The sequence below is a fragment of the Sphingobacterium paramultivorum genome (genome assembly GCF_014109745.1).
Lineage (GTDB): Bacteria > Bacteroidota > Bacteroidia > Sphingobacteriales > Sphingobacteriaceae > Sphingobacterium > Sphingobacterium paramultivorum.
The window spans coordinates 4,035,862-4,093,532 of the sequence record NZ_CP058555.1; the positions used below are offsets into that span (position 1 = coordinate 4,035,862).

Here is a 57,671-nt window from a genome sequence, read left to right on the forward strand (position 1 = left end):
CAATATATTAGCAACAACAGATAATAGCACAACGACCATGCAGACAGCTTCTATTTTTCAAAACGTCACATTTCAGGACAAAAAACCCAAAATGGACCTCCTGCTAGAAACAAATGGCAGCAAAGAATATCGCTTGGCTTTTGCAGAAGGGCAATATCTAAAGGAGCATAAAACAGCTGCATCAATTATTGTAGAAATTGTCGAAGGCAATATTGATTTTGGCGTTAACGGAAGCAAAATCAGTCTAACAAAAGGCATGTTAGTGACATTAGAGCCGAATGTACCGCACGATCTCTTTGCCATTACCCAAAGTATCGTCCGGCTGTCTATTCATAAAAAAGACTAAAGAAGAGTCTAGGTGACTTAACGGTCTTTGAGTTCAATAACCTCCAGGTTCTCAATTTTATCTTTATTGATATCAAACCGCATTAATGTCCTTACTTTGTGCCAGCCCTGCTTACCTGCCGCCCCAGGGTTGAGATGGAGACAATGAATCTTGGGGTCGAAGATAACCTTTAGGATATGTGAATGTCCAGTAATAAATAATTTAGGTGGATTTTTAATCAATTCCCCTTTTATGCGTGCAGCATATTTCCCTGGATAACCACCAATATGTGTCATAAAGACGTCCACTTCCTCACACCTAAACCTCAAATCTTCTGGAAATTGTAAACGAATTTCTTGACCATCAATGTTTCCGTATACTCCGCGCAGTGGCTTAAAAGCTGCTAACCGATCCGCAACATCAGGATCACCAAAATCGCCCACATGCCATATCTCGTCGCAGGCTGCAAAATGAGTAAATACAGCTTCATCTAAAAAAGAATGTGTATCTGAGAGTAATCCGATCTTTGTCATCACTTAAAAAGTTAAAAAATAAGGTGCCAAGGCATTTCGATAAGCTTCTGAATAAATACCCTTGGCGGCATAAATAACAAACGCCCGTTGAGCGGGTAGTTCGACACGTAAGCGTTCAAATGTAACGATTTTCCGAATGGCCGATTCCCCTTCAAAGGAGCTTATTTGTACTTCACTGGAACAGTATAATCCCCTTTCCGCTGAAATTTTAGCCAACGTTTCCGCTAATGCCGTTGGAAGGATCAGCACTAATTTTCCCCGATCCGATAAGCGTAAAGCAGCGAAATCCAACAGTTCAGCAAAAAAATCCAGATCGGTATGACGCGCCAGCTTCTTGCGTTCATCCGGATTATGTAATGAATCTGTATAAAAGGGTGGATTTGATACGATCAGATCATAATGCCCTTGTACATCCATTTGTTGAAAGGAGGTAGCATGCAGCTCTAAACGTTCCTGGAAAATGGAGTTACGGAAGTTTCTGTCTGCCATCGCAGCAGCCAAAGGGTCAATTTCGACAGCCTCTACCCTACTGTCTACGAGCCGCTGAGCCAACATCAATGCAATGACTCCCGTACCTGTACCTACATCCAGTACCCGGTCCACAGGTTCTACTTCTAGCAAGGAAGCCAGCAGTACGCCATCTGTGTTAATTTTCATTGCACAGTCAGACTGATCAACCTCAAACTGTTTAAACCGAAATATCGACGCCATAGGCCAAAGATAAAACTTTTAGAACCTTTGGTACAAACAAACCAGTGTATCCTGCAATTTATTTGCTAATTTAGTCAGCAACAAATCTATATAAGCCATGAATATCCGTCAGCTTGCTCTTATGATATTGATCATCATTGGTGTGCTTCCTACAAAACTATTGCATGCACAAGAGAATTGTGACCGGCATACAGCTGAAATACTTCCCTTATTAACAAAAACATTGAACAACAATGACTTTGACAAAATTGATCCTTTACTCAATAGTATACAAGCTAGCTGTGGTACCAACGAGTTTGTACAGCGTTTACGTATTCTTATATACATCATTGAGAAAAAGAATACCACAACAGAGATCAAACATTATGTAGACAATCAATTCGATAAAAACTTTTTACAAAGACTGGATGCGGCAGACCAGGACGATTTTTCAACACAATACGAACAGCATAAGGAAAAATACAATTTCGTGCCATTAAGGCATCCCCTTGACGGCCTCATAAAAGTAAGAGCCAAAGCCCTGCTTGCTTCCGATAGTTATACGTTAACCGATCAGGAAAAAACTATTTTAGAGCTTTTTTCAGATACTGAAGTTGCCAATGCCGTACAAGACCAACAAGCTAACGAACAAGATAATCAACAGCGGTTTCCAGCCCCCAAAGTGTATAGAGATAGACAGAAAGCCAAACTGGGCTATGTTCCGTCAATCGGCGTAGTCACCCCACTTGGCGGAGCCAACAAAATTTTCGGAACCAACATAAACTTTGGATTTATGCTGATGAGCTCGCTGGAAAGAAAATTTATTTTCGAAGGTGGATTCAAGGTACGCATCAACTCAAACGACCACAATATTGATTACAATTACGAGGGCTCCAATGTTTCGGTCAATTCTTCAGCGACCGCATTTATGGGCGGTACTGTAGGTTACAAAGTTTTTGACAACGACAAATTTATACTGATTCCAAAAGGTATCCTTGGCATAGATATTACAGATACCGGCATTACAGAAAGCGCTTATTCTTCTGGTTATTATGATCCGGATGGTTATTATTATGATGGTGGATACACTGATCGTATGGTAACCATCAATAATGTGCACCTAGGACTTGGTCTCGCATCCCTATTTCGCATGAAAAACCAAAAGTACATTGGTTTCGAACTCGGCTATCATTACACGCCTTATGATGCAAGCAGTAAGGTATTGATCCCGATACAGGCAAATTACGGAAGCTTGGAGCTATTCTTCAGATTTTAAGCAAATAGCCCTCAAAAACCTGATGACTTCGCAGACACCAACAGTAATAAAAGCGAGCTGAAGGTTCTTTCTGACCAATAAGATCAGACACTTTCAGAAAAAAAATACGCCAGATGATGTCTGTATTAAAAAACATCATCTGGCGTATGTAAATCGAAAAAACAAATTCCGCTTGAGAGCAAGTGCCCAAGCCCAAGGGAAGATTTAATTCTTTAAAAGGCGTTGTATCTCATCCAATTTCATTAATGCTTCAACCGGAGTAAGCGAATTAACATCCAGGTTATTCAGCATATCCCTGATCTTATTCAAGACAGGATCATCAATAGAAAACATCTGCAATTGGTAGGCCTGCTTCTGGATTTTGCGCATGCTATCTTTAATCTGCTCTCCACCTGTGCGCTCCTGCTCCAGCCTTTTCAAAATTTGATTGGCCCGATTAAGCAACTTTTGCGGCATTCCAGCGAGCTTTGCCACATGGATTCCGAAACTATGCTCTGAGCCTCCTGGAACAAGTTTACGCAAGAAAATAACTTTGTTATTAACCTCCTTCACAGTTACATTATAGTTTTTTATACGATCCAGCGAAGTAGTCAGCTCGTTTAATTCATGGTAATGCGTGGCAAACAAGGTTTTTGCCTTAGCAGCAGGATGATTATGCAAAAACTCAGCAATAGCCCAGGCAATAGAAATACCGTCATAAGTGCTTGTACCACGACCGATTTCATCCAAAAGAATAAGACTGCGGTCCGATAGATTATTCATGATGCTCGCGGTTTCATTCATCTCCACCATAAACGTAGATTCCCCCGAAGAAAGATTGTCCGAAGCACCTACACGGGTGAAAATTTTGTCAACCAAGCCGATTTTAGCCTCTTTTGCTGGAACGAAGCAACCAATTTGCGCCATTAACACGATCAATCCAGTCTGACGGAGCAATGCAGATTTACCAGCCATGTTAGGGCCCGTAATAATAATAATCTGCTGTGTTTTCGGATCTAAAAAAGTATCATTGGTAATATAATCCTCACCTATTGGCAGGTTTCTTTCAATGACAGGGTGTCTTCCACCTTTAATATCCAAAATCTTGCTCTCGCTGACTTCGGGTTTTACATAATAGTTTTTCTCCGCTACAACAGCAAAGTTAAGCAGTACATCCAACTTAGCTATGAGCTGTGCGTTGAGTTGAATAGGTTTGATGTATTCAGCAATGGCAACCAATAGCCCAGCATATAATCTATTCTCAAGCGCTTGGATCTTCTCCTCAGCACCGAGAATCTGTTCTTCATATTCTTTAAGTTCCTCCGTAATGTAACGTTCAGCATTCACCAGTGTCTGTTTACGGATCCACGTCGTCGGAACCTTATCTTTGTGTGTATTTGTGACCTCCAGATAATAACCGAAAACATTATTGAACGCTATTTTTAAAGAAGGAATCCCAGTTAGCTCCGCTTCCCTTTTTTGGATCTCAAGCAGATAATCTTTACCACCAAAAGCGATCTTGCGCAATCGATCCAATTCAGGGTCCACCCCTTCCGCGATTACACTCCCCTTATTGATTGCGACAGGAGGTTCCGCCTGAACCTGTTGCTCGATTTTTTCACGTATAACAGCACATGCATCTAACTGATCTGAGATTGTCCGAAGAGCATCAGCATCTTTACGATCTGTAAGTTCCTTCAATTTCTCAATAGCATATAATGCGCGCTTCAATTGCACAATTTCCCGCGGATTCGCTTTTTGCAGTCCGATCTTGGAAATTAAACGTTCCAGATCTCCCACCTGCTTGATCTGAGCAATCAGTTCATCCCGTAAATCACGGTTAGTGAAAAAGAAATCGACCACATTCAATCGCTCCTGAATACTCTTTTTGTCTTTGAGCGGCATCACGATCCAGCGCTTGAGCAGACGCGCTCCCATTGGACTGGATGTATGATCCAATACATCGGATAACGTAACCGCATTTTCATTCAACGATCCGATTAATTCCAAATTGCGAATCGTAAAACGATCCAGCCACATAAAACGGTCCTCCTCAATACGGGAAAGCGTAGAAATGTGTTGCAGATTACGGTGCTCAGTTTCATTGAGGTAATGCAATGCTACACCAGCAGCAACAACTCCTGCTGTCATGCGGTCCACGCCAAATCCTTTCATCGAGGAGACTTCAAAATGCTTCAATAGCGTTTCAGTGGCATAATCACCCGTATAAGGCCACTCGTCAAGAAAATAGGTGTAATATTGTGATCCAAACTGCTCTGTAAACTCCTTGCTCTGTTTTTTGGACAGAATAATTTCTCTCGGTTTAAAGCCCTGAAGCAATTTATCTATATAGGCCACGCTACCTTGAGCAACCAGAAATTCGCCAGTTGAAATATCTAGGAAAGAAATACCGATCCGCTCCTTTTCGATAAAAATTGATGCTAAATAATTATTCGATTTCTGTTGAACAATATTGTCACTGTAGGAGACTCCGGGCGTCACTAGCTCGGTCACACCACGCTTAACGATTGTTTTTGTCGTCTTCGGGTCCTCCAACTGATCACAGATCGCCACCCGTTGTCCTGCACGCACCAGTTTCGGAAGATAGGTTTCCAATGAATGATGGGGAAAACCAGCCAATGCAGTTTCTGATTCCGAGCCATTGCCACGCTTCGTCAAAACGATGCCCAAAATCTGGGCAGCTTTGATCGCATCCTCACCAAATGTCTCGTAAAAATCGCCAACACGGAACAACAACAACGCTCCAGGATACTTAATCTTGATCGCATTGTACTGTTGCATCAACGGGGTCACTTTCTTTTCTTTTGCCAACTTCTAAAATCAATTTTTATGAAGCGTAAAAATAGGATAATATCGTCGCTTTGGCAAATTACAATATCGAACAAATTTTAACACTAATTAAGAATCTTCGATTAGTCAAATTAATATATTTAATTTCCATATAAACTATTTATTATGAAAGTCTTTTTCGCCACAATATTGCTTTCGCTAATGCTCCTCAACATTGCCTATGCGCAAATGAAATCAGATCCCATTTCGTTAACCGACGAATCGTATGATAAATCCGGCAAAAAACAGCTTGCTAAAGTGACAGGCCGTGTGCTAAATGCAAGTCCAGAGGAACTCTCAAATCTCAAAATTCAATATACCTTTGTTAACCTAATCGGACCTAGTCAAAGCAGCAATGAGATAAAGGCAAATGCCGATGGTACCTTTGAATTTACCCAAATACATATACTACCTTACCAACAGATATGGTTTAGCTTAGGTGACTATGCTTATACCTGTCTTTACCTTCAAGATGGATTGGAAATCACCTTCGATCTAAACAAGCTCAAGAAAAAAGAGATTTATATGATCGGTGATGGTATCTCGTTTGCAGGAAAAGATGCCGACGTAAATCGGCAAATGAATGAATATATTTTATTTGACAAGAAGCACAATCCTGATTTTTACAAGCCACTCCGGCAGCTCAAACCAAGCGACCCGAATTTTCAATATAAATTAGATTCCCTATTTAAGATTCAGCGGAATACAGATCAGGCTTTCTATCATACATACGGCACAACATGTAAAACACTGATTGACGCCGCTACTGATGCCCAGTATACGTACAGACAATTGGATTACTACCTAACAAATAAAATTAAAGTAGCTAATGATAGTATATTAGTTCCTATTTATTCGATATCTAACCATGTCAGCGACTATTTTAGATTTTTGCATTATTACGTGAAATATGTTCTTTACCCGGTCAATGAAACTCGCGGAGACTACGTGAAAGTAGCAGACTATGCTAATCAAACCTTCCCTAAAAATTACGCTGATATTATCAACCTCAGATTTGAAGACGACGATATTGCAACGCAAAATAAGATTTATAAGACAATACTGAACAAATTAAACAGCAAATGGGCGAAAGAGAATATTAGAATAGAAATAGATGGGCTAAATGTTAAACAAACAAAATTGGAACAGCTACTAGCATCGGCAAACGCAACACCAAAACAGACCTCACTAGGAAAAATTATCAAAGAATTTCTATTTGATGCCGAGCTCATCTCAAACCAAAGCAAAAACGGATCCGAACTTCTTAAAACCATCAAAGCAAAATACCCTAATAAACTTATCGTATTAGATATATGGGCAACCTGGTGTGCACCTTGTATTGGTCAGATGCCTTACAGCAAAAAACTACATCATAAGGCTAAGGGAGCAAAATCACCAATAGAATTCGTGTATCTATGTACTGATCAAGGATCAAATCAAGAGAAATGGATAAATAAGGTAGTCGAGCTCGAACAACCAGGCACACATATTTTTGTCGAAAATAATGTAATTAGCGAGCTATTGTCTTTATTTAACAGTGCCGGGTTTCCAACTTATGCCGTGATAAAACCCAATGGTGAAATTGATACCAAGGCAATATCCTGGATGAAAGACGTGACATTAGAAAAATTAGAAGAAATGACAAAATAGTATGTGGAATCTTTGCTTTATGATGCTTATGTTTGCACAAATTTTGTAATGATATGGCCATCAAAAGATCTGGTAAACAAAATACGTCCAGCAAACAACAAAATACCTTCAAAAAAACATCCTTCAACCCATTGAAGTCCATAAAATCTCCTATCCTGCGCATTGCGACACGGGTAGTCCTCTATTTTATTGGTATTTCACTCTTTTGGGTCATTAGCCTGCGGTTTATTAATCCTCCCATCACTTGGTTGATGATTCAACGTGGGTTTGAGCTAAAAGAACAGGGCAAGGGATTTAAACTGGAAAAAAACTGGCTGGATTACGATGAACTTTCGGACAACCTAAAGTTAGCAGCCATCGCAGGAGAAGATGCTCACTTTATGACACACTGGGGGTTCGACATGCAAGGAATTCAGAATGCCATTAAAAAAAATGCACAGGGAAAGAAATTACGCGGCGGAAGTACAATCAGTCAGCAGGTAGCCAAAAATGTCTTTTTATGGCCTGGCCGCTCCTGGTTAAGAAAAGGCTTCGAGACCTACTTTACCATTCTTATCGAAACATTCTGGAGCAAGAAACGCATCCTTGAAGTTTATCTCAATGTGATTGAAATGGGACAGGGAGTTTATGGTGCCGATGCGGCAGCTTCGTATTACTTTAGCAAAACAGGCAGCAATCTTTCCAAAAAACAAGCCGCATTGATCATAGCCATATTGCCAAACCCAAGAGAATGGGATGCGCGTAACCCTTCTGCTTATGTCAATAGACGTGCAAATGCGATAGCAAAATATATGCATCATTATACTATTCCCGAATAAGCGAAACTATCGCTGTTCGGCGGATCGATCAGAAGAGAAGCAATACAGATCTATAGATCAAAAAGAAAGGCCATATGTAACTATGGCCTTTCTTATATAACATGGTTTTACAACCTATCTAAAAAGTCGTTTATGCCAGCTTTGATGGAAGGGTATTACCCAAGCGTCTTCCATTTGATGCTCATGGGTAATGGTATTATCAAATACTAAGGTATTATCGTTGATGGTACCGTCTGCCAATAACTTCTCAAATCCGTCACGGTTAACTACGCCTATTCCCTGATCCGCTTTATAAGCAAATTGCATTCGATCAAATAGTTGAATACCGTACTTGGATTCAACTCCTTTTAAAAATCGAACCGAACTATCAATAGAACAACCTGATGCAGCCGCGACTTCCTCGTCCACCTTAAGGATGATAAAAAGATTATCCCGCAATTCTGCGGAAGCAGAAAGTGGCTTTCCATGTACTTTCCACTGTTCAGCAAAAGCTTCAAGCTCAGTACCAATTTCTTGTCCCTCTGCCGCCGTTAATAGACGATCTGCCTGATAAATCCAAATACGCTTCATATGTGAATGATTTTTTACAGATCCATCTAGCCGATACGAATCAACTGATTAATCCTATACTGTTTATACTCCCAGATACATGGAATATAGTCTCCATCGCATCCAATTTCATTTAAATATTAAACCAGATTCAACAAATCGAATCCGGCGTGCCATTGTACTTGATCACAATACCCTGCCCCTCAACTCTTATCACTAACCAATATAATACGGAGAGATCATCAAATAAACGATCACCCCAGTAACAGCCACATAAAGCCACATGGGATAAGTGATACGGGCAAGCTTTTTATGACGCTCATAAGAACCCGATATACCTCTAACAAATGTAAAGAGTACAAAAGGGATGATGATAATGGAAAGCAAAATATGCGTGATCAGGATAAAGAAATAGATCGGTCTCAAAATTCCCTCGCCGCCATATTTCGTTTCGATTGAAGTCATGTGATAAGCGACATACATCGCCAGAAAAGCTAAGGAACAAGCAATACACATTTTGATCAAACGCTCATGCAAGGGCTTATTGCCTTTTTTTATCGCAGCCACGGCCCAAAAAAGCAATACAGCTGTAATTCCATTGATAGCCGCGTAGATAGGAGGCAAAAATGTTAGCGGTTTTACATCATAACCCAGCTTTTGTAAATTCACCGTAAAAAGGATAGCAACCACTATCGGTATAACAATAGATAACAACCAAATCCATTTACTATACTTTTTTTCCTTGTTAAGACTCTCTTCCATGATATAATTACCTTTTTTGTTCTATTGTAGCTGGATGGTTTCGGATTTCCTCGACCAATAATAATTTAATTTCATCCTCAAGGCGGTCAACATCTGTTTTGACATTGATGTCATACATCCCTCTTATCCTTCCTTTTGTATCAAGTAAAAGATAATTAGACCCAATAATAAATGGTTTGCCGCCTTCATTGTTGACAAGTGCATCCTGCAGCAAACTTTCCTTGGCAAATTTAAAGATATCAACAGAAGGATCTGTCACAAAAAACCAAGATTTGGTCCAAGGTTTGTAAACTTTTGAGTATTTAGCTAACACTTCTGGTGTATCGTATGCCGTATCAACCGTAATTGAATACAAGCGAACCTTCTTATTCTGAATAAATCGATTAGCGATTTGATCTAAACGCTTAATCATTGTCCGCGATAATGAAGCATCTCTAGAGTACATCAGATGGACGACAGAAAGTGTTGTATCATTATCCAATAGATGCACTTTCTTGCCATCAAAATTCACAAAATCAACCGGGGGTACAGTATGGTAGATGGTATCGGGAATATCACGTCCCCATTTACGATGAGTGGTTCCCGGAACCTCTTTCTTCCCAAAAATTGGCAAAGAAGCGTAGCTATTCGAGCCACTTTTATTTAGTATAAAATATAAAAATCCTGGCAGTAAAAGAATTACAGCCAGGATCAATATAGTTTTAATACCTTTCTTTTGTCCAGTATTATTATCCATTCACTTTATCTATTTATTTGGAAATATTTGATGTTCTTGGAATGCAGAAGCTAAATGGCCTCCTTCAACTAGCATCAAAACAATAAAATAAATAATAAAAATAAAGACGATTCCTACAGTGACAATGAAGCTCGATTTCTCGAATTTCAAGTGCATAAAGAATGCAATGATATAATAAGCTTTAACTAAAGTAAGTATAATGTAAATTGAATTAACCAATACCCCTTTAGACAGAATTTGCCAGTGGTGAACGAAGCCTAATGCGATTAAGAACTCTAGGCAAGTAAGGGCCAAAAGTACTCCAAACACTCTCCATATAGCCTTTTTATCCAACCCACCTTCGTGAGCGTGCTCTCCGTGAGCGATATTATCTTGATATTGTGACATAGCTTTTGTAATTAAATTGTTTTACTAAACAAGGTAGAAAAGTGTAAACACGAATACCCACACTAAATCCACAAAGTGCCAATATAGACCTACTTTTTCAATCATTAAATATGACCCTCTTTTTTCAAAAGTATTATTTAAAGTCATGCACAAAATAATGATGTTCAAAATAATACCAACAGTTACGTGGAAACCGTGGAAACCAGTAATTGTAAAGAATAGGTTTGCAAACTGAAGTGCTGATGTATACGACACATCTCCCGTAAAGAAATGGCTCAATTTTTCAACAACATTTCCGCCTTCCATATGTGTAGCAATATCAGTAGCAGGATTACGTCCGAACCAAAAGCCTTCGTGGTGCAAATGCGTCCACTCTAATGCCTGACAACCAACGAAACAAAGACCACCTAAGATTGTCCATAACATCCATTTAACAACCTCATGCTTCGAATTACGATGTCCAGCTTCAACCGCCAACACCATAGTTACTGAAGACATAATCAAAATAAATGTCATCAAACCGACAAATACTAAGGGTTGTCCCCCGTCAGTAATTCCTGGAATAGATTGAAAAACCTTATCAGGATCCGGCCATACAGCGTGTGAAAATCGTTGTGCGCCATAATAAACCAAAAATGCAGAAAATGTGAAGGCATCCCCTACCAAGAAAAACCACATCATGATTTTTCCATACTCTAAGTTCCAAGGTGATTTTCCACCATTCCATGGACCAGTTTTTACCTTATCCAATTGCGATACTGTTGTACTCATTGTTTACTATTATTGATTCAAAAGTAAGAAAACATATATATAAATCCATAAAAGATCGAGAAAATGCCAAAAAATACTGGCAAGATCCATGCGGAAAAGATTGCCGTCTTTAGGAAGTTTGTTAATTCCTATAATCGCGCCAATCAAAACGATCAACCCCGCAATAATATGCGCCAAGTGCATCCAGATAAAAACGTAAATAAAAGATTGCGATGCATTGTTATTCACAAAATAAACACCCCTATCGATCAATACATTCCAAGCATGAACTTGCAAGGCAAAAAATACAACTCCCAAAATAAAAGTTGCTATCAAAAACAACCGCTGTTTGGAAGACTCGCCATTTTTAGCCGCTCTATGTGCTAAAAACATCGTTAGACTACTAACCACAATCACCAAGGTACTATATAAAAGTGCATTTGGCAATAGGGTCTTAATCCCTTTGTCCACGCCGCTCGCTGTATATACAATGAAACCACTGGATAACGCAGCAAACATCATGAACATACCCAACATACCCAACCACAGGTTGAACTTTTGGGCTTTTCTCTGTACTAACTTCTCGTCAGTTTGTGCTTGTATATCTAACATTATTTCAACGGAATAAAGTTAAGCAATAATACGAGTTGTGTCACAGGCAAATAGATAAATGAGGTAAACATCACTTTCTTCGCTGAAGGAATATCACAATTCTTAAACAGCAAATAACCGTAATAACCAAACATTATTCCACCGACCACGGATACAATCGTAAACCAAATCCCACCAAAGCCAAAATGATAAGGTATAAAACCTGCAGGTATCATAAACAAACCTGAAATGAATACCATAAAAGCAGATATCTTATCACGTTTTGTCGTCGGCAATAAGCGAAAACCCGCTAATTTATAGTCGTCATCCACAACCCAGGCAATTGCCCAGAAATGCGGAAACTGCCATAAAAACTGAATAGCAAACAACACAAAGGGAATAATAATAATTGCCGCTTCGTTATGTCCACTATAGTAGGCCAAATCATCTTGCGAAAAGGCTGCATAATATCCAATTAATGGCGGAAATGCACCCGGAAACGCCCCGACAAACACTGCTATTGGTGATTTTCTTTTTAATGGTGTATAGATAAATGCGTAAAGAAGGATACAGAAAACAGACAGCAGACCAGCGACAAAATTTAAACGAACAAGCACCAAGGTTCCTAAGATGCCCATAAAGACACTCAATACCAAAGCCTGTCCTGTTGTCATGCGGCCTGATGGCAACGGTCTGTCCTCCGTACGTTTCATCAGTTTATCCAAATCCTTTTCAATGATCTCATTAAAACCATTGGCAGAACCTGTCACCAGAAAACCACCTATAGTCAACAATAACCAATTGAACCAGAATATATCACCCTGTTGTTTTGATCCTATCAGAAAAGCAATTGACGCAGAAAATACGACCGTCAACGTAAGTCTCAACTTAACAAGCTTTTTGAAATCTGAAATAAATTCTTTCATAACTAAAAGAGACCTCCTACTATCAGTGTAATTAAACACGTACTTTTAAACATAAACATCCCGAATTCCAAGATTAGTGCCTTTGCTTGTTTAACAATAACAACAGGTAGAACTGTGCGCCAAATAGAAGCGTCGCTACCACCAAATGCGTTGTCTGTGCAAATGCAGGTATTGCAAATCGAGCTAAGATAATTCCTGATAGCATTTGGATACCCACTAGAATCAATGCGATTAAAGCAAATTTATATTGCTTAGAACCCGTATTAAAACTTGTGCGGACCAAAAAGAATAATACAATAACTAAAATCAAAGAACAATATGCCAACCAGCGATGTAACTCAAACTGTTGACCAATAGTTGTTATAAAATCAGTCCGGGCTATCGTTGAACCGGTTAATAAATCAACCTCCTCACGAACTCCCGTTCCGACAATTACCTGTGTTAGCATCAATAAAATTGAAGCAATAGCAAGTCCTTTTAATATACCCAAAGAACGATTGACCAGTAAGGTCTTATTTCGCAAAGTAACTGCTTTGAAATATGTATAAATACTAATACAAACAATTACAATGGCTAAGAGCATATGTACCGTAATAATCCAGGGCATCAAATTGGTCGATACAACGATCGATCCCAGCCAAGCCTGAACTACTACAACAAAAAGATTAATCACTGACCAAACAACGATCGAGCTTTTTGATTTTAAATAGGTGAAAGAATAAATAGCTGTAAATAACAAACAGAATCCGGAAACAACGCCTACCAACCGATTGATATATTCCGTCCAAGTTTTCGCAACATTAAACTCTTCATGCTGCAAAATACTCTTATCGGTACGGAGCTTGTAAGCCATTTCCTTATCCCCGAAAAATTCTACAATTTTCGCGAAACGTTCGTTCTTCTTTGCTCTTCCTTCAATATAATGCTGTTCATATCCTTGAGGTAATTGGGAGATATCTGTTGGAGGAATAATACGGTTAAAACATCTAGGCCAATCTGGACATCCCATTCCTGACCCTGTACTCCGAACAACTCCCCCAGCAATAATGACCAAAAACAATACAATTATCGTTATAAAATTGGTCTTTATAAATCGCTTCTCAGCTGCTGGAAACATAATACTACCCCTACCTCTTAAAATACAAACTTCTATAAAATAGAGTAGGAATCCCCACTCTATTTTATAAGATTTTATTAGTCTTTTCTACCATTTTGAGCATTCCATTCTGCCTGGATACGCTCAGCTTCCTCGTCTCCTTCGAAATCATGAGGCAAATTAGAGCTCATTGTTTCAGAGAAAGGAACACTTTGAGGAATAAAATCCTCACCATGACCTGGCTTACTGTAATCGTAAGGCCAACGGTGTACAGTTGGAATCTCTCCTGGCCAGTTACCATGGATATGCTCTACCGGAGTAGTCCATTCCAACGTGTTTGACTGCCAAGGGTTTTGTGGTGCTTTTTTACCGAAGAAAATCGATGTAAAGAAGTTCCACAAGAAAGCTATCTGACCTAAAGCGGCGATGATTGCAGCCCAAGTTACCAATTTGTTTACAGAAACCCATTTCGCCATGAAAGCAAACTCAGTAAATGCATAGTAACGGCGAGGCACACCATCGATACCCATAAAGTGCATTGGGAAGAATACCATGTAAGCACCAACGAAAGTCAACCAAAAGTGTAAATAACCCAATTTTGTGTTCATCATACGACCGAACATCTTAGGATACCAGTGGTAAACACCACAAAGCATACCGAAGATTGACGCCGATCCCATTACCAAGTGGAAGTGGGCAACAACAAAATAGGTATCGTGTAAGTTGATATCTAAAGCCGCATTACCTAAGAATAATCCTGTCAAACCACCAGAGATAAAGAATGATACCAAACCGATAGCAAACATCATCGCTGGAGTGAAACGGATATTACCTTTCCACAACGTTGCAAGATAGTTAAACGCTTTTACAGCAGAAGGAACCGCGATAATCAATGTTGTAATCATAAATACACCACCCAAGAACGGGTTCATACCTGTTACAAACATGTGGTGACCCCATACGATAAACGATAATACAGTGATACCGATCAACGAATAAACCATCGCATGGTAACCAAAGATTGGTTTACGTGAGTTGGTTGCAATAACCTCAGAAGTTAAACCTAAAGCAGGCATAACAACGATATATACCTCAGGGTGACCTAAGAACCAGAACAAGTGTTGGAACAAAATTGGTGAACCACCTTCGTTTGGTAAAATTTGTCCTTGAACAACAAGATCCGACAAATAGAATGACGTACCAGCAGCACGGTCAAAAATCAAAAGAACAACCGCCGAAACCAATACTGGGAATGACAACATACCCACGATAGCAGTTAAGAAGAACGCCCAGATTGTCAAAGGCATTTTCCATAAGTCCATTCCTTTTGTACGCATGTTCAAAATTGTACTTACATAGTTAATACCACCGATCAACTGTGAAGCTACAAATAGAACCATACTCACCAACCACAACGTCATACCTGTTGCAGATCCTGCGATTGCTGTAGGTACAGCCGATAATGGCGGGTAGATCGTCCAACCAGCAGAAGCAGGTCCACTTTCTACAAAGAACGATGCAACCATAATCACTGATGCTACAAAGAACAACCAGTAAGACAACATGTTCATAAAAGGAGATGCCATATCGCGTGCTCCGATTTGATATGGAATCAATAAGTTACTAAAAGTACCTGATAGACCAGCCGTTAACACGAAGAATACCATAACGGTACCGTGAATGGTTACCAGGGAAAGGAAAAACTCCGGTTTTATACGACCACCTTCAGCCCATTTACCCAAGAATACTTCTAATATAGGGAACTCTTTATCCGGCCATGCTAATTGGATACGGAATAATACTGATAAAAGCATCGCAAAAACTGCCATGATGATACCAGTGATCAAGAATTGCTTAGCAATCATCTTGTGGTCACCCGAGAAGATATACTTTCTGATGAACGACTCTTCGTGATGATGGCCGTGCGAATCGTGATGTTCAGCGCTATGCGATATTACTGTACTTGACATATTCGATTTTATATTCAAAAATTCTTAATTAGTTCAAAGATGCTGTAACTTGTACGCTATCCTTTTTCACGTTAGCTGTTTTACCGCTGAACTCTTTTTGCAAATCCTCAGTAAAATACTTGTTTTGTTTAGCTAACCATTCTTTATATTTTTCCTCAGTTACGACAACCACTTTCTTTTGCATATTGTAGTGACCAGATCCACAGATCTTGTTACACAACATCACAAAGTCATAATTATAATCACCCAAACGATCACGCATCTCTTCTGTTGTTACAGTAGGTGTGAATTGGAAATAGTTGGTCATCCCCGGTACCGCATTGATTTGAACACGGAAATCTGGAATAAAGAAAGAGTGAATAATATCTTTCGAAACGATATGGAAACGTACAGGTTTATTTACAGGCAACCAGATTTCAGATCCTTGAATATCATCCCAAGAATTTTTATCATTAAAGTCAATACCGTACGGGTTCGTTGGCGTAGTCATTTTATAATTACGTTTACCAATAATACCGTCCGAACCAGCATAACGTACATTCCATTGGAACTGCTCGCCCAATACTTCAATTTGTAATGCTGATTTTTGAAGATCCTCAGGAATATTTGTGATTGATCTCCATGTAAAGAAACCGAACAATACCAATACTGTCAAAACAACAGCAGGAACGATTGTCCACAATTTCTCGATCGCATTATTATGTGGGTAATAATAAGCTTGGCGTTTTGCACGCATGCGGTACAAGAATGTAAATGTCATCAACAAGATGTGTGTGATAACCAATACAAATGTTGTAATTGCTGTGGTAATGATAAACATTGTATCAATACGCTCACCGTGCTCAGTTACTGCCGATCTCCAATAAGCGGCTCCCCAGTGTACATATGACCAATATACACCGTAAAGGAATACAACCAAGAAAATGAATAACAATGCAGATTGAAACGTGTTATTCGCAAACGGATTGTATTTACCGTTCATCTTTCTTGTCAATTCATAGATCGAAAGTACTTTACCAATAACGGCAACAACTGTACATATAACCAAGAATAACAAGACATAATATGTGAAGTTTTTATAAACCTGAGGGTCTATTTGCTTCACTTCTTCAACAGCAGGAGCAGCAGCACTAGCTTCAGTAGAAGAACTAGCAGATGCAACAGCAGCAGTACCTGCTGCCGCTGTTGTATCTTTTGCAACCGAATCCGTTGCTGCAGGGGCAGCTACTGCTGTAGTCGCCGCTTTAGCAGAATCAGATGCTACTGTATCTTGTTGACTTGCAAGGATAGGAGTCGCAAAAAGCAATCCTAGTGCAAGCACAAAACCCGAGATGGATTTGAATCTATTATTTAATTTAAAGCTCATTTCTTTTATAACGTTTTTACGTAACCTTCCTTTAAAAGTGAAACTATATCTGGTGATGCAAACTCTCATCCAAGAAAGGATGATTTTTAGGCACCAATGCTTGTTTGCTCAATTTACTCATCACTAAAAAGATGAACAAACCTAAGAAACCAAGTGCAGTTCCGATTTCAATGATACCAAATCCTCTATGTTCAGCAACAGTACCAGGCATGATCATGATATAATAATCTAGCCAGTGACCAGCCAATAATAGAATCGCTACGAACAACATCACGTTTTGTTTACGTTTAGCATCGCGATCCACTAATAGTAACAATGGTGCCACAAAGTTAATGATAATACTCAACCAAAACCAAGGTTTGTATTCAGGTTCCCAACGTTTGTAGAAATAAACTGTTTCCTCTGGAATATTTGAATACCAAATCAACATGAATTGTGCAAACCAAACGTAAGTCCAAAAGATGGAGAAACCGAACATCAATTTACCCAAATCGTGTAAATGATTTTCGTTTACCCAGTTCATATAACCAGCTTTCTTCAATACAACAACGATGATCGTGATACATGAAATACCACTTACCCACATTGCTGCAAAGTTATACCAACCGAACATTGTCGAAAACCAGTGTGCCTCTAAAGACATTACTGTATCGAAAGACCAAATAGGTGTAGTAAAACCGAAGATAACTAAGAAGATTGCCGACAATTTGAATGACTTTTTATAAGAAGTCAATCCACCTTCTAAATCTTCTTTATAAGAAAGTTTCGCAAAAATAACAGCAAAAATGCTATATGTTCCCATAAATACCACCTGACGGATCAAGAAGAATGGAACATTTAAATAAGCAGATTTGCCTGCGATAATAGGGTCAAAATTTGTACTATGCGGATCAGTGATACCATCTGCATTCCAGTGGTGATATAAGTTATGTGTGGTTAAACCTAAACCTACAATAACCAATAAAATCAATGAAGCAATTGGTAAAACACTCGCCATAGCCTGAGGTATACGTACCAAACCTGCAGACCATGCAGATTGTGTTACATATTGCAAGGCAACAAAGAATGTTCCAGCTGCGCATACACATGTAAAGTAATAACCCATCAATAACAAGTTGGCATAAGTACGCTCTACAGTAACGTGATCGCCCGAAAGCAACCCGAAAGCTACAGCAGCTACGCCTAGTACAACAGCGACAATACTGAACATTTTAGCTTTGCCAGCAAACTCGTATCGCTCGTTGAAATTATAATCGTGATGATGACTGTGAGTTCCCATTTATATATCTGATGTTAGATTATTTCTTTTGTAATTCGTGAACATACATAACAACTTTCCATCTCTCCTCTGGAGACAATTGAGATGCATGTGATCCCATGGAGTTGTGTCCGTAATAAATTGTATGGTAAATTTTACCATCAGTCAAGTCAGCCATCAAACCACCTCTTGAAGAGCTCGCCGCATCTGTTCTATGATAAGATGGTGGCGGAGGAAAGTTCTCTAATTGACGAGTGCCTCTTGAATCAGTCACGCTACGATCTTTCGTGATAGGACCATCACCTTTACCTTCTACTCCATGGCATATAGAGCAATAAGTTGTGAACAAAGCTTTACCTTTTTCAAGATTCTCGGCATTTACGACCAAAGGACTTTTTGCTTCTCTTCCTGCGCGTTCATAATCCTCTAATGTATTGGCGTACTCAAAACGAGTGAAACCAATTGGATCTGTACCTTTAGGAGGTGCCTGTGCTGTTTTTCCATCAGCAAAATTCGCATTAGGTTGATCCGGATTGAAAGCAAGCGGATCGTACATGTTACGAGAAAACTCTAAACCTGTACTACGAGTTGTTTTGTCACCACAAGAAGAAACAAGTGCTGTCAATGCCACAGCTGCGCATAGCGTTCCAAGTAAATTCTTCTTATTCATAGCTAACATATTTTCTATCATTGTACTTAACTTCAACAGCGCCAGCTTCTTTCAATAAGCTATCGATCAAAGCGTGATCTGTATTTTCATTGGCATCTACTGCAAGGATGAAACGATCATCTGTTGCTCTCAAGTCCATTACACGAGGTGCACGTCCTGGAAATAAGTGGTTACGGAAGAAAAACGTAGCAACCATACCCAAGGCACACAATAAGATAGTAACCTCAAATGTAACCGGAACAAAGTTTGGCATACCAAATGATGGTTTACCACCGATATTCATCGGCCAATCGTATGCCATTGTATAATACAACAAACTAAAACCCAATGTCGTTCCTAATGCTCCAAAGCAAAATGCTGCGATAGGCAAGCGAGAAGGTTTCACACCTAACTTCGCTTCGATGCCGTGAATAGGCATCGGAGTAAAGCAGTCGTAAATACTTATATTATTTGCTTGCAATTTGTCGATCCCATGCATCATTTCATCGGGATCCGCAAAACTACCTATTATATATTTTGTATTGCTCATTGCTGATTATTTTCTAACTGATAATTCTTTAATCTCTTCTTCTGTCACTGAATCATATTTCTCTAATGACTCTTGGAAGTACTTAACTTGTTCCTCAGGGAATGCGCCTTCTTGAGCCAATTTAGTTTTATGTTGTAATGAAGATGATTTCAACAACAATTTCACTTCGGCGATAGCGATACCCGGTAAGAAACGTAAGAACAATAAGAATAACGTAAAGAATAATCCAATTGAACCTACAAAGATACCTACGTCTGTCCAAGTTGGGTAGAACATTGCCCAAGATGAAGGCAAGTAATCACGGTGCAATGAAGTCACGATAATTACAAAACGCTCAAACCACATACCGATGTTTACAACAATCGATAAGATCCATGAGATTGGAATACTTGTACGGATTTTTTTGAACCAGAATAACTGTGGAGAAATTACGTTACAAGTCATCATTGACCAGTAAGCCCAAGCGTACGGACCCAACATACGGTTCTCGAAAGCATACATTTCGTATTCTGAACGAGAGTACATTGCGATAAACAACTCAGTCAAATAAGCTACACCCACGATAGAACCTGTCGTCATGATAATGATATTCATCGACTCAATGTGGAACATCGTGATGTAGTTCTCAAAGTTCATTACTTTACGTAAGATCAACAATAAAGTCTGTACCATCGCGAAACCAGAGAAGATCGCACCCGCCACGAAATATGGAGGGAAGATCGTCGTATGCCATCCAGGAATAACCGAAGTTGCAAAGTCCATGGATACGATCGTGTGTACAGAAAGTACCAGCGGAGTAGAAATACCTGCCAAGATCAATGACACGATTTCAAAACGTTGCCAAGTCTTAACTGAACCATTCCATCCGAATGATAATACAGAATAGATTTTTTGTTTTAATCCAGTAGCACGGTCACGAATTGTCGCGATATCCGGCAACAAACCACAGTACCAGAATACCAAGGATACTGTAAAGTAAGTTGAGATCGCAAACGCATCCCATACCAAAGGAGAGTTGAAGTTTACCCAAAGTGATCCAAATTGATTTGGAAGTGGGAAAATCCAATAAGCCAACCAAGGACGACCCATGTGAGCTACAACGTATGTAGCCGCACAGATTACCGCAAAGATCGTCATCGCCTCTGCAGAACGGTTGATTGAATTACGCCAGTTCTGGCGGAAGATTAATAATACAGCTGAAATCAACGTACCCGCGTGACCGATACCTACCCACCATACGAAGTCGGTGATATCCCAAGCCCAGCCTACAGTTTTATTCAGACCCCAAGCGCCGATACCTGTCCAAAAGGTATAACTAACGCTAACTACCCATAATAAAGCACCTAATACAGCAACGGTAAAACCAATCCACCATGCTTTATTCGGTTTATTTTCAACCGGTAGTAAGATATCATCCGTAATTTTTGCATACGTAATGTCCTTACCGGTCATTAATGGTTCTCTTAATATTGATTCGTTATGCGATGACATAGTATTTTTATTTCAAATATTGTACAAGATTACGCCTCAAAAGTGTTTCTAACTTTTGTCATATAACCGATACCCGGTTGAACATTGATTTCCTCAAGTACGTAATAAACACGCTCGTTGCGTAATGCTTTAGATACTTCTGATTCTGGATCATTTGCATCTCCAAAGATGATCGCATTTGCAGAACATGCTTGTTGACAAGCCATTTGGATATCGCCATCTTTAACTTTGCGATTTTGAATCTTAGCTTGCAATTTACCTGCTTGAATACGTTGGATACACATTGAACATTTCTCCATTACCCCACGTGAACGAGTAACAACATCTGGATTCAATACCAATTGTGTGAACTCATTGTTCAAGTAGTTGTCAAAACGTGAATCATTCCAGTATGCAAACCAGTTGAAACGACGAACTTTGAAAGGACAGTTGTTCGCACAGTAACGTGTACCAAAACAACGGTTATATGCCATATGGTTCAAACCTTCTGAAGAGTGTACTGTTGCCAATACTGGACAAACCGTTTCACAAGGTGCGTGACCACAGTGTTGACACAACATCGGTTGGTGAACAACAGTGATATCTTCGAAATCTAAATCAGCCGAAGCTCTTGCAATTTCTTTCTCTTTTGTAAGATCTTGATCTTTTCCTTCGATCGTATAGTAACGGTCAATACGTAACCAGTGCATTTCACGACGACGGCGAACCTCATCACGACCTACAACAGGAATATTATTTTCAACGTTACAAGCAACGATACAAGCACCACAACCTGTACATGCGTTCAAGTCGATCGCCATCACCCATTTGTGACCAGGTTGCTCATATTTGTTCCACAAATCGTATGTTTTGTGATTATCTGAAAAACGTCCTGCCTCAGAGTTAGGATCTTTCAAATAATTCGCAAATGTCGTTTCACGGATAACGTTACGACCCTCGATCGTGTGGTGTGTTTGTGTCTGTGCCAATTGGTAAGTACCAGACGCTTTCGCTACAGTTGCTTTAGCAACACCTTGTACTGTACCATTGATGATAGAAGCAAAAGGGAATGCGTTTTTACCAACTTCATTACCTGCTTTACCAACTTTTGTACGGCCGTAACCTACAGCAACTGAAACTGTTCCTTGTGCTTGACCTGGTTGTTGTACAACTGGCAATTCCAATTCAACACCATTTGCTTTTACAGTTACTTTACCGTCTTCACCCAAACCTAATTTCTCAGCATCTTTCGGGTTAAGAGCAGCATAGTTATCCCAAGTTACTTTAGAAACCGGGTCAGGCAATTCCTGCAAGTAAGCATTGTTTCCATAACGACCATCGCGAAGTGCAGAAGGCTCGTAAAGTTTCAACTCAAACTCACCGGTAATTGCTTTGCTTGATGCTTCAATTGCCGAAGCTGCTGCTGCAGCATTTCCTGTAAATGCAGGAGCTGTTGCCGCTTTAGCACCTTTATATTCAAAACCAGTTTGCAATATAGCATCCCAGTTTTTCGTAGAACCCGCTAAGATTTGTGTAGACCACAAGTTCTTAACGAAGTTGTACATATCTGTATCATTTCCTGCCCAAGTCAACAAGCTTTGTTCAACTTGACGTGTTTTGAAAACAGGATTGATTGTTGGTTGAACGATAGAGAACAAACCTTCTTTTGGATTCGCATCACCCCAAGATTCCAAGAACGTACTTGCTGGAGCAATCGCTGTCAATTCAGAAGCTGTTTCATCCGCACGTTGCGAAAATGACAAGGTGAAAGGAACTTGTTTCAACGCTGCTTTTACATCATCTGCTTTGAAGTAGTCATACACCGGGTTGCTATTCAAGAAGAATGCAACACCAACTTGACCTGATTTCGCTGCTGCTAAGAAAGCTTGGAACGAAGAATCCGAACCTTGGTATTGTTTAGAATAGTTATCCAAATCGATGATTGTACCGTAAGCACCTAATGCAACGTTGATTGCATTAACTAATACCTGTACATTGACATCGTTAGATCCAGCAACAACAACTGCTGCGCCTTTGTTGTTCACCAATTCTTTCGCCGCTAGAGCGACACCTTTTTGTGCCTTTTTGTTTGCAGTAGCACCAGCCAAAGACTGACCAGTGATCGCATTATATAAAGCAACCAATGTAGCTCCTTCTTCCGAAGGTTTGATTGCAATACGTGCATCCGCATTTGTACCAGTCATGGAAAGACCAGACTCAAATTGCACGTGACGTGACATTTTTCCGTTTTTCAACGATTTATAATCACGGTTTTTAGCGTATTGTTGTGTATGCTCCTCACCTGCTAACCAAGTTCCTAAGAAATCAGCTGCAACTGAAACAATCACATTTGCTTTTTCAAAATTATATGAAGGTACAACAGCTTTACCAAATGAAGCTTTATTCGCCTCAATAATACCGCTGTAAGAAACAGCATCGTATTGTACATGGTTAACTGTTGGGAATTTCGTTGCAAAAGCAGCGATAGCCGCCAACGTCGAAGGACTGTTTACGGTGTTAGAAACGATCGTAATTTGTTTACCAGAAGATGCTGCTGCATTCAAAGCTTTAACAACTTCCCCATCCAATTTAGACCACTCAACATCTTGACCTTTCAATTGTGCCTGTTTCAATTTGGACTCATCATATAAATCCAATACAGAAGCAGCAGTTGTTGAATCCAAACCTTGGTTCAAACCAATTGCATTCGGGTTAGGCTCAACATTGATCGGACGACCTTCACGAGTTTTAACCAAGATACTTTGACCGTTGAACGTCGAAGCATAATAGTTAGGGATACCTGGAGTTACCTCTTCAGGTTTAATCAAATAAGGAACTGCCTTATGCACAGGAGTACGGTTACAAGCCGCTAAAGAAACAGCACCCAAACCAAATCCTAATGCTTTCAAGAAGTCACGGCGAGGAGTTTTAGTACTCAAGCCAGCTTCGTTTAATACATCTTCTACAGGAATAGATTCGGCAAACTCACCCTTGCTTCCTTCAACGAAAGCAGGAGTTTGATTTAACTCTTCCAAACCTTTCCAATATTTTTTATTGCTATCCATTTAAGCTGTATATAAGATTGCGTATTTCAAATAATTATTAATAGTGACACTTACCACACTCAAGACCACCGATCATGGCTGCAGTCATTTTCTCACCTTTCTTAATTCTTTCGTGTGCTTTAATCAAATCTTCATAGTATTTATTGTCCGATTTGATATCTGTCTTTTTGTGACAATCAACACACCATTTCATCGTCAATGGAGAGTATTGGTATACTTCTTCCATATTTTGGATTGGACCGTGACAAGTTTGACACTCAACACCAGCTACCACAACGTGTTGTGAGTGGTTGAAGTAAGCAAAGTCAGGTAAGTTGTGAATACGAACCCATTGAATTGGTTTCGGATTGTTACCGTAAGTACGCGTATCAGGATTCCAATCCAATGCACGATAGATTTTAGCAATTTCCGGAGAAATTTCACCATCATAATGCTCTGAAGCAGTGATTGTATTGTGACAGTTCATACATACGTTGGCCGATGGAATAGACGCATTTTTAGATTTAAATGCTCCACCGTGACAGTATTGACACTCAATTTTGTTAACACCAGCGTGGATTTGATGAGAGAACTTAATTGGTTGAACCGGCTGATAGCCTTGGTGAACACCAACGTTCCACATGGTTTTCCAACCACCTACAGCTAATAATGCAACCAACATCAAGACTGTAAAGCCAACCAACTTCTTGTTTTTAACGAATGCTTTCGCAAACTTCACAAAACGTTGGCTATCTTCTGGCTCTTGTTGCGCAGCAATAGCTTCTTGGTTTTTAGCAATAACATTTTCTAAGGTACGGATCACACGATTCAACACCACGATAACCACTACAGCCAAAACAACAACTGCGATCAAGCCCAAAATCATGAACATAGATGCGTTATCATCTTTAGCTCCAGCACCACCAGGAGTTTCAGTTTTCGGTTTCTCCTTAGAAGCATCTGTGATATACGCTAATACCGACTTGATCTGATCGTCAGATAAATCAGTAAAAGAAGTCATCACAAGCTTGTTGTTCTCTTCGAAGATTTTAACTGCATCAGCATCGCCAGACGCAATTAAAGCCTGAGAGTTCTTGACCCACTTGATTAACCAAGCTTCGTCTTTCGTCTCTGGAATCCCCTTTAAAGCAGGACCAACCACTTTTCTGTCAATGGCGTGACAGGATGTACACTTAGATTTGAAGATTTTTTCACCTTCCTTGACATCTTGCGCATGCAACGTCGTAACGGCAAATAATAGCATCAAACTCGTTGACACCACCCTCGCAAGGCTTCCCAAAACGGATGAGATAGTTCTCATATTTAGCACTTTATACTATTTATTTGTGAATGTAAAAAATTAACTCCCATGGTTAAAGGAGCCACTACCCCCCTAACAATGCCACAAAAGTATGATTTATTAACAAATCGCTGACAATTTTGTGACCTTTAATATCAATTTATAATCATTCTAAACAAATGGGTTTAAACTAGGATAAAACAACATTAAACTATTAAAGTGGTCCCATCGCTACAACTTTTCATTTGGATAGCTATTCAAATATAAGACAATTCCATGACAATTTAAAATACCTAAATTCGACTATCACTATGGACACAAAAAATTTTTTTTCGTCTTTATTTCCGTAACTTTATCAAGATGAATGGAGAACTTTATCAAGATGAATGGAGCCCCGTCCAGGATCGAGTCCCGGACCAAAAATTAAAGGGCCAAGACTAAACACACGACAATCATGGAAACAAACAAAGAATACAACCCATTAAGTAAAGAAGAGGAGTACATTATTATACATAAGGGAACTGAACGCCCTTTTACCGGTGAACTTTTGGACAATAAGCTCAAAGGAACTTATATCTGCCGTCGTTGTGACAGCCCACTATACCGTTCGGAGTCGAAATTTGAATCTGGCTGTGGCTGGCCAAGTTTTGATGATGAAATTCCCGGGGCAATTACAAGGATCACGGATGCCGATGGTCGCCGCACTGAAATCCTGTGTAGTAAATGTGGCGCGCATTTAGGCCATGTATTCCTGGGAGAAGGCTTTACGACAAAAAACACGCGTCACTGCGTTAATTCTATTTCAATGAAATTTGTAGCCGATACTACGAAGTAACTTTCACTTTAGTCGACTCACGAACTTTCAGTTCACAAGGCAACACCATTCTACGTGTTGCTTTTATTTTACCCTGAAGACGCAGCAACAAAATATTGATCAGATTCTCAGCAATATCCTTGATCGGCTGCGAAACAACCGTAATAGAAGGTTCAACCAGCTTAAAAACCGTATGGTCGTCAAAAGCAATCACCGCCGGCATCGTAAAATTAAATTTTTTGGAAGCCTTCAAACCCGAAATCGCCAGATAGTTCGTTGAGAACAAAACGGCATCCAGCCTATTTTCACAGATAAACTCCCGCAAAGATTCCATTGCTTCCTCATCCGAAGCATCCATCTGAATCTTTTGAATAAAACTTTGCTGCTTATTATTATCCATAGCCTTCATATAGCCATCTGAACGCTCCTTCATTTGAGTCTGATCCGAATAGAGCGATACAAATCCGATACGTCTATAGCCCTGTTGGCACAAATGGTTACTGGCATCAAAGGCCCCCTGAAAATTATCCGCACCAACATAGTCTGTTTCAAGATCCGGAAAATAACGGTCGAAGAGTACAACCGGAATATTATTCTGTTGCAACTGCTTTACTGTATCTTCCAAACCATCGGAAGGTGTAATAATAAAACCATCTACCTGCCGATCGTAAAACATCTGGATTAACTCCTTCGCTTTTTCCACATCATTGTTGGTACTACAATAAATAATACGATAGCCCTGCTCATAGACCTTACTTTCGATCAGACGCGCTATATTCCCAAAAAAAGGATTGGAAATATCTTCGATAATCAAACCCAAAATCTTCGTCTTCCCTGTGCGGAGACTTTTCGCCAATTCGTTGGGCTTATAGCCGACCTTTTTGACATAGTCCAAAACCCGCTTAGTCAAAGCCTCACTAATACGCTTTTCTTTTGCCTTATCATTCAAAATAAAGGACACAGTAGTTACAGAAATCCCCAACGCCTTTGCGATATCACTGATCAGAATACGTTTCTTCATGTAGTAGTAGTAGGTTTGTTAAGTTTTTTATTACGAAGATTACTAAAGTAAAAAATTTAACGACAATTTACTAAAATAATAATAAAATTGCGCTAAAAGGTTTTATTTACTAATTTTAAGCAGTTTTCAAATACCCGAACAAAACCTATGACAGGAAATAAACTACTCAAAACAGTGTTGGGCACAATAATTTTGCCATTTTGTGCGCAAGCCCAGCAAAATCTTACGCAATATGTCAACCCCTTTATTGGGTCAGCGGATCATGGTCACGTCTTTGTTGGTGCAAATGTACCTTTAGGTGCTGTACAATTGGGACCTACCCAAATTCCACAGATTTGGGACAAGTTCAACGGATGGGATTGGTGCAGTGGATACAATTACAAAAGCCAGGAAATTTTGGGTTTTACCCATACCCACCTGAGCGGAACAGGTATCGGTGACCTCAACGACCTCATGATTGTTCCAGCCAACGGAAAATTACAATTAACGCCAGCGGAATTCAATAAAATGAATACAGGCTATGGTTCTTCCTTCAAAAAGGAAAATGAGGTTGCCAAGCCCGGATTCTATAGCGCTTATTTAGATGACTATCAGGTACAGGCCAATTTGACGGCTACCGAACGTGTTGGCTATCATCAATATCGCTATGAAAAAACAGATAATGCACATATTTTAGTGGACTTAGGTTACCATATCAATTGGGATAAACCGACAGACACCTACATCAAACAGGTTAACGACTCGACCTTTGTTGGTTACCGCTTTTCAACAGGATGGGCAACTGACCAAAAATTGTATTTTGCGATCAGAACTTCCCAGCCGATACAAAAAGTAAGATTTTTCGACGGTAAAGAAGAAAAATTAGGCCAAACAACATTTAAAGGACAGGCGATCAAAGCAGCTTTATTCTTTGATGCTGTTAAAAACAAAACCATCGAACTCAAAGTTGGTATCTCTCCCGTAAGCTCGACCAATGCCCTGAATAATATCAATGCAGAGATTCCAAGCTGGAATTTTGAAAAAGTAAAGCAAGAAGCCGATCAACGTTGGAACAAAACCTTAAATAAGATTCAATTTGAAGCCGACAAAGATACGAAGACCATCTTCTATACCGCATTATACCATACCTACTTCGCTCCTACCATCTTTAACGATGCAAATGGCGATTATTTAGGAACTGACAAACAAGTATACGAAAAACAGGATTTTGTCAACCATACCGTATTTTCGCTTTGGGACACCTACCGTGGGCTTCACCCTTTGATGACCATCTTGGAGGACCGTAAAATCAACCAGGATTTTATCAAGACGATGTTGGCTATCTATCAACAACAAGGTAAATTGCCAATGTGGCACTTACAAGGCAATGAAACCAATACCATGGTGGGCCTGCCTGCGATTCCAGTGATTGCAGACGCTTTCTTAAAAGGAATTATTGACGAGAAAGATTATCCTTTGGTTTGGGAAGCTGTTAAGACCACAGCTATGGGCAATGATCACGGCTTGAAATATGCCCGTGAGCTGACTTACATTCCTATCGACAGCATGCCTAATGAGTCTGTAGCATGGGCATTAGAGTATGCGATTGCCGACTTTGGTGCTTATAAAATTGCTGAAAAGCTAGGTAAAACAGAAGACGCTGTCTATTTCAAAAAACGCTACAAACTATATGAGCAGTATTTTGACAAAGAAGTAGGTCATTTCGTCGGTAAAAAAGCCAATGGCGAGTTCCGCAGACCTTTCGACCCGCTAATGGCCAAACACCGCGAGAATGATTATTGCGAAGGAAATGCATGGCAATATACCTGGTTAGTACCTCAAGATGTCAAAGGTCTGATCAATCTTTTCGGTGGTGAGGAGAAATTTTTGAAAAAACTGGATTATTTTACGACCATGTCATCGGATCTTGGTGGTGAAGCTTCTCCAGATATTTCAGGACTAATCGGCCAATATGCGCAAGGTAACGAACCTAATCACCATATCCCTTATTTATATGCTTACGCTGGACAACCTTGGAAAGGTGCAGCCTTAGTACGTAAAGCGATGACGGAGTTTTACACAAACAGTCCAGCTGGTCTATGTGGCAATGATGACGTCGGACAAATGAGCGCATGGTATGTGTTCTCAGCAATGGGCTTCTATCCACTGAATGCAATGAGTGGTGTTTATGTCTTCGGCTCTCCAATGATGCAACATGCGAACATCAATTTACCAAATGGCAAAACTTTAGCTATCGATGTTAAAAATCAAGGTAAAGCAAATCAATACATTAAATCGATCAAATTGAATGGTAAACCTTATGCTAAATCGTTCATTACACACGCACAGCTTTTAGAAGGTGGACAGATGGAAATCGAGATGAGTGCTACGCCAAACAAAAACTTTGGTAAAAACAAAGCCGATTGGCCTTCAAGCATTGACAATAATTAACTGAAAAATTGTCAGTAAAACATTACTGGATTAATATTTGTTAATACCTTAATAACATATTTAAGGAGAAACAAAACATGGCAGATTACAAAAACATCAATATACAAGATATCCCCGATGGAGGTGATAATCCAAAAGACTTCTATGAAACTTTCAAAGAGCGCTTAGAAGACTTAGAAACATTTCCAAAGGACTATACGTATAAATTTATCTTACCAAAAGATCAGGACCACTTCAATCAAATCCAGAGCATATTTGATGAAACAGGTGCTCAGTTTGATTTTAAGGATTCCAAAACAGGTAAGTATACTTCAATTACGGTAAACTTGAACGTAAAAGACGCCGATCAGGTGATCTACTTCTACAAAGAAGTAGCGAAGATAAAAGGTGTTATCATGTTATAAAACCACAAAATCAGGCTGTCAATTCGACAGCCTGATTTGTTTTCTGATCTACATATTAGCCTTACTACTCCCCTATTTCATCATAACGACATCAAGCCAATAATCGCCGCTAAATCTCTTACTAGCATAGTGCAACTTGAATAGATTAACAGCAGTCTCCTCATTTAAAAAATCAAAAATTCGTTTGACATCCCGTCGGGCAGCAAACTGTTTCCAGCTATTTTTCCGATCATAAAAGAAAGACATTTGTCCATTCAAGCTATTCCAAGTCCCGCCCAGCGCATATAACTTCGTTTCACTAAACAGTATATTAAAATAGTCTTTATATACTGAGCAATCGAGCGTAATCTCTTTATTTTTATTAGCCATCCAGTCAAATCGATACGAACAATACATTGGATTCCCATAGTAAATACCAGGTTTATGGGGAATCTTGGCCTCCTCAAAAAATTGCTTGAGCAATTTCACTACTTCTGGCTCGCCATCGTATGCTAAGGGCACAGCACTAAGCTCACGATCCATATATAAGGTAAAAGAAGACAGATTGAGGCCCCAGCGTCCTTGATGATCCAATAAAAACTTGGACAAACGCTCCAAGAGCGGTGACATCCCACCTCTGAATGAGCCCTGCACGGAAAGTGCTTCAAATGGTCTCGCCTCGTTAAATTTATAAGGGCTTTCATACACATCCACCACAAAGCGGTTATATTCCCGATCAAAATTAATGTAAAGCTCATCTGTCATTGAATCTCTGATAGCTTTATCCTTTAAGATTAACCTATTAAGAGGCCAAAATAAATCCTGTTTATAGGACCACAAAATGGCACGATCCAGTTTATAAAACTCATAACGCCCCTTGGGCAAGATCATATTATTTTTATCTGCATAATGCTGTACAGTGGCAGACAGCTCCTGGAATTTATCCCCGTAAGACCGCTGACCATACACTGACACATGCATGAGGACAAACACCAAAATCTGACCAGGTTTAAACAGAAACAAACGAAGTATACTTTTCATAGGATAAAGATGCAGGTAAGCCTTATTTTCCATAAAAAAAGCCCGCTTAAAGCGGGCTTTTCTTATCATTTGAAAAGATAAACTTATTCTTGGCCAGCACCAGCTACAGGAGCTTCGCCAGCAGGTTTATCCTGCTTTGGTTTGTCTTCTTTCGGAGGACGAGGTAATAACGCTTTACGAGAAAGCTTCATTTTACCTTGTTTGTCGATATCCAACAATTTAACCGTTACTTTATCACCTTCTTTAAAGATACCGTCCATTGTTTCAAGACGTTTCCAGTCGATTTCAGAGATGTGCAATAAACCATCTTTACCAGGCATGATTTCAACGAAAGCACCGAATGGCATAATTGATTTCACTTTACCTTCGTAAGTTTCACCAATCTCTGGTTTAGAAGCGATTGCTTTAATACGACCTACTGCATCATCGATAGCCGCTTTATTATCTGCGAATACTTGAACAACACCTTTGTTATCAACTTCTTCGATCGAAATTGTAGCACCGGTCTCACGTTGCATCTCTTGGATAATTTTACCACCCGGTCCGATTACAGCACCAATAAATTCTTTATCGATCAACAGTTGAACGATACGAGGTGCATGTGGTTTGTAGTCTTCACGTGGAGCAGAAATTGTTTTCTTCATCTCACCTAAGATGTGTAAACGCGCTTCTTTTGCTTGATCCAAAGCTTGCGTCAACACTTCCCATTTCAAACCATTGATTTTTAAGTCCATTTGACAAGCAACGATACCATTTTCTGTACCAGTTACTTTAAAGTCCATATCACCTAAATGATCTTCATCACCTAAGATATCCGATAAGATCGCATATTTACCAGTTTTCTCATCAGAAATCAATCCCATGGCAATACCTGAAACTGGCGCTTTCAATTTTACACCGGCATCCAAAAGTGCTAATGTACCAGCACATACAGTTGCCATAGAAGAAGAACCATTTGATTCCAGGATATCAGAAACAACACGGATAGTATATGGATTCTCACTGTCTGCAGGAAGTACCTGTTTCAATGAACGCATTGCTAAGTTACCGTGACCAACTTCACGACGGCCTGGACCTCTATTAGGTCTTACCTCACCTGTAGAGAATGCAGGGAAGTTGTAGTGAAGAATAAATTTGTTATAACCGTTGATAAAAGCACCATCGATCATTTGCTCATCGTCTTTAGCACCTAAAGTAACCGAAGTCAATGCTTGTGTTTCACCACGCGTAAATACAGCCGAACCGTGTGCAGCAGGCAAGTAATCCACTTCAGACCAGATCGGACGTACAGTACGTACATCACGTCCATCTAAACGCATACCTTCATCCAAAACTAGGTTACGGACAGCATCATACTGAACATCGTGGAAATATTTTTTAAATAAGAATGCCGTGTCATCATCCAATTCCTCTGGCATTGTTGCTCTGTACTCTTCTGCGATTTTTGCGAAGTTCTCAGAACGGTCATGTTTTGCAGAAGCAGATTTTGCAATAGCGTAAACCTTATCGTAAGTAGCTGCAAAAATAGCATCTCTCAATTCAAGGTTTTCAGGCTCATGGTTATACTCACGCTTCACAGTTTTACCAACTAAGTTAGCCAATTCTACTTGAGCAGCAACTTGTTTTTTGATAGCTTCATGAGCAAAAGCAATCGCTTCTACCATCTCAGCTTCAGAAATTTCTTTCGCTTCACCTTCAACCATACCGATATCTTGTGCAGAACCAGCAACAATAAATTCTAAAGTTGCTTTTTCAAGTTCAGATAATTTTGGATTGATCACCAGTTGACCATCAATCTTTGCTACGCGAACTTCAGAAATTGGTCCATTGAAAGGAATATCAGAAACAGCAATAGCTGCAGAAGCAGCCAAACCTGCTAAAGCGTCAGGCATAATATCTTTATCTGCAGAGATCAAGCTGATTGCCACTTGTGTATCTGCGTGATAGTTTTCAGGGAACAAAGGACGTAATGCGCGGTCTACCAAACGCGAGATCAATACCTCATAATCCGATAGTCTAGCTTCACGACGTAAGAAACCTCCTGGAATACGGCCTGTTGCCGCATATTTTTCTTGATAATCTACCGAAAGAGGTAAAAAATCAACGCCAGATTTAGCTTCTTTAGCTGAAACGACTGTTGCAAGCAACATCGTATCACCTTGTTTTAATACTACAGCACCATCAGCCTGTTTTGCTAATTTCCCTGTAGACAATTCGATCTGGGTGCCATTACCCATATCGATGGTCGTTTTAATTTCGTTGTAATTCATTTAATCTTGTTTGCGACATGCTTTTCATCTTGTTGGCAGCATGCCAATATTTTAAATACATTAGATTTCAGCACAAAGGTAAATTAAAATATTAAGATTAATGCAATTAACAGCAGGCTAAATCATCAAACCATCGGAATACGGCAGCAACTGCCTTAATCTGTCAAGCAATGAATCGATTGAAGTTCCCTCAAGTTCTCTTATCTCTCGAAAAAGACTTACAAAGACCTATCAGTTGTAACGGTGGATTTAACCTATTGCGCAGTATAAGACAATAAAAACAAGTATAAGACATAGTTATCATTTTCGGAGATTCCTCGGTGCTTCTTCGGTACTTGTTCGGAGCTTCTTCGGTACTTCTTCGGTTGGTAACGAAGAAATAGCGAACAAGCTCCGAGGAAAAAGCGATTAAATAACGACTAAATAGTGAAACTGAAGTAAGGGACAACTAGCCCAATCTCGTCCGCTAACCTAAGGAAGTCCTGAACTACGACAAAAGCCATGACGAACAGAAAACGACCATGCTGATGCGAAAAGTCCTATAACAATTCGGGCACGATAAGCACAATAAAAAAAGCCATCCAAAAATTGGATGGCTTTCTTAACACCTTTGTATTAAAGCTTATTTGATAATATCACGTAAACCTAGACCTTTAATGATCGCACGGTAACGGTTGATATCTTTTTTGTAAAGATAAGCTAATAATGAACGACGTTTACCTACTAACATTTGTAGGGCACGTTGTGTACCGAAATCTTTTCTGTTTTTTTTCAAGTGCTCAGTTAAGTGAGCAATTCTCTTAGTGAATAAAGCAACTTGACCTTCAGTAGATCCTGTGTTTGTAGCTGATCCAGCAAATTCTGCGAAGATTCCAGCTTTGTACTCTTTACTTAAATACATTTCCTGAATAATATTAAAGCGTTAAAAATTTTATTAATTGGCTGCAAAGATAGTAAAAATCTTTGAGTGCCAAAATAATTTAACAAGCAAAGATCCAGCTGATGCTACACCTTTACATAAATTTTCTTTTTATCCAACCAATAGCAGATTACCCACATCAACGTCAGGAAACATAAGGAATATACAAAAGAGCCTACTTCCGGTATCCCGGGGGCTTTCGCACAAACGTATTTATAGAACCAGGCAAAAGCGTCGAGGTATTTTTGCGTGCCATCCTCTTTTACACCATCGGGAATACGGAACAATCCCAAAAAGCGTGGCAAAATCCCGCTCAATACAAAGATGAATAACGGATTTTTACCAAAAACATCAAAAAACTGTGTCAATTTATTTTTGACACCCTGTACCTCAATAAACCAGATCATACCACCTAGTGTCATAGTTGCCAAACCTGTTGTATAGAGCACATAGGAACTTGTCCATATTTTTTTGTTGATCGGAAAACCCAAAGCCCATATCCAAGCCAATACGACCAAAATAAATCCGGTCACAAACATCCCCGCCAGCAATTTAAAATGGGGCTCATGCGAGGCCGGCACTTTGGACCAAAGCCAATCCACCTGACCTTGCTTTTTTATAAATACACCAACTAAATAGCCAAAGACGACCTGAACAATTGTCGGTAATGTGCTCATCAGCCCTTCTGGATCAAATGGCACCCCTTCCCCTTTGTAAACATGCGGTAAACCTAGGATTGCTATATCATACTTTGTACCGAACCAGCCTTCTAAGCTATAGGGATCTGCTCCTCCGGCTATTGCACAGATTGCCCAATATAACAACAGTATGATTGCCGAGATCCAAATAATCGTTTTTTCTTTAAAATAATAAGCTAAAATCGAAGCAAAACAGTATGCAACTGCGATGCGTTGGAGTACACCGAAAATCCGAATTCCCCGGCTCGGATCAATGCCATCAACCCATTGTTTAAAAATAAGCTCCGCACCATCCCATTTCACAAAAGGCCACCAATTGATGAAAAGTCCAATCGCAAAAATCAAGATCGTCCGTTTAATTACTTTTTGCCAAAATACTGTAGGCCCCGCCTCCTGTAAACGAGGTATAACAAAAGACATGGCATTACCCACTGCGAAAAGAAAGAAAGGAAAAACCAGGTCTGTAGGTGAACATCCATGCCATTCTGCATGTTTTAGCGGTGCAAACATATGAGCCCATGTCCCTGGATTATTTACCATAATCATCAGTGCCACAGTAGCCCCACGAAAGACATCCAAGGAGTAATAGCGTTGTTTCATAATCAGATACTATAATTAAGAGGTAAATATAAGGTATTTAACCTTCATTTTTATGCCTAATCCACAATTTAATGGCATAAACAGGAAGGTTAAACGATAAGATTGTTACAATAACAAACGTTTGCATAGATTTAATGGCTAAGAATCAAATACTTTTTAAATATTTTTAAAAAGTATTTGAAACTTAACGGTAAATAACTAATTTTAGCCAACAACTTTTATACTAACCATATTTTGTTGTTTAAACGAAACAGTCAGAAATAACCGTCTGGCCATAAAAAATTATTAACGAAAGTACCTTAGATTAACAGTAAACATCAGGTGTAATCCCATGGATTTGCCCATCATAAAACAACTTTACTAACCTTAAATAATAGAAAATGAATTTATTACGCAAAAAAAACAAGCGAAAAAGCAAGTGAAGCCGCTTAGTACAATTTCCAAGCAAGCACAACGAACTTTATTAATTCAGCGAGAGAGGCAAGCACGCTATTCAATCTCTCGGCTTCCTGAAATGACGTAAATCCTATTTTAAGTTGCCCACAAAGTGCAAAAAAAATTATTTAAACAATCTTAAACTGTAAAGAAAAGCCTTAACAATTATCAAATCAATCTGATAGTCAATATCTTTTCGATGAACACCCGAATGAATTTGGATCAGGCTATAAAGTAAATCATATGCCGTTAGCCTAGGGCTGAATGGAGAAAATAAAAGCCTTAAAATTAGCGGTAAATTATTTTAGTAGCCATCCATATCAACCGTTAGCAGTAACGGTAACGAATGAGAGACCATATAACAAACTTAAACAACGTTAGAAGTTGTAAATAAAAACTAATCATTATTAATACTAAATATTATAAGCATGAGTCTATTTTACAAAAGATCCGCAGGATTGGCGATATGTACTCTTTTTAGTGCATCGGCTCTCTATGCGCAGCAGACTATTACCGGAACGGTAAAGGATGCCAATGGACCAATTTCTGGGGTAACAGTTGCTGTAAAAGGCACTACTAGGGCCACACAAACCACCGTAAATGGATCCTTCAATATCCAAGCGGCACAGGGCGAAACGATTCGTATAACACGAGTTGGTTACACTCCACAAGAAATCTTAGTCGGTACCAATACAAAAATTAGTATCACATTATCACAAAATGCATCCGCTTTAGATGAAGTTGTTGTAACTGGCTTAGGTGAATCCAGAGAGCGTCGACAACTGGGATACGCAATGACACAAATCAGTGGAGAAGACATTGCAAAAACAAATGCTATTAACCCAATTGCAGCTTTGCAAGGAATGGTCCCCGGCATGCAAGTTAACGTTGGTACCGGTGGCCCTCAATCGACTCCGCGTTTTCTTATTCGGGGGGCAAGCTCGCTCGATCCTTTCGGCAATACCCCTTTAATTGTCGTAGACGGTATCATTATGGATGATGACGTCGTCATACCAAATCGCGGTGGAGAACAAGATTTCGGTAACATTCTTAAAAATTTCAACTTAGATGATATCGAATCTATCTCTGTTTTAAATGGAGGGTCCGTTACCGCTCTTTATGGCAGTAGAGCAAGTAATGGGGTAATTTTAATTACGACCAAAAAAGGTTATTCTCAACGTGGACTGGGAGTTTCTTTTACCCACACACAAGGAATCGACGATCCTTATGCAACAGTAGACTTTCAAGATAAATACGGCACCGGAATATTACCGAACTACGTTTATCCCAAAGGTAATGATGGCTTAGAACAGATTCCCGCCACTTATTTTGGCTATAGTTTTGGACCAGCCTTTGACGGACGCACGCTGAAAGATCCTGCCGGGCACGAAATAAAATTTCAGCCAAACAACAGCATCCTTGATCTCTACCAGACAGGCCAATACAGAAACTCTAATTTAGCGCTTTCTGGAGGAAACGAACAAACGACATTTCGTATCTCCTATTCAAATTCGTATGCAAAAGGAGTAGTTCCACAAAATAAATTTGATAGAAATAGTATTGCATTAAGAGCTACTCATCGCATTAGAAAAGCTGTCGTAATAGATGCGGGGGCAACATATGTTGGGAGCAACAGTTTCAACCCAAATCGTTCTTCTGGAGGAAACAATTTAATGTATGGTCTCACATGGGGAATGCCTAGAGAGTATGACCTAATGTATTGGAAAGATCAATATCTAAACCCTATCAATGGCGGTGTTAGTGATCAAGATCCGACTTCATCACAAGGCGTATTTTTCACGTTGTACGAACAAAAACAACTTCAAAAAGAAGAAAACTTCCGTGGTAATATCAATGCAAAGATTAACTTCACGGATTGGCTACAAATGGAAAATATCTTCAGCGTAAATCTATTCAATGCCAATAACGAACAGAGAAACAGGGGACAAGAATCTAATTTTAACGGAGGTAGCTACCGCACAAATCAGTATCGAGTAATCCAAACAAGATATCATAGTAATATTAACTATAGAAAAACTTTCAATGACTTTGAAGTCACTGCATTAGGAGGAGCTGAAGTAAATCGCTCCGAACGTAAGGGGTTAGAAGCGTGGACCAATGGCATGCGTATCCCAGACATATTCCGTCTTTCCAATTCAACAAACGCTATAGGCTATTCTGAAAGCAAACCTTATATTAGTCAAAGTTTTTCCTTGTTATTTCAAGGTGCAGTCACCTATAAAAAATGGCTTACATTAAATCTCTACGGACGTAATGACTGGGATTCATCTCTTCTATACCCTGACCAGACTGGTACATACTCCTATTTTTACCCAGGAATGGATCTAGCGTGGACATTCCATGACGCTTTGAAATTACCTTCCACTATATTCAGCTTCTCCAAATTAAGATTTTCTTACAATATCGTAGGAAAGGGAACTGATGCATACAGAGCGATGACTGGATATTATCTTCCTACTAGTAATTATATTAGTGCAGAAAACGGCGAAATAACGCGTTATTATTTCGACTCAAATAATTTAGGAAACAGGCATCTTGTCCCAGAAAAAAGCTCTACCTGGGAAACAGGTACTGATTTAAGATTTTTAAATAATCGTTTGGGAATTGATTTTACATATTACCAAAAAAACACTAAAAATCAGATTATCAACCTACCAGTTTCACAAGAATCAGGCGTAAGCAATGCGCTTATCAACAGTGGTCATATCCGAAACCAAGGAATCGAAGCTAAGATATATGGTACTCCCATTAAAAAAGAAAATTTTTCTTGGGACGTAGCTTTTAATTATACGCGTAATAGAAGCAAAATTATTGCATTGGCACCAGGTGTAACAGTCTCATCACTAGAAGGCGATGACGGTATTAGGGCTATCGCTGAAGTAGGAGGAGAATACGGCGTTATGGTTGCCTCTTATGGTCTAGCTCGTTTCCAGGCAAGAGATGGTTCAGGAAATCCAATAGATCATCCGAGCAATGGAAAATACGTTATGTCACCTACAACAACGGGAGCATCGTACGTACGTTCGCAAAACTATGCGCAAGGATTAGAGAAAGAAGTTAAAATTGGGTCCACACAACCCAAATTCCTCGGAAGCATTATTAACACCGTGAACTACAAAGCCCTATCATTAAGTGTAATGCTCGATTCTAAATTTGGCGGATATGTATATTCTCCAACATACAATTATGGCTCTCAAACTGGACAAATAGCGAGTACATTATACGGTCGAAAAGGAGAAGCTGGAGGGATACAATTTAAGGATGCAAATGGAAATGAGGCTTGGGGACTTATTCCCGATGGCGTTTTTGCCCAAGGAACAATGTTAGGCGGTAAAGATGTTGGAGGTATGAGCTATCAGGAAGCAGTAGATCAGGGATTAAAAAATCCTATGCTCACCTATGCATACTACAATAACACATTCGGTTGGGGTGCTGGTATCCGCGAAAAATCTGCGTTCGAATCCTCATGGGTAATGGTAAGAGACGTCTCTGTAAGCTACGACTTGCCTCGTACAACAGCATCAAGATTCAAACTTAACAATTTGCGCATGACACTATCTGGCAGGAATTTAGGATATCTTTACAATAGTTTACCAGACAATATCAATCCAGAAGATTATCGTAGTACTGGATCTGCATCTGCATTTTTAGGTGGAGGAACGCCACTAATAAGAAGCTTCTCTGTCACGTTAAACACCAATTTTTAAGTTAAAAAGTTTGATCATGAAAATATTATCAAGACACTTAAATAGAATTACTATTCTATCTATATTTATCGCTACACTAAGTGCGTGTAGCAAAAAAGATTTCGCAGAATATAACACGGATCCTGATGCGGTTATTAATATCTCTTTACCACCACTATTCGCGCAAGCAATCACTTCAGCCCACAACAATGATTTCGAAGCGTTTTATGATAATTACAATTTCATTTCAAGATGGTCTCGTGCTTTTCTGTCACGAACAGGAAATGGTATAACGGTTTCAGAAAATGCGGCCAATACAAATAATCGCTATGGAAGATTTTATATTGGTGTTGGGAATGTCCTTGTTGATATCCAAAAAACTGTCGATAAAATGAGTGAAGACGAAAAGGCCAGATATGTCTATATGCGCACCATTCCAACAATACTAAAAGTATATAACGCCTGGTATGTTTCTGACGTTAACGGCAGTTTAGCTTATACCGAGGCATTTGGGGCGAGATACGGCGGTACCTTAACCCCTAAATACGAAACACAAAGCGAATTATATGCGACCTTTGATCAAGAATTAAAGGCAGCAGTAGAAGTTCTAAAAAAAGAACAACCCGTTGAACAATTTAGCTATGGTAACAGTGATCTTTATTTCAAAGGTGATGTGTCTCGATGGATTAAGGCAGCTAATTCGCTTCGTTTAAAAATTGCATTACGCTTGTCAAAACGCGACCCGCAACGCATGGCAACGATTGTTAAAGAAGTACTTGCCAATAGTAGTAATGTAATTAACAGTGCAGATGAAGAATGGGTATTTTATCCAGGAGCTCAGTTTACTGGCGGTGGCAATTGGAACATTACAGGCAACGGAAGGGCTTTTGTAGGAGACCACGATGTGATTGATTATATGTGGAATAATCAAGATCCGCGCTTACGTTTCTTCTTTGTGAAAAATATGTGGAGCGAAGATAATTTCGCTTTAGCTAAAGCACAAGGCAAAATACCGTCCTCATCCATTTTTGATACAAGGCGTTATTATGGTCAGTACTCTAGCCCTTCGTCTCCAAACGATCCAAAAAAATCAAGATTCTTTACGCCAATTCAGATAGCAAATGGCCAAAGTACGATTACATTAGATACAGTTTCCAGAATACAAGATAGATTATTCCAACCCGAAAATAACGGTGGCACGGGATTAGGTACAATGCCATTGATAACTTATGCTGATGTATGCTTTATGCGTGCTGAACTAGCCCAACGTGGAACAACTAGCGAAAGTGCTGAAGAATGGTACTATAAAGGTGTTGAAGCCTCTTTAAAGTTTTATGATAAAGCAGCAAAAAAAGCGCTTATCTATGACTACTCTCCTTTGACAGATACTGAAATAGCAACGTTTAAACAACAGCCGGACATTAAATTCAAAGCAAGCAAAGGATTAGAACAAATTGTATTGCAAGCTTATTTAAATTTCTTCAAAAATTATAATGAAGCGTGGGCAATAGTAAAAAGAACAAATATGCCAAATAATAACACGGCAATTGCTTTTGAACCTTGGTTCGTTGAAGGTCAAGCAATAAAAATGCCACGGAGATTCGTAATAAACTATCCATTAGCAGGCGATTACAATTATCAAAATCGTTTCGATGCAATCGAAGAAATGAGAAAAGATCCTGATTTCGGAGAGCCAACAAGCATATTGGGACGTGTATGGTGGGACAAAAGTGAATAATACAACACAATGCAACTTACCTGACCCTTTATTGGATCAGGTAAGTTCTTTTACTTTAATAAACTGGAAAATGTTATGCCCATAATAAATATCCAAAGATTACTTGGAAAAGGACTCATGATGAGCCTTCTATTGATGTTATTCTTTCCTTCGAAAGCATTCTTACAAACCATAAATAAAGAAATATTTAGGTTGACAGACATCAATAAAAATTCAGACACTTCATTTGTGCCTTCTGAATTGGCTACAGTCTATATCTTTTTATCGCCCGAATGCCCATTGTGTCAAAACTATACAAAAGACATAAATGCCTTGGCAAAGCAGTATGGTGATAAAATATCATTTATTGGTATTTTTCCTGGAGAATTATACGAGTCCTCCGAAATTCAGGCTTTTGCAACGAAATACAAACTTAACATACCATTATTCCGAGACAGCAATTTAAATCTAACCAATTTTCTTCATGTTAAAATCACTCCCACAGTTACGTTCGTCGAAAAAGGAAAAGTAATTTATTTTGGAGCTATTGATAATTGGGCAATTGATTTGGGCAAAAAAAGAACAGTGACAACAGCACACTATTTAGCAGATGCTTTACGACAACACCTGTCAAAACAAGCGATTACTATAAAAAAGACAGAACCTATCGGGTGTATCATTAACTGATATTGACTCGCTCATTTAATATTGCCATGAACAAAACAGCTATTTATAAAGTTATATCAAGTGTATTAAAAACAATATTTATAGTAGTGGGCTTTATAGATACAAATTCTTATGCTCAATCCTATTATCAAGATGTCGAACCTATTATTTTATCAAAATGTGCACCCTGTCATCGACCCGGTGAAGCAGCTCCTTTTCCACTTTTGACCTACAACGACATTTCTAAACGAAGTAATTTCATAAAAAAAGTAATCACTTCAGGATACATGCCTCCTTGGACTGCGGATAATAATTATGTCCATTTTTCTAACGATAGGTCACTGACTAAAAAAGAAATCGAAACAGTCGTCAACTGGATCGATAACGGAGTAAAAAAAGGCAAAAAATCAACTACTGAAATAAGTGAACTGTATAGTATCACTGGATATGGACGAACTCCAGATTTGACACTGACAGCTTTAGATACATTTACCGTCAAAGGAAATAACAAAGAACGTTTCGTAGAATTCAAGATACCTTTTGAATTGGATCAAGAACAAGCTATAGAAGGAGTAGAATTCTTTAGCAACAATAAACGCTTAATCCACCATGCTAACTATTCAGTACAGGTTATTTCAGATCCAGCAATAGATATTCATCAACAACCAAAATTTGCCAATCATACCGACGGCAATACTATTTATACAGATCCATACAGAATTTTCAAGCGTGATATGGCATACTATGGAGGATGGATCCCAGGCTCGTCACCTGAATCTTATCCCGAAGGAATAGGATGGACAATGCCTAAACGTGGTATAATATTGCTATCTATCCATTTTTCTCCTACACCTATTGATGAGCAGTCCGTTAATGGTATACATTTATTTTTTACCAAAAAACCGATAAAAAGAAAAGTTACTGTTGTAAGCTTCGGCTCTGGCGGTTTAGGAGAAAAGGATATTAGACCTTCCTTTTTTATGATCCCAGCTAATCAAGTAAAGGATTATACATTGAAATTTACAAATCCCACCGAAGATCTTTCTTTACTTTATATATGGCCACACATGCATTATATCGGGAAATCGTTCAAGGCATACTACACCAATAATCTGGGAGATACTATTCCACTCGTAAATATTCCAAAATGGGATTATAGATGGCAAGAGATGTATCGCTATAAAAAATTTATGAAGATACCCCGCGGCTCTACTATACATATGGAATGTACGTATGATAATACCGAAAAAAACCCATTCAATCCGTTCAATCCACCACAAAATATATATTCTTACTCCAATATGCAATCCGACCAAGAGATGATGACAATGCTACTTATTTATGTACCATACAAGGAAGATGACGAAAAGCTCAGCACTTCGCCTGACTAACAATATTTGTTATTAAACTCGATAATAATTAACAACTTTTAGAAGAATCAAAATGATGACACAAAAAATCTTCTCCTGCGCAGTTAGTAAATTAATTATAATACCTTTCGCTTTTTTACATTTTGGCTTACTTGCCCAAAACAAATATCGTTTTGAAAAAGGACTATACTTACAAATTACGCATTCCTATGGCAGAGAAGCAGTCTATTCAGACGAGTTTCTTTGGAACTATTACAATGGAACCTTTATTGAGCCAAAAGAAGGGAAAAGCATAAATGGAAAGCAGGTTGATCAAGCAAAGTGGACTTTTATCCAGACTGACACCTCTGGTTTTTTTAGACCGTCGCCCGGTATGGGGGGAAACCTACGAAATCCCAATAACCCTGCAGGCCCGGGAAGAATCGAAAAGATAGCTAATTCTACCAGTACACAACAAAACGCTAACCCACGACGTGGATTAGGTCCTACCTATTTGTATCTGACTTATAACGCAAAGAAAGCGCAAGCTGCTATTCTTAATATCAAAGGCAACAGTGCTGTTTTGATCAACGGCGAACTCCATTCCGGTGACCCCTATCGCATGGGCTGGTTAAACATTCCTGTACAACTAAAGAAAGGATTGAATGAATTTTATGTACGTGGTATATTGGTACAGGCTGAGCTATCTTTTCCTACTCAGCCAGCGATATTGGACATTAACGACGCTACACTTCCTGATATCGTTTTGGGTAAAAATAACAGTAAATTACTGGCGGGTGTTGTTGTGATCAATAATACATCCAAGAACATGTATGACCTTAATATAGAGAATACTATTGAAGGATCCACAAGTACAACACCTGTTCCAGTTATCCCGGCATATAGTACGAGAAAAATTAGCGTGCAGATAGATGCGTCAAAAATTGTAGCCATCGGTTCGCCCACAGTAAAGCTCGGTTTGTTCAAAAAAGGAAAACTGATCGATCAGAAAAATATCAACCTGCGTAGCGTATCTGCAAGCACTCCCTACCGCCATACTTTTACCAGTGAAATCGACGGTAGTCTACAGTATTTTGCGGTGAATCCCGCGACCGGCGGTGAAAAATCAGGCGATGCTTTATTCTTCTCCGTACACGGTGCGGGCGTGGAAGCATTAGGGCAGGCCCAGGCCTATCACGCAAAAGACTGGGGAACATTAGTAGCTCCAACAAACCGTAGGCCTCGTGGATTCAACTGGGAGGATTGGGGACGCTTAGATGCATTAGAAGTACTTGCTTTAGCAAAACAGACATTAAAACCAGACACACAGCGTGTATATTTAACCGGACATTCTATGGGCGGGCATGGAACTTGGTTCTTAGGCGCTACTTATCCAGATAAATGGGCTGCAATTGCTCCTTGCGCCGGCTACCCGACACTTAAAGGCTACGGCTCGGCAGACGGATTAATTCCCGAAAAAGGCCGCAATGAAATGGAAAATATTTTACTCCGTTCGAGTAACCAAAGTGACGTCATCGCCTACACATCAAACTACAAGCCACTGGGAATTTACGTCTTGCACGGCGATGCCGATCGCACCGTACCGATAAGCTATGCACGTCAAATGCGCAACATTCTTGGTGAATTCCATCCTGATTTCAGTTATTACGAATATCCCGGTGGATCGCACTGGTATAGTAATGAAAGTGTAGATTGGAAACCCATGTTTGATTATTTCAAATGGCATAAACGTAAAGTCGATAAGGACGTCAATAAGATTGATTTTAAAACAGCAAATCCAGGCATATCGGCTTCTTACTATTGGGCCACCATTTATCAACAGGAAGAAGCACTATCCTATTCACACATCCAGCTCACTCGTGACCTAGAAAACAATACGATCCAAGGCCGAACAGACAATTTAAAAACCCTGGCCTTAAATCTGGACGCCTTTCCTGAAGGTCAACATATTAATATCATGTTGGATTCGCTATCACAGATCAGCTACCAAAGATCAGCAAAAGATGCGATGATCTATTTAAGGAAGGCGAAACAGGGATGGCAGATCATCGAAAAGCCTTCGCCTGCCGAAAAGGGACCACACCGAAACGGAATGTTCAAAGAGGCCTTCAACCACAACATGGTATACGTTTATGGTACGAAAGGTACACCCGAGGAAAATAAATGGGCAATTGAAAAAGCGAAATACGATGCTGAGTCATGGTATTACCGCGGTAATGGCTCATTTGACATCATCGCCGACACTGAATTTGACACCACAGCATATGCCAATAGAAATATTATTCTTATCGGCAACAGCCAGACCAACTGCGCTTGGAACGTACTCTTGACAGACTGTCCTATTTCCGTAACATCTTCAGCAATAAAATTGGGAGTGCATAAATATGAAGGTAATGATCTAGGTGGTTACTTTATCTGGAAAAAGCAGGGAAGTAATATCCAAACGATCGGCATTATTACCGGCACTGGAATCAAAGGTATGAAAGCCGCTACTGCAAACCAATACTTTGCTGGTGCAAGTGGTTTCCCGGATTATATGTTTTTCAAGTTGGATATGTTGAAATATGGTCCAAGTTCACTTATTGATGCGGGCTTTTATACAAATGATTGGCTTGTCGAATAAGCAACGCGCTAAAATGAAGGAACTGTCGAATTGCAGTGGAAAAAAACATGTTTTTTTCCACTGCAATTCATACTCACTAAGAAATCTCTCCGATCAAGCGACGTCATAGGAATGATCAAGAATAACCATATTTGGAAAATAGCTTTTTTATTAAAAAAAGATTCTGACAAGCGTACATTTAAAATTCCAACAGATATATAGATTATAACTTCAACCTTGCGATCAGCAACTTTATTACAACAATGCAACCTAGTGTTTTGAACAATCACAACTTTTTAAATACTTTTAAGAAGTATTTTGAACTTACGATAAAAACACTTTATCTTTATTATAGAATTATAACCATTATTTCACAAGCCAATTACACTAATGATGAAAGCTGACATATTACGATTATTATATTATAATGAAATGCAATCCATTGCGGAAATCTCAAAATATCTTTCTAAAAGTACACCAATTGTCACAAAAACGATTAATGAGCTTGTTAAATCAGGTATACTCCTCGACACTGGACTTGAAGAATCTACAGGTGGAAGACGTGCATCCCAATATGGATTAAACAAACAGCTGCCGCATCTAATAGCAAGTATCGCTATTGATCAATACTACAGTTCTTTCACAATATCCGATTTAGCCCATAATATCATTGCTCAACAAAAAGATGTTGGCATAGATCTTAAAGATCAAAACGCTGGAGAAATGATATTACAGCATTTAGAACGTATTATAGCAACAAGTGAAATAGATAAAAAACATATAATTGGAGTCGGCATCAGTATGCCAGGTTTTGTTAATCCCGAAGAGAAGATTAACGATTCTTATCCTAAAAATTCATCTCTTCATCATCTCTATAAGCAAATCGAAGATAAGTTAAACCTCAATACAGTTATCGATAACGATTCGCGATGTATTGCTTGGGCAGAGAAAGAATTTGGACACGGAGTTGACATTGCGCACACACTTGTCATCAATCTAAATTGGGGAGTCGGCTTGGGAATCATCATTAATGGAGAAATATTCAAAGGTGCTACCGGATTTGCGGGAGAATTCAGTCACATCCCTTTGTCTGACAAAAACACCTTGTGCTCTTGTGGTAAACGAGGTTGCCTAGAAGTTGAAGCATCTCTTAATGCAGCTATACAAAACACAGAATCTGATATCGAAAATGGCGAATATTCTATCTACTCCACGTTCGTAAAAGCAAGCAGCAATAAATCCGATGCATTAATCGAAGCTGCCAAACTCGGAGACCAGATTGCAATTAATAACCTCGGAAAAATAGGTTACATGTTAGGCAAAGGGATTTCAACATTGCTACATATCCTCAATCCAAACAAAATAATTATCAGTGGACGCGGTGCTGAAGTGGGAAATATTATAGCACCACAAATACAAGTTGCCATTAATGAATTCAGTATACCGAAAATAGCGAAGATGACAACCATTGAAATATCTTCACTTCATAAAAATGCACAACTGATGGGGACTGCAGCACTTGTTGCAGACCATCTAATAGAAAACATCATAAACTAAGCAGATTTAGGTAGCAATACCGCTGCAAATTTAGATCAAAAAATCATACGAATACGCAACTAAGCTAATGAAATTATAGTTACCCTCAATTACAACCGATAAAATACACTCTTAGCGTCAAAAGGAGAAATCAACAGTACCGAATGGCAAAAAAAGCAAAGTGTGGTGAAATATTAATTAAGTCCTAAAGTTTCTTAATACACGAGCGCTCCAATACTGGAGCGCTCTTTTTTGTGATCATACCAATCTATTTAAAAGACGCTCATCAAAAAATAAAACTTTTTAAAATTTTTAAAAAGTTATTTTATCTTAACATAAAAATAATATATCTTTAGCGCACGCTAAAAGGGATACACTAACGAAACACTTATTATTACATGGAATTAAAGGAGAAAATCCTTACCTATCTATATTATTTAAAGGAGCAGTCTATTGCAGGGCTTTCAAAAAGCCTTTCAAAAAGCACACCGATTGTTACAAAAGCAATTAATGAATTGCTCGAACAAAGAATCATTGTCGACAAAGGACTAGCTGCATCTACCGGAGGCCGAAGAGCAGCGTTGTATTCTTTAAATGAAAACCTCGACAATTTAATCGTTAGTATATCAATTGACCAATTTTACACTTCTATACATCTCAGTAATTTACAACAAGAAATTTTAGGAGAGGAAATTGACATCAAATTAGATCTCACAGATCCAACTGCCGGTGTTGCTATCCTTACGCACCTTAGAATCTTCATTGAAAACAACCATATCGACACTAAAAAAGTAATTGGTGTCGGAATAAGTATGCCAGGATTTGTCAACTCAACCACAGGTATTAACAACTCATACACAGAGGATAACCCACTGTACAATCTCAAAAAAATCGTTGAGACAGAATTTAACATACCGACCGTCATTGACAATGACTCTCGCTGTGTTGCGTGGGCTGAAAAAGAATTTGGCAGCGGAATCAACAGTACACATTCTCTGGTTATTAATCTGAATTGGGGAGTAGGATTGGGAATTATCATCAATGGTGAAATATTCACGGGAGCAACAGGATTTGCGGGCGAATTTAGCCATATCCCATTATCCAACACAAATAGCTTGTGTTCATGTGGCAAAAGGGGCTGTCTTGAGGTCGAAGCCTCTTTAAAATCGGCTATTGATCAAACCGAAATATCAATCCAACAAGGTGAATATTCAATATATAGCACATTGATAAAAACGATGAGCAACAAGAGCAATGCACTGATTGAAGCTGCCAAAATTGGCGATCAGTTGGTCATTTATCAAATCGGAAAAATTGGTTTTATGATTGGGAAAGGAATATCTACGCTGCTCCATATTCTCAATCCAAACAAGATTATCATTAGCGGTAGGGGGGCTGAAATTGGAAATATACTGGCTCCTCAAATTCAAAATGCAATGAATGAATTTAGTATCCCCCGGATTGCTAGGATGACCGAAATAGAAATCTCGAATTTACATAAAACGGCGCAACAAAAAGGGACAACAGCTTTAGTTGTCGAACATTATATCAATCACATTTTAACGAATTAAAAAAGCTTACTTAATTACCTAAAAAATGAGTCTATTTTACAAAAAGACAACGGGGTTGGCGCTATGCACGTTATTCAGCGCATCAGCCCTATATGCACAACAATCGATTACTGGCAAAGTGTCCGACGACAAAGGACCTATTTCAGGAGCCACTGTAACTGTTAAAGGAACTACAAAAGCTACCCAGACTAATGCAAGCGGATCATTTCATATTGATGCAGCTCCAGGCGAAACTATTCGCGTAACCATCGTAGGCTATAAATCACAAGAAATTCTTGTTGGCTCGACTAAAACGATTAACATCACACTAACAGCAGATGCATCGGCGCTGGAAGAAGTCGTTGTGACAGCAATGGGTATAAAAAGAGAGAAGAAAACACTGGGTTATTCTTTTCAAGAAGTTAAATCTGAACAGCTTACCGATGCAAAAGAAACAAACGTTGCCAATGCTTTAGTCGGTAAAGTTTCTGGTCTTCAGGTTATCAAAGGATCAGCAGGGCCTGCCTCTTCGACAAAAATCACACTCCGAGGAAACAATTCGTTAACTGGTGACAACCAGCCGTTAATCATTGTTGATGGCGTACCAATGAATAATTTCCTTGGTGGTATGAAAGGAAATGGTGATAAAAATAACGACATGTGGAACCCAGCAACAGATATGGGAGGTGGTCTAGGTGATATCAACCCTGACGACATAGAAAGTATGTCTGTGCTGAAAGGAGGCGCAGCTTCGGCCCTATACGGTTCAAGAGCTGGAAATGGCGCTATTGTTATTACCACAAAATCAGGTAAAGCTCAAAAAGGAGCTGGTATTACGTATTCCTCTACATTAGGTATTGAAACCATCTTCATGACACCTAAACTCCAGAATAGTTTTGGTCAAGGTAAAGATGGGGTCTACAATCCAATAAGCACGACGAGTTGGGGTGATAAAGCGACGAAGGTTTACGACAACATCGGCGCTTATTTTAACACAGGGGTCAACCATACGCAAAACCTTGCTTTCCAACAACAACTTGGCGAAACAAATATTTACTCCTCCGCGACTTATTTAAATGACCAAAGTAAGATCCCGGGTTCTTCATTAGAAAGGATCAATTTGATGACGAAGGTCACTTCATCATTTGGCCCAGACAAACGTTGGACAACCGATGTCAAAGTGCAGTATATGAACATGAATGCCAAAAATAGACCAATTTCAGGGCAAAACAATTCGAATGTATACAGCACTTTATTTACCATGCCTCGCTCCATGAACATTTTGGATTTCAAAAATCCATTGAATTCTGTTGGTGATATGGCTTGGTACGGAACGAGTGAAAACAAAACAATGAACCCTTACTGGCTTGAAAAATACCGCTTAAACAATGATATCCGTGACCGTTTTATTATGAACGGCAATATCAAATATAAGTTCAATGACTGGTTAAATGCTGAAGCTAGGTTCGGTCGAGATCAGTATACAACCAACTACGAAAACAAAACTTATGGTGGAAGTCCATTAATTACAGGCGGAAGCTATGGTGTCGGTAAAAATACATTCTTTGAAAATAATTTTACGTTGGCAGTAAACGCCCGCAAAGATAATTTGGTTGGAAAATGGGGTGGATCTGCCTCTTTATTTGGACAGATCATGAAGACGAGATCTACAGGAATCGACGCTAGTACAGGAGAATTACAAGTACCAAATCTATTCTACATCAATAATAGTAAGTCTTTCCCTACCATCGAACAGAGCTTACTACAGAAACAGATAAACTCACTTTATGCAACAGCGGAGATCAACTACGACAACTACTTGTTCTTTAATGTGACCGGAAGAAACGATTGGTCGTCTGCCTTGGGATTAGATAACAGATCATTCTTCTACCCTTCCATCAGCGGATCATGGGTTATCTCAGATATGGTTAGTAAAAATGGTGGTTCATTGCCAAGCTGGTTAACATTCGCTAAATTACGAGGATCTTATGCCGAAGTTGGTAATGACCTTCCCTCTTTTCAATTGTACAATGTGTTTAATATCGGGAAAGATCCAAATGGAAACACAACCGCAGGAATGGGCAACACGAAGTTTAGTCCGGATATTCTTAGTGAACTCATTAAAACGATCGAGTTTGGTTTTGACACAAGATTATTCAACGGCAGACTCGGTTTGGATTTCGCATGGTATAAAACCAACGCAACTAATCAGTTAATTGATCTTCCAATGAATCCGTTTAGCGGTTATGAGTACGAAAAAATTAATGCGGGTAATATCCAAAACTCGGGTTTCGAGATCGTATTAGACGGAAGAATCTTAACCAACAAGGAAGGTTTAATCTGGAATTCTAGCTTGAACTTTTCAAGAAATAGAAATAAAATTATCAGTTTGGCTGATGGTGTAGATATGTATCCGTTAGGTTCATATGACAATGTATCGATTAGAGCATTAGAAGGTGGATTGTATGGTGATATCTATGGAACCAAATATTTACGTGTTGAAGATTCTAACAGTGAATTCAATGGTCAATTAATCCTAAATGGCAGTGGATTGCCTCAAGCAGCGAGCGGACTACATAAACTTGGAAACCAAGCGCCTAAAGCATTAGTAGGCTGGAGCAATAATTTTGCATACAAAAACTTTGGCTTAAGCTTTCAGGTAGATGGAAGATTTGGCGGCGAATTCTTCTCCGGAACGAATCTTAATTTACAGGCAAATGGTAATGCTGCTGTTACGGCTCCAAATGGAGAACGTAATCCATTTGTGGTTGATGGAGTAATTACATCCAACGGATCTTATACAAAAAATACTGTCCAAACAACACAACAGTTATACTGGACTCAAGTAACATCTACCTCAGGAAACTACGGTATTACAGAACAGAACGTATATGATGCTACCAATATCCGTTTAAGAAATGTGACATTAAGTTACAATTTTCCAAAGAGTATTCTTGGCAACAGTATCGTACAGCGTGCTAAAGTTAGTTTGACCGCAAATAATGTCTGGATGATTAAGAGTTATGCAAACGGTATAGATCCAGAATCTGTATTTGCGATCAACTCGAATGCAACTGGTTTTGAAAACTTTTCAACACCAACATCCAGATCATTCTTCCTTAATGTCACGTTAGGATTCTAATCAAATAAAAACGATAAATAATGAAGCCATCACGACAAATTCCGTTTCACATAGAAATAAACAAATCTGACGGCTTCATCACAATTGAAACCGCGGAAGGCGGCATGAATGCCTTAAAGAGAAAATAGGCTCATGAATAAACACATTTAAATAGATGAAAAATATCATATCAAAAATAAGTTTTGCTTTACTCCTAGGGGGAGTTATCAGCTCATGTTCCAAATTTGATGAGATGAACAATAATCCCTATAAAGCCTCAGACGATCAGGTCAAAATTGAATTCTTTTTTAACAATTCCCTTACTGGAGCACAACAAGATCCTAATATTGCGGAGCGTATCTTTGTTTTGGACTGGAAAACTACAGGTCGCCAACATATGACCAATGGTCTTACAACAGGAACTGTAAACGACGATTGGTCAAAAGAGTATTACAGATATTCAGCTGAATGGATCAAAAATGCAACAAAGGGGATCGAAATTGCCACCAACGAGATCAATGCAGGATCGGCAAAAGAATATACCAACAATCTGCTCCAGATTACCCGTATCTGGAGAGCATATCTGATCAGCGAAGCAGCAGACAACTTTGGTCCTATGCCAATTGAATTTGCGCAAGGTGTTAATCCCAAATACAGCTCTGTTAAAGATGTTTACTATTATCTTTTTGAGGAGCTGAAAGATGCTACATCCAAAATGAAGTCAGGAGTCAAAGTACCCGACGATGTGATGAAGTTTGACCGAGCTTATGCTTTCAATGATGAAAAATGGATCAAATATGCTAATTCCATGCGTATGCGTCTTGCAATGCGCCTTTCTGAAGTAGATGCTACGAAAGCGAAATCTGAGTTTGAAGCAGCAGTAGCATCCAATAAGTTTATCATCAATACAGTGGATAATTTTACGGTGGCCGAAAAAGATGGCTGGGACCCATTAACAGGAGTTATGAGCCGGAGCTGGAACTACCAAGCACTTTCTGCTACATTAAATAATCTATACCTTGGGCTAGGTGGTATTCCAACGGAACAACAAGTTGCAGAGCCATTAAAATCTTCTGTGAAAGCCGATAATTACATTGGGAAACGCTATAGTAACCATTTCACCACAATGACAAATGACCCTTCTGCGGGATACTGGTTAGATGGTCTACCAAATAAAATTGACCCACGTGCTTTAAAAGCATTTTTCATTCCGGGTGATTTCAGTAATCAGAATTTCTTTATGAATGGCGACGATTCAGAAACAACCGTTGATACCCTGGTTAACGGCAGTACTAAAATTGCTGTTAACACCAAATATACATGGAATGCATTTTCATTAGGTGACTGGGCTGCAAAAGGGACAAATAATAGATTAAGAAGTACACTTGTAGGGAAAGTTCCAGCGATTGGTGTACAATTCAGAAGAAGTGCAAATAGTCGTATTTTCTTCGCTAACTGGGAAACTTATTTTCTTCTGGCAGAAGCTTCATTAAAAGGCTGGACTACTGGAACTTCAGCACAAGCTGCATATGAAAATGGGATTAAAGCCAATTTCGATTACTGGGGTGTAGGTCAATTTGCGACGGAATATATTAATTCGATGGATTACAATCGTGTTGGTACATCTGTTAGCTTTACGCATGTAGCCGAACCAGGGGATTCCCATACTATGAATTATATTGATGGTTATACAAATGTTGCAGGAACCGCAACTATCAAGTATCCCGTAAATACACTTTATAAAAATGGAACAGTGCGCAATGACTTGTTAACAAAAATTATTACCCAAAAATTCATTGCTAATTTACCATGGTTACCATTAGAATCTTGGAATGACCAAAGAAGATTGGGACTACCATTCTTTGAGAATCCAGCTATTGAAAATGCATTGCCAAACTTGCCCGATCTTACATCTGCAAATTACATGACAAGCAGCATTAAATTCTTCCCTCAACGGTTAGCATTCCCGTCATCATTTAGGGATACCGATCCAGCAGGATACCAGGAAGCTGTAAGCTTATTGGGCGGCACTGACAAAGTATTAACACCACTTTGGTGGGCTAAGCAGAAATAGCTTTCCTTAAAAACAAAAAAGCCAGCTTAAAGCTGGCTTTTTTGTTTTTAAGGCAGTATGTCCACATATATTTGTTACAATAACATTTAATAAAGGGTCAAAAAAAGGGCAATTTTAGTCAAAATAAAGGATCTTTTGAATTCTTTTTAAAAAATTTAAAAAGAATTTGGAACTTAAAATAAACTATATATATCTTTAGATTATAAACTAAAAACAAGCATAAACAAAACTCATCTGCCTCGAATCTAAATTAAACAAATCAGATGGGTGAAAACCAACTACCTATGATATTACAAAACGATAATATCATATTTTAAAAGATATTATAAATCAAAAAATTACGCATTAACAATGTTTAACTAGAGATGGTCGTAGAGATTTTAAGAAAACTGTATTATCGGCCAATGCAACCGATTGCAGATATTGCGCATTCACTTTCACTAAGTATCCCTTCTGTCACTAAAAAGATCAACGAGCTCCTCCTTAAAAATATCGTCGTGGAGAAAGGCTACGCTGCGTCAACGGGTGGAAGAAAGGCTATGCAATATATGCTAAGTGAAGATCTAAACTATACGATCATTAGCATAACGATCGACCAGTTCTACATTGCAATTGCTTTTTCAAATCTTAAAGGAGAGATCGTCTCATCATTAGAAAATCTTCCGATTGATCTTAAAGATGCTGATGCAGCAAATGTACTATTGAAAACCGCAGATCGTTTTGTTTCTACAAATAACATTGATTTAAAACAAGTTATCGGCATAGGAATTAGTATGCCAGGCTTTGTCAATTCCGAAACAGGGCTAAATGAATCGTACAATAGTGATTCTCCTTTATATAACGTAAAGGAACTCATCGAACAAAAATTTAACGTGCCAGCGGTAATTGATAACGATTCACGCTGTGTTGCCTGGGCTGAAAAGAAGTTTGGTAATGCACAAGATTCCTCCCACTCCCTTGTCATTAACCTTAATTGGGGAGTAGGTTTGGGTATTCTTATTAATGACGACATCTTTAAAGGAACTTCTGGTTTTGCTGGTGAGTTCAGTCACATCCCTCTTTCCGACGAATTAACACTATGCTCTTGCGGTAAGAGAGGGTGCTTGGAAGTGGAAGCCTCTGTTAGCGCTGCAATCCGTAATATTGAAAAGGATATAAAGAACGGCGAATACTCTATATATGAAAAACTTGTAGAAGAATATGACAACAAAGCTGAAGCTCTTATTGAATCCGTTCACATCGGTGATCAGATAGCCATCAATAATATCGGAAAAATTGGGTATTTACTAGGTAAAGGAATATCAACGTTGATACATATTCTCAATCCGAACAAAATTATCATCAGTGGTCGTGGAGCGGAAATCGGTTATATCCTTGCGCCTCATATTCAAGTTGCAGTAAATGAATATAGCATTCCTAAAATATCGAAGAAAACAAGCATCGAGATGTCCGACCTCCACAAAAGAGCGCAACAACTCGGCACATCAGCATTAGTCATAGAAAAATACATCACAAACATTATTAACTAACGTTTTACACAAATACCTAAAACATGAGTCTATTTTACAAAAAAACTGCAGGATTAGCGTTATGTACACTTTTCAGTGCTACATCGCTCTATGCGCAGCAAAGCATTTCTGGAATAGTTTCAGATGCTAATGGACCTGTCTCTGGCGCAACAGTTTCTGTTAAGGGAACAACCAGGGGTACTCAAACAGGCGCCAATGGGTCTTTTACAATTCAAGCTTCACAAGGTGAGGTCTTACGTGTATCTATTGTCGGATACAAGTCCCAAGAAATAGTGGTTGGTACCTCAAAAACAATAAACATAAAATTAACAGAAGATGCTTCTGCTTTGGAAGAGGTTGTCGTAACAGCAATGGGTATCAAGCGTGCCCCAAAAGAGCTGGGTTACGCAATGAGTACCGTTGACTCAAAAGAATTAACAAAGACCGGATCTCCCAACTTTGCTGGAGCATTATATGGAAAAGCACCAGGAGTCCGCATTTCTGCAGCACCGGGGGGAGCAACTTCAGGTATTAACATCAACATTCGTGGTACAAACTCCATTACTGGAAACTCCCAACCTTTGGTCATTATTGACGGAGTTCCGATGCGACAAACGTCTTTCAACAATTCAGATTATTGGGGTGACCAACGTGCTAGAGGAAATGGTCTAGAAGACCTCAACCCTGAGGATATCGAAAACATTAGTATTTTAAAAGGTGCTTCCGCAGCAGCTTTATATGGCTCTGAAGCGATGAATGGGGTTGTCTTGGTAACGACCAAATCTGGAAAAGCTGGAAAGGGATTTACAATTGATTTCAATGCGACCTACACGCATGATCAAATAGCTTATTTACCTAATTTCCAAGATGTAAGAGGCCCAGGATATTCAAAGGCTTACCAAGATGACAAGCAATCCGACGATATGTTTCAATATTATGGAAATAATCTTGCTGTAAATGGTGTCAATAGAGGTGTAATGAATTCAACGGTCAACTTCGGACCTTTATTCGATGGTAAAGATATTATCTCTTGGGATGGTAAAGTTCGTCCATATTCTGCTCAAAACTCGTATAATAAATTTTTCAACAATCCCAATAATAGCATTTTCAATTTAGCAATTGGCAATACATCAGAAAACTCAAATATTAGGTTCTCTTTGACTCGTCAAGACAACCAAATGACCGCGTTAGAATCTTATAATAAGAAAAACATCGCCAATTTAAATGCAAGTTTCACCTTGTGGAAAAATTTCAAAAATGATGTTGTCGTAAATTTCATTAATCAGCATACGCATAATAGACCATTTTTGACCGACCGTCTAATTAACAACTTTGGTGGGATGATTTCCACATTTGACAATCCAGAGTGGTACTTCGGTAAATATCAGACTAGCTTAGGATATAAATATGTAATTGATGCAGCAGATGCTCAAAGCCTAACTCCAGCGGAAAATATACGTTATAATGGATACCGTGGCGATGTTTTGGAATATGTCTGGAATTCTAAAGCAAAACAATATGATGAATACTCAAATCGCTTAATTGGATCATATACTGCAACTTGGAATGTCACCAATGATCTATCATTACGAGCACGTGTTTCAGCAGACGTCACCTCCTTAAAGACCGAAGATAAGCAGCCTAACGAAAAACCGCTATTATTTGGCAACTCTGGATTCTTCTC

The 57,671-nt window shown here is 39.1% G+C and carries 42 protein-coding genes (1 of these 42 running past the window's edge); 18 read left to right on the forward strand and 24 right to left on the reverse strand.

Going from position 1 to position 57,671, the window contains the following annotated elements:
• The first annotated feature begins 37 nt into the window (after window positions 1–37).
• Window positions 38–346 carry a cupin domain-containing protein gene (locus HS960_RS16980; RefSeq protein ID WP_120333520.1) on the forward strand — a complete coding sequence of 103 codons (309 nt, stop codon included), beginning with the start codon at window positions 38–40 and terminating at the stop codon, window positions 344–346.
• Window positions 347–363: 17 nt separating this feature from the next.
• On the opposite strand, the gene HS960_RS16985 is transcribed toward HS960_RS16980, so the two are convergent.
• Together HS960_RS16985 and HS960_RS16990 are read right to left on the reverse strand one after the other, a co-directional pair.
• On the reverse strand, window positions 364–858 hold the full coding sequence (locus HS960_RS16985) for a metallophosphoesterase family protein (RefSeq protein ID WP_182330137.1): 495 nt from the start codon (window positions 856–858) through the stop codon (window positions 364–366).
• A gap of 3 nt (window positions 859–861) precedes the next feature.
• Window positions 862–1,569, reverse strand: coding sequence for a tRNA1(Val) (adenine(37)-N6)-methyltransferase (locus HS960_RS16990; protein ID WP_182330140.1), 708 nt, complete (start codon window positions 1,567–1,569; stop codon window positions 862–864).
• A gap of 97 nt (window positions 1,570–1,666) precedes the next feature.
• Here HS960_RS16990 and HS960_RS16995 point away from each other — a divergent pair, with 97 nt between their 5' ends.
• Window positions 1,667–2,824, forward strand: coding sequence for a hypothetical protein (locus HS960_RS16995; RefSeq protein WP_182330142.1), 1,158 nt, complete (start codon window positions 1,667–1,669; stop codon window positions 2,822–2,824).
• Window positions 2,825–3,028: 204 nt separating this feature from the next.
• On the opposite strand, the gene mutS is transcribed toward HS960_RS16995, so the two are convergent.
• Window positions 3,029–5,635 (reverse strand): DNA mismatch repair protein MutS, encoded by a 2,607-nt coding sequence (gene mutS / locus HS960_RS17000; RefSeq protein WP_228280051.1) that lies wholly within the window; start codon window positions 5,633–5,635, stop codon window positions 3,029–3,031.
• Window positions 5,636–5,779: 144 nt separating this feature from the next.
• On the opposite strand from mutS, the gene HS960_RS17005 reads away from it, so the two are divergent.
• Entirely contained in the window at window positions 5,780–7,303 is a 1,524-nt protein-coding gene (locus HS960_RS17005; protein ID WP_182330144.1) for a TlpA family protein disulfide reductase, read from the forward strand.
• Between the two features lie 53 nt (window positions 7,304–7,356).
• The gene (gene mtgA, locus HS960_RS17010) at window positions 7,357–8,121 is read left to right on the forward strand and encodes a monofunctional biosynthetic peptidoglycan transglycosylase (protein WP_182330146.1); all 765 of its coding nucleotides are present in this window, start codon (window positions 7,357–7,359) and stop codon (window positions 8,119–8,121) included.
• 114 nt (window positions 8,122–8,235) lie between these two features.
• On the opposite strand, the gene HS960_RS17015 is transcribed toward mtgA, so the two are convergent.
• The 16 genes from HS960_RS17015 to HS960_RS17090 all read right to left on the reverse strand — a co-directional run bounded on the left by HS960_RS17015 (window position 8,236) and on the right by HS960_RS17090 (window position 25,546).
• Window positions 8,236–8,691, reverse strand: a complete 456-nt coding sequence (locus HS960_RS17015; RefSeq protein ID WP_153846054.1) for an ABC transporter ATPase — start codon at window positions 8,689–8,691, stop codon at window positions 8,236–8,238.
• A gap of 195 nt (window positions 8,692–8,886) precedes the next feature.
• Window positions 8,887–9,432, reverse strand: coding sequence for a DUF420 domain-containing protein (locus tag HS960_RS17020; protein ID WP_088160236.1), 546 nt, complete (start codon window positions 9,430–9,432; stop codon window positions 8,887–8,889).
• A 7-nt stretch (window positions 9,433–9,439) separates the two neighbouring features.
• Complete coding sequence (locus HS960_RS17025; protein ID WP_153846055.1) at window positions 9,440–10,168, reverse strand: SCO family protein; 729 nt, start codon at window positions 10,166–10,168, stop codon at window positions 9,440–9,442.
• Between the two features lie 9 nt (window positions 10,169–10,177).
• Window positions 10,178–10,555: a cytochrome C oxidase subunit IV family protein gene (locus HS960_RS17030; protein WP_070563563.1), complete on the reverse strand. Its 378-nt coding sequence runs from the start codon at window positions 10,553–10,555 to the stop codon at window positions 10,178–10,180.
• A gap of 24 nt (window positions 10,556–10,579) precedes the next feature.
• The gene (locus HS960_RS17035) at window positions 10,580–11,326 is read right to left on the reverse strand and encodes a cytochrome c oxidase subunit 3 (RefSeq protein ID WP_153846056.1); all 747 of its coding nucleotides are present in this window, start codon (window positions 11,324–11,326) and stop codon (window positions 10,580–10,582) included.
• Window positions 11,327–11,335: 9 nt separating this feature from the next.
• Window positions 11,336–11,917, reverse strand: a complete 582-nt coding sequence (locus tag HS960_RS17040; RefSeq protein ID WP_070563556.1) for a cytochrome c oxidase subunit 3 — start codon at window positions 11,915–11,917, stop codon at window positions 11,336–11,338.
• The gene (cyoE, locus tag HS960_RS17045; protein ID WP_070563553.1) at window positions 11,917–12,822 is read right to left on the reverse strand and encodes a heme o synthase; all 906 of its coding nucleotides are present in this window, start codon (window positions 12,820–12,822) and stop codon (window positions 11,917–11,919) included. The genes HS960_RS17040 and cyoE overlap by 1 nt, the downstream gene beginning before the upstream one ends.
• A 73-nt stretch (window positions 12,823–12,895) precedes the next feature.
• The gene (locus tag HS960_RS17050; protein ID WP_153846057.1) at window positions 12,896–13,939 is read right to left on the reverse strand and encodes a COX15/CtaA family protein; all 1,044 of its coding nucleotides are present in this window, start codon (window positions 13,937–13,939) and stop codon (window positions 12,896–12,898) included.
• 77 nt (window positions 13,940–14,016) lie between these two features.
• Window positions 14,017–15,888 carry a cytochrome c oxidase subunit I gene (locus HS960_RS17055; RefSeq protein ID WP_182330148.1) on the reverse strand — a complete coding sequence of 624 codons (1,872 nt, stop codon included), beginning with the start codon at window positions 15,886–15,888 and terminating at the stop codon, window positions 14,017–14,019.
• A gap of 28 nt (window positions 15,889–15,916) precedes the next feature.
• Complete coding sequence (locus HS960_RS17060; RefSeq protein WP_153846058.1) at window positions 15,917–17,254, reverse strand: cytochrome c oxidase subunit II; 1,338 nt, start codon at window positions 17,252–17,254, stop codon at window positions 15,917–15,919.
• A gap of 43 nt (window positions 17,255–17,297) precedes the next feature.
• Entirely contained in the window at window positions 17,298–18,533 is a 1,236-nt protein-coding gene (locus HS960_RS17065) for a quinol:cytochrome C oxidoreductase (RefSeq protein ID WP_182330150.1), read from the reverse strand.
• A gap of 19 nt (window positions 18,534–18,552) precedes the next feature.
• The gene (locus HS960_RS17070; RefSeq protein ID WP_376778456.1) at window positions 18,553–19,191 is read right to left on the reverse strand and encodes a c-type cytochrome; all 639 of its coding nucleotides are present in this window, start codon (window positions 19,189–19,191) and stop codon (window positions 18,553–18,555) included.
• Window positions 19,175–19,711 (reverse strand): DUF3341 domain-containing protein, encoded by a 537-nt coding sequence (locus tag HS960_RS17075; protein ID WP_153846060.1) that lies wholly within the window; start codon window positions 19,709–19,711, stop codon window positions 19,175–19,177. Before HS960_RS17075 ends, HS960_RS17070 begins: the two co-directional genes overlap by 17 nt.
• A 6-nt stretch (window positions 19,712–19,717) precedes the next feature.
• Entirely contained in the window at window positions 19,718–21,202 is a 1,485-nt protein-coding gene (nrfD, locus tag HS960_RS17080) for an NrfD/PsrC family molybdoenzyme membrane anchor subunit (RefSeq protein WP_046674137.1), read from the reverse strand.
• Window positions 21,203–21,231: 29 nt separating this feature from the next.
• A complete protein-coding gene (locus HS960_RS17085) occupies window positions 21,232–24,246 on the reverse strand; it encodes a TAT-variant-translocated molybdopterin oxidoreductase (RefSeq protein WP_153846061.1) in 3,015 nt (1,004 codons plus the stop codon).
• Between the two features lie 37 nt (window positions 24,247–24,283).
• Window positions 24,284–25,546, reverse strand: coding sequence for a cytochrome c3 family protein (locus HS960_RS17090; RefSeq protein WP_182330152.1), 1,263 nt, complete (start codon window positions 25,544–25,546; stop codon window positions 24,284–24,286).
• Between the two features lie 433 nt (window positions 25,547–25,979).
• Here HS960_RS17090 and HS960_RS17095 point away from each other — a divergent pair, with 433 nt between their 5' ends.
• A complete protein-coding gene (locus HS960_RS17095) occupies window positions 25,980–26,360 on the forward strand; it encodes a methionine-R-sulfoxide reductase (protein ID WP_088160225.1) in 381 nt (126 codons plus the stop codon).
• Here the strand turns inward: HS960_RS17095 and HS960_RS17100 are convergent.
• Complete coding sequence (locus HS960_RS17100; protein WP_153846063.1) at window positions 26,350–27,360, reverse strand: LacI family DNA-binding transcriptional regulator; 1,011 nt, start codon at window positions 27,358–27,360, stop codon at window positions 26,350–26,352. The two genes, HS960_RS17095 and HS960_RS17100, sit on opposite strands and share 11 nt — an antisense overlap.
• A 147-nt stretch (window positions 27,361–27,507) precedes the next feature.
• On the opposite strand from HS960_RS17100, the gene HS960_RS17105 reads away from it, so the two are divergent.
• Together HS960_RS17105 and HS960_RS17110 are read left to right on the forward strand one after the other, a co-directional pair.
• Entirely contained in the window at window positions 27,508–29,790 is a 2,283-nt protein-coding gene (locus HS960_RS17105) for a GH92 family glycosyl hydrolase (RefSeq protein ID WP_182330154.1), read from the forward strand.
• A gap of 77 nt (window positions 29,791–29,867) precedes the next feature.
• Window positions 29,868–30,194 carry a DUF493 domain-containing protein gene (locus HS960_RS17110; RefSeq protein ID WP_153846065.1) on the forward strand — a complete coding sequence of 109 codons (327 nt, stop codon included), beginning with the start codon at window positions 29,868–29,870 and terminating at the stop codon, window positions 30,192–30,194.
• Between the two features lie 72 nt (window positions 30,195–30,266).
• Here the strand turns inward: HS960_RS17110 and HS960_RS17115 are convergent, their stop codons facing one another.
• The 4 genes from HS960_RS17115 to HS960_RS17130 form a co-directional block, all read right to left on the reverse strand.
• Window positions 30,267–31,247 carry a hypothetical protein gene (locus HS960_RS17115; protein ID WP_182330156.1) on the reverse strand — a complete coding sequence of 327 codons (981 nt, stop codon included), beginning with the start codon at window positions 31,245–31,247 and terminating at the stop codon, window positions 30,267–30,269.
• Window positions 31,248–31,297: 50 nt separating this feature from the next.
• Window positions 31,298–33,484 carry a polyribonucleotide nucleotidyltransferase gene (pnp, locus tag HS960_RS17120; protein WP_153846067.1) on the reverse strand — a complete coding sequence of 729 codons (2,187 nt, stop codon included), beginning with the start codon at window positions 33,482–33,484 and terminating at the stop codon, window positions 31,298–31,300.
• A gap of 622 nt (window positions 33,485–34,106) precedes the next feature.
• Window positions 34,107–34,385, reverse strand: coding sequence for a 30S ribosomal protein S15 (gene rpsO / locus HS960_RS17125; protein ID WP_159730588.1), 279 nt, complete (start codon window positions 34,383–34,385; stop codon window positions 34,107–34,109).
• Window positions 34,386–34,489: 104 nt separating this feature from the next.
• Window positions 34,490–35,701, reverse strand: a complete 1,212-nt coding sequence (locus HS960_RS17130; RefSeq protein WP_182330158.1) for an acyltransferase family protein — start codon at window positions 35,699–35,701, stop codon at window positions 34,490–34,492.
• Between the two features lie 863 nt (window positions 35,702–36,564).
• Here HS960_RS17130 and HS960_RS17135 point away from each other — a divergent pair.
• The 11 genes from HS960_RS17135 to HS960_RS17185 form a co-directional block, all read left to right on the forward strand.
• The gene (locus HS960_RS17135) at window positions 36,565–39,864 is read left to right on the forward strand and encodes a SusC/RagA family TonB-linked outer membrane protein (protein WP_182330160.1); all 3,300 of its coding nucleotides are present in this window, start codon (window positions 36,565–36,567) and stop codon (window positions 39,862–39,864) included.
• A gap of 16 nt (window positions 39,865–39,880) precedes the next feature.
• The gene (locus HS960_RS17140) at window positions 39,881–41,581 is read left to right on the forward strand and encodes a SusD/RagB family nutrient-binding outer membrane lipoprotein (RefSeq protein ID WP_182330162.1); all 1,701 of its coding nucleotides are present in this window, start codon (window positions 39,881–39,883) and stop codon (window positions 41,579–41,581) included.
• A gap of 75 nt (window positions 41,582–41,656) precedes the next feature.
• Window positions 41,657–42,247, forward strand: coding sequence for a redoxin domain-containing protein (locus HS960_RS17145; protein ID WP_182330164.1), 591 nt, complete (start codon window positions 41,657–41,659; stop codon window positions 42,245–42,247).
• Window positions 42,248–42,273: 26 nt separating this feature from the next.
• Complete coding sequence (locus HS960_RS17150) at window positions 42,274–43,617, forward strand: c-type cytochrome (RefSeq protein WP_182330166.1); 1,344 nt, start codon at window positions 42,274–42,276, stop codon at window positions 43,615–43,617.
• Window positions 43,618–43,669: 52 nt separating this feature from the next.
• A complete protein-coding gene (locus tag HS960_RS17155; protein ID WP_228280053.1) occupies window positions 43,670–46,219 on the forward strand; it encodes a carboxylesterase family protein in 2,550 nt (849 codons plus the stop codon).
• A 411-nt stretch (window positions 46,220–46,630) separates the two neighbouring features.
• On the forward strand, window positions 46,631–47,755 hold the full coding sequence (locus HS960_RS17160; protein ID WP_182330168.1) for an ROK family protein: 1,125 nt from the start codon (window positions 46,631–46,633) through the stop codon (window positions 47,753–47,755).
• Between the two features lie 377 nt (window positions 47,756–48,132).
• Window positions 48,133–49,305, forward strand: a complete 1,173-nt coding sequence (locus HS960_RS17165; RefSeq protein ID WP_182330170.1) for an ROK family protein — start codon at window positions 48,133–48,135, stop codon at window positions 49,303–49,305.
• Window positions 49,306–49,330: 25 nt separating this feature from the next.
• Window positions 49,331–52,426 carry a SusC/RagA family TonB-linked outer membrane protein gene (locus HS960_RS17170; protein ID WP_153847073.1) on the forward strand — a complete coding sequence of 1,032 codons (3,096 nt, stop codon included), beginning with the start codon at window positions 49,331–49,333 and terminating at the stop codon, window positions 52,424–52,426.
• Between the two features lie 154 nt (window positions 52,427–52,580).
• Entirely contained in the window at window positions 52,581–54,479 is a 1,899-nt protein-coding gene (locus HS960_RS17175; RefSeq protein ID WP_182330172.1) for a SusD/RagB family nutrient-binding outer membrane lipoprotein, read from the forward strand.
• 404 nt (window positions 54,480–54,883) lie between these two features.
• Window positions 54,884–56,008, forward strand: a complete 1,125-nt coding sequence (locus tag HS960_RS17180) for an ROK family protein (protein WP_182330190.1) — start codon at window positions 54,884–54,886, stop codon at window positions 56,006–56,008.
• 23 nt (window positions 56,009–56,031) lie between these two features.
• On the forward strand, window positions 56,032–57,671 hold the 5' end (the start) of the coding sequence (locus HS960_RS17185) for a SusC/RagA family TonB-linked outer membrane protein (RefSeq protein WP_182330200.1). It continues 1,708 nt past the right edge of the window; 1,640 of the gene's 3,348 nt are visible here — the first part of the coding sequence; it begins with the start codon at window positions 56,032–56,034; its stop codon lies beyond the right edge, outside the window.

What these genes read in the sequence shown, in the direction of transcription:
- HS960_RS16980 (WP_120333520.1), top strand. Translation starts at nt 38, where the DNA reads ATGCAGACAGCTTCTATTTTTCAAAACGTCACATTTCAGGACAAAAAA.
- HS960_RS16985 (WP_182330137.1), bottom strand. Translation starts at nt 858, where the DNA reads ATGACAAAGATCGGATTACTCTCAGATACACATTCTTTTTTAGATGAA.
- HS960_RS16990 (WP_182330140.1), bottom strand. Translation starts at nt 1,569, where the DNA reads ATGGCGTCGATATTTCGGTTTAAACAGTTTGAGGTTGATCAGTCTGAC.
- HS960_RS16995 (WP_182330142.1), top strand. Translation starts at nt 1,667, where the DNA reads ATGAATATCCGTCAGCTTGCTCTTATGATATTGATCATCATTGGTGTG.
- HS960_RS17005 (WP_182330144.1), top strand. Translation starts at nt 5,780, where the DNA reads ATGAAAGTCTTTTTCGCCACAATATTGCTTTCGCTAATGCTCCTCAAC.
- mtgA (WP_182330146.1), top strand. Translation starts at nt 7,357, where the DNA reads ATGGCCATCAAAAGATCTGGTAAACAAAATACGTCCAGCAAACAACAA.
- HS960_RS17015 (WP_153846054.1), bottom strand. Translation starts at nt 8,691, where the DNA reads ATGAAGCGTATTTGGATTTATCAGGCAGATCGTCTATTAACGGCGGCA.
- HS960_RS17020 (WP_088160236.1), bottom strand. Translation starts at nt 9,432, where the DNA reads ATGGAAGAGAGTCTTAACAAGGAAAAAAAGTATAGTAAATGGATTTGG.
- HS960_RS17025 (WP_153846055.1), bottom strand. Translation starts at nt 10,168, where the DNA reads ATGGATAATAATACTGGACAAAAGAAAGGTATTAAAACTATATTGATC.
- HS960_RS17030 (WP_070563563.1), bottom strand. Translation starts at nt 10,555, where the DNA reads ATGTCACAATATCAAGATAATATCGCTCACGGAGAGCACGCTCACGAA.
- HS960_RS17035 (WP_153846056.1), bottom strand. Translation starts at nt 11,326, where the DNA reads ATGAGTACAACAGTATCGCAATTGGATAAGGTAAAAACTGGTCCATGG.
- HS960_RS17040 (WP_070563556.1), bottom strand. Translation starts at nt 11,917, where the DNA reads ATGTTAGATATACAAGCACAAACTGACGAGAAGTTAGTACAGAGAAAA.
- cyoE (WP_070563553.1), bottom strand. Translation starts at nt 12,822, where the DNA reads ATGAAAGAATTTATTTCAGATTTCAAAAAGCTTGTTAAGTTGAGACTT.
- HS960_RS17050 (WP_153846057.1), bottom strand. Translation starts at nt 13,939, where the DNA reads ATGTTTCCAGCAGCTGAGAAGCGATTTATAAAGACCAATTTTATAACG.
- HS960_RS17055 (WP_182330148.1), bottom strand. Translation starts at nt 15,888, where the DNA reads ATGTCAAGTACAGTAATATCGCATAGCGCTGAACATCACGATTCGCAC.
- HS960_RS17060 (WP_153846058.1), bottom strand. Translation starts at nt 17,254, where the DNA reads ATGAGCTTTAAATTAAATAATAGATTCAAATCCATCTCGGGTTTTGTG.
- HS960_RS17065 (WP_182330150.1), bottom strand. Translation starts at nt 18,533, where the DNA reads ATGGGAACTCACAGTCATCATCACGATTATAATTTCAACGAGCGATAC.
- HS960_RS17070 (WP_376778456.1), bottom strand. Translation starts at nt 19,191, where the DNA reads ATGTTAGCTATGAATAAGAAGAATTTACTTGGAACGCTATGCGCAGCT.
- HS960_RS17075 (WP_153846060.1), bottom strand. Translation starts at nt 19,711, where the DNA reads ATGAGCAATACAAAATATATAATAGGTAGTTTTGCGGATCCCGATGAA.
- nrfD (WP_046674137.1), bottom strand. Translation starts at nt 21,202, where the DNA reads ATGTCATCGCATAACGAATCAATATTAAGAGAACCATTAATGACCGGT.
- HS960_RS17085 (WP_153846061.1), bottom strand. Translation starts at nt 24,246, where the DNA reads ATGGATAGCAATAAAAAATATTGGAAAGGTTTGGAAGAGTTAAATCAA.
- HS960_RS17090 (WP_182330152.1), bottom strand. Translation starts at nt 25,546, where the DNA reads ATGAGAACTATCTCATCCGTTTTGGGAAGCCTTGCGAGGGTGGTGTCA.
- HS960_RS17095 (WP_088160225.1), top strand. Translation starts at nt 25,980, where the DNA reads ATGGAAACAAACAAAGAATACAACCCATTAAGTAAAGAAGAGGAGTAC.
- HS960_RS17100 (WP_153846063.1), bottom strand. Translation starts at nt 27,360, where the DNA reads ATGAAGAAACGTATTCTGATCAGTGATATCGCAAAGGCGTTGGGGATT.
- HS960_RS17105 (WP_182330154.1), top strand. Translation starts at nt 27,508, where the DNA reads ATGACAGGAAATAAACTACTCAAAACAGTGTTGGGCACAATAATTTTG.
- HS960_RS17110 (WP_153846065.1), top strand. Translation starts at nt 29,868, where the DNA reads ATGGCAGATTACAAAAACATCAATATACAAGATATCCCCGATGGAGGT.
- HS960_RS17115 (WP_182330156.1), bottom strand. Translation starts at nt 31,247, where the DNA reads ATGGAAAATAAGGCTTACCTGCATCTTTATCCTATGAAAAGTATACTT.
- pnp (WP_153846067.1), bottom strand. Translation starts at nt 33,484, where the DNA reads ATGAATTACAACGAAATTAAAACGACCATCGATATGGGTAATGGCACC.
- rpsO (WP_159730588.1), bottom strand. Translation starts at nt 34,385, where the DNA reads ATGTATTTAAGTAAAGAGTACAAAGCTGGAATCTTCGCAGAATTTGCT.
- HS960_RS17130 (WP_182330158.1), bottom strand. Translation starts at nt 35,701, where the DNA reads ATGAAACAACGCTATTACTCCTTGGATGTCTTTCGTGGGGCTACTGTG.
- HS960_RS17135 (WP_182330160.1), top strand. Translation starts at nt 36,565, where the DNA reads ATGAGTCTATTTTACAAAAGATCCGCAGGATTGGCGATATGTACTCTT.
- HS960_RS17140 (WP_182330162.1), top strand. Translation starts at nt 39,881, where the DNA reads ATGAAAATATTATCAAGACACTTAAATAGAATTACTATTCTATCTATA.
- HS960_RS17145 (WP_182330164.1), top strand. Translation starts at nt 41,657, where the DNA reads ATGCCCATAATAAATATCCAAAGATTACTTGGAAAAGGACTCATGATG.
- HS960_RS17150 (WP_182330166.1), top strand. Translation starts at nt 42,274, where the DNA reads ATGAACAAAACAGCTATTTATAAAGTTATATCAAGTGTATTAAAAACA.
- HS960_RS17155 (WP_228280053.1), top strand. Translation starts at nt 43,670, where the DNA reads ATGATGACACAAAAAATCTTCTCCTGCGCAGTTAGTAAATTAATTATA.
- HS960_RS17160 (WP_182330168.1), top strand. Translation starts at nt 46,631, where the DNA reads ATGCAATCCATTGCGGAAATCTCAAAATATCTTTCTAAAAGTACACCA.
- HS960_RS17165 (WP_182330170.1), top strand. Translation starts at nt 48,133, where the DNA reads ATGGAATTAAAGGAGAAAATCCTTACCTATCTATATTATTTAAAGGAG.
- HS960_RS17170 (WP_153847073.1), top strand. Translation starts at nt 49,331, where the DNA reads ATGAGTCTATTTTACAAAAAGACAACGGGGTTGGCGCTATGCACGTTA.
- HS960_RS17175 (WP_182330172.1), top strand. Translation starts at nt 52,581, where the DNA reads ATGAAAAATATCATATCAAAAATAAGTTTTGCTTTACTCCTAGGGGGA.
- HS960_RS17180 (WP_182330190.1), top strand. Translation starts at nt 54,884, where the DNA reads ATGCAACCGATTGCAGATATTGCGCATTCACTTTCACTAAGTATCCCT.